Genomic DNA, 42,206 nt, shown 5'->3' on the forward strand with positions numbered 1-42,206 from the left:
ATCGAGGCATCGACACCCGGATCAATTACAGCGTTTACAAATCTGGAAGTGGGCAGCGGTTGATGTTTTCGAAGGTGTTAAGAGTGCGCATAGGAGAGCAAGTACTGCCGGCTCCTCTAATCAATATTTCTTCGGGCGGATTGGCAGGACAGGCTCTGCCTCATGACTGGCCCCACACTCGTGCGACGAACTCCGCCACGATAACTGGAGAACCCAACAGACAAGTCAACGCCAAGCTCTCGGGAAATGCGCGATTCAGCAATGCCTCCAATGAGATCGACATGAGATTGGACTCGCAAGGCCGATCAATACAACCGGTTTCCAACGCGTTGGCACAGACGGTTGACTTGACCGCCACCTATGGCACCGGACCAAGCATCAGGGCATCGATGATTTTTTCAGCGTCCTTTCCAGCAGATGCCGCATTGGGGAGTACAGGTGTGAGAGCCAACGTATCATCAGGGGCTGCAGCTAACGGAATATCGCCCAACCGAGTCACCTATGACACTTTCGCAATCAATCAACCTATGACTCTTAGGGCCCAAGTATCTGGCAGTGCTCGCCTACCTGCATACTCTGCTCAGATAGCGAATATCCGACTCTACCAGCCAAGTTGGGATTGCACTTTTGACGTGGTGAACACAGTCCGGGAAACAGTCACAGTGACGTTCGAGATTCTTGAACTGGGGAGCTGGACTCGATTCAGCAAACAAATGACGTTCGTATAGCCCGGTGTAATACCGGTGACTTGCAGACAAGTGCGACCTCCGCAAGGTATTGCAATGAATTGCAAAATGCTTTGTAGATGCATATCAGTGGAGGAGCCGCGCTGGAACTTGCTCGCGACGAAACCGGATGTACCAGTACGAACTCAAGAATCGCGCCGCAAATCCGGCGGAATCGGCAAATCATCCTTGAGCGGATCCGGACGCTTGCCCTTGCCCGCGCGGTACTGGCGGATCTGGTAGACGTAGGCCAATACCTGAGCGACCGCCAGATACAACCCACCGGGGATTTCCTGCTCCAACTCCGTGGAGTAATAGATCGAACGTGCCAGGGCTGGCGATTCGAGCAGCAGCACATTGTTGGCCACGGCGATTTCACGAATCTTCAAGGCGAGGAAGTCACTGCCCTTGGCCAGCAATACCGGCGCGCTGCCTTTGTCGGGATCGTACTTGAGGGCGACGGCGTAGTGCGTCGGGTTGGTAATGACCACGTCGGCCTCGGGGATGGCCGCCATCATTCGGCGCTGGGACATCTCGCGCTGCAACTGGCGAATGCGCTGTTTGACCTCTGGTTTACCTTCCTGATCCTTGTGCTCGTCGCGCACTTCCTGCTTGGTCATCAGCAGTTTCTTGTGGCTTTCCCAGAGCTGCACCGGCACGTCGACCGCAGCAATGAGGATCAGCCCGCAAGCCATCCACAAGGTGCTCCAGCCGACCACTTGCAGGCTGTGAATGATCGCCATGTCCAATGGCTCGTGGGCGATGCGCAGCAGATCGTCGATGTCCGCCGACAAGACCGCCAACGCCACGAATAACACGATAAAAAACTTCGCCAGAGCCTTGAGCAACTCCACCAGCGCCTTGGCCGAGAACATCCGTTTCAGTCCCGCGCCGGGGTTCATGCGACTGAACTTGGGCGCCATGGAGCCGGCCGCGAACAGCCAGCCACCCAGGGAAATCGGACCGATCAGCGCAGCCAGCAGCATGGTGATCATCACCGGCTGAATCGCAAAAAGGGCAATCTGCCCCGAATGCAGCAGGTAAGTGCCCATGGAGCGCTGATCCAGAATCACTTCCCGCGACAGCGAGAAGTTCATGCGCATCAGCTCCATCATGTCCTGCGCCAATGCGCCGCCAAAAATCAGCAGCGCACCCGCGCCGGCGAGCATGACCGCCAGAGTATTGAGTTCCTTGGAGCGCGCAATCTCGCCCTTCTCACGGGAGTCCTTTTTGCGTTTCTCCGTGGGGTCTTCTGTTTTGTCCTGACCGCTTTCGCTCTCAGCCATGACTCAGCGCGCCCGTGCCAGTTCGCGTAAAAACTGCAAGGCCTCGGAGGCCAGCGGTTGATACTGATTGATGATGTCCGCCAGCCCGACCCAGACAATGAACAGCCCGAGCACCAGGGTCAGCGGAAAACCGATGGAAAAAATGTTCAGCTGCGGTGCGGCCCGAGTCATCACGCCGAACGCGATGTTGACCACCAGCAGCGCCGTGATCGCCGGCAGCACCAGCAACAATGCAGCACCGAGGACCCAACCGAGCTTGCCGGCCAGTTCCCAGAAATGATTGACCATCAAGCCACTGCCAACCGGCATCGTGGTGAAGCTTTCGGTAAGGACTTCGAAGACCACCAGATGGCCGTTCATGGACAGGAACAACAGCGTCACCAGCATGGTGAAGAACTGCCCGATCACTGCAACCGAGACGCCGTTGGTGGGGTCGACCATCGACGCGAAGCCCATACCCATCTGAATCGAAACGATCTGCCCCGCCACCACGAACGCCTGGAAGAACAGCTGCAAGGAAAACCCCAGCACCGCGCCGATAAGGATCTGCTCGGCGATCAGCAAAAGCGCACTCAAATCCAGTGCATTGATCGGCGGCATTGGCGGCAGGCCCGGCGCAATCACCACCGTGATCGCCAGGGCGAAGTACAGGCGCACGCGCGTGGGCACCAGGGACGTGCCAAAGACCGGCATGACCATCAGCAACGAGCCGATGCGAAACAGCGGCAACATGAACATCGCCACCCAGGTACTGATCTGGGTATCGGTCAGCTGCAGCAGCGACGGCATGGTTTAGCCGATGACCTGAGGAATACTGCCGTACAGCTGCAGGATGTATTCCATGAACGTCTGCACCAGCCACGGGCCGGCGACGATCAGCGTCACCAGCATCACCAGCAGACGCGGCAGGAAGCTCAGGGTCTGTTCGTTGATCTGCGTGGCGGCCTGAAACATCGCTACCAGCAGGCCCACCAGCAGACTCGGAATCACTAGCACGGCAACCATCATCGTGGTCAGCCACAGCGCTTCGCGGAAGATGTCTACCGCCACTTCCGGCGTCATGGCGACACACCGCCGAAGCTGCTCGCCAGGGTGCCGATGATCAACGCCCAGCCATCCACCAGCACGAACAGCATGATCTTGAACGGCAGGGAAATGATCAGCGGCGAGAGCATCATCATACCCATGGCCATCAGCACACTGGCCACGACCAGGTCGATGATCAGGAACGGAATGAAGATCATGAAGCCGATCTGGAACGCGGTTTTCAGCTCCGACGTCACGAAGGCCGGCACCAGAATGGTCAGCGGCGCCTGATCCGGCGAGGCAATGTCGGTTCGCTTGGACAGGCGCATGAACAGCTCAAGATCGCTGCTGCGCGTCTGCGCCAGCATGAAGTCCTTGATTGGCACCTGAGCCTTGGCCACGGCATCCTGAGCGGTGAGTTTCTCCGCCAGATACGGTTGCAAGGCGTCCTGATTCACCCGGTCAAATACTGGCGCCATGATGAACAGCGTCAGGAACAGCGCCATGCCGGTGAGGATCTGGTTCGACGGCGTCTGTTGCAGCCCCAGGGCCTGACGCAGGATCGAGAAGACAATGATGATCCGGGTGAAGCTGGTCATCAGCATGACGAAAGCCGGGATGAAACTCAGCGCGGTCATGATCAGCAGGATTTGCAGGCTGACCGAGTATTCCTGAGCGCCGTTGGCGTTGGTGCCCAGGGTGATCGCCGGGATCGACAACGGATCGGCGGCGAACGCCAGCGGCGCGGCCAGCATCAGGGCCAGCGTCAAGACGATGCGTAACGCACCCATTACTTCTTATCCTTCTGATCCTTGCCGAGTATCTTCAACAGATGCTGGGCGAACTCCGGAGTCGCTTTCTCGGTGGTGGTCGGCACTTCAATCGGCTCTTTAAGCACATGCAGCGCGGTGATGGTGCCAGGGCTCAGGCCGAGCAGGATCTGCTCGTTGCCGACCTGCACCAGCATCAGTCGGTCACGCGGGCCCAAGGCACGGGAACCAACAATCTCGATCACCTGCCCTTTGCCGGCCGGCCCGGCCTGCTGGACCCGGCGCAACAGCCAAGCGAGGAAGAAGATCAACCCCAGCACCAGCAGTAAGCCGAACACCAACTGCGTCAATTGCCCGGCCACACCGCTGCTGACCGCCGGCGCAGCAGCGACCGTTGCAGCCGTGGCCACAGGTTCGGCTGCCAGAACACTGAACGGCAACGCAAGCAGAAGCCCCAGAACCTTTTTCACTCAGCGCAGCTTCTTGATACGTTCGCTTGGGCTGATCACGTCGGTCAGGCGGATGCCGAACTTCTCGTTGACCACGACCACTTCGCCGTGGGCGATCAGGGTGCCGTTGACCAGCACGTCCAGCGGCTCACCGGCCAGGCGATCCAGCTCGATCACCGAACCCTGGTTGAGTTGCAACAGGTTGCGAATGTTGATGTCGGTGCTGCCCACTTCCATGGAAATCGACACCGGGATGTCGAGGATCACGTCGAGGTTCGGACCGTCCAGGGTGACCGGGTCGTGGTTCTTCGGCACGCTGCCGAACTCTTCCATTGGCAGACGGTTGGACGGCGAGCTAGCGGCGTCGGCAGCCAGCAAGGCGTCGATGTCGTCCTGGCCGGCGTCACCGGTTTCTTCCAAGGCGGCGGCCCATTCGTCAGCCAGTGCCTGGTCGTCCTGGGCGTTCATATCGTCGTTCATCATTTGTCCTCGGCGGGCAACTGCTCAATCAAGAGCAGCCAATTAAAAGGGGGTTGGAGCGCCGGTCAGCGGCGCTCGATCGGCTCGATCACCTGCAACGCGAGGTTGCCTTTGTGCGAGCCCATCTTGACCTTGAAGGCCGGCACGCCGTTGGCGCGCATGATCATTTCTTCCGGCATTTCGACCGGGATCACATCCCCCGGCTGCATGTGCAGAATGTCGCGCAAGCGCAACTGGCGACGGGCAACCGTGGCACCGATCGGCACGTCGACGTCCAGCACGTCCTGGCGCAGGGCGTTGACCCAACGCTCGTCCTGATCGTCCAGGTCCGACTGGAAGCCGGCGTCGAGCATTTCGCGCACCGGCTCAATCATCGAGTACGGCATGGTCACGTGCAGGTCGCCGCCACCGCCATCGAGTTCGATGTGGAAAGTCGAGACCACTACCGCTTCGCTCGGGCCGACGATGTTGGCCATGGCCGGGTTCACTTCCGAGTTGATGTACTCGAAGTTCACTTCCATGATTGCCTGCCAGGCCTCCTTCAAATCGACGAAGGCCTGCTCCAGCACCATGCGTACGACGCGCAGTTCGGTGGGGGTGAATTCACGCCCTTCGATCTTGGCGTGACGGCCGTCGCCGCCGAAGAAGTTGTCCACCAGTTTGAACACCAGTTTGGCGTCGAGGATGAACAGCGCGGTGCCGCGCAACGGCTTGACCTTGACCAGGTTGAGACTGGTCGGCACGTACAGCGAGTGCACGTATTCGCCGAACTTCATCACCTGCACACCACCGACGGCAACGTCCGCCGAGCGGCGCAGCATGTTGAACATGCTGATGCGGGTGTAGCGGGCGAAACGCTCGTTGATCATTTCCAGGGTCGGCATACGTCCGCGGACGATGCGATCCTGGCTGGTCAGGTCGTAGCTTTTGACGCTGCCGGGTTCAGCAACGTTATCGGTCTGTACCAGACCATCGTCGACGCCATGCAACAGCGCATCGATCTCATCCTGGGACAGCAGGTCCTGCACGGCCATGTCGTGTTCCTACTGCAGTACGAAATTAGTAAAAAGCAGCTGTTCGATAACCACTTTGCCGAGTTCTTTCTGCGCCACTTCCTGGACGCCGGCCGTGGCCTTCTGACGCAACATCTCCTGGCCGACCGGGGTCGCCAGCGTGGCGAAATCCTGGCCGGAGAACAGCATGACCAGGTTATTGCGGATCACCGGCATGTGCACTTTGAGCGCTTCCAGATCCGCTTGATTGCGCCCTAGCATGGTGATGCTCACCTGCATGTAGCGCTGGCGACCGTTCACGTTGTAGTTGGCCACGAAGGCCGGGGCCATGGGCTCGAAAATCGCTGGTTGCTTGCCGACCACGGCGGTTTCAGCGGCGGCAGGCTTGCTCTGGGCGCTGTGCATGAAGAACCAGGTCGCCCCCACGGACATGCCGATCGCCAGCAGCAGGGCCACCACGATCACAATGATCAGCTTGATCTTGCCTTTGGTTGCGGGGTCTTTTACTACTGCGTCGCTCTTCGCCATGCCAATAATCCGTCACTATTCGGGTTTTCACAGTCGCACGGCAAGGCAAGAGCAAGTGTTATGCCAGAAGTGTCGGGAGGTATGGGAGACAGCGAATGGAGATCAACTGTAGGAGCGAGCGGTTCGGCGCTCGCTCCTACAGGGAACGTGTTGGATCAGGCGTAGTAATCGACGGCGCTGGAGCCGATCACGCTGGTGGCGGTGGCTGCCACTTCGGCGACACTCGGTGCAACCTCGTCATCCATGTCATCGAGGCGTCCGCCGCTGGCGCTGGTCCGACCGCCCTGCCCCTGTTGAGCCTGATCCTGCCCCTGCCAGCCACGAGACTGATCGGACACGTTGACGTCGACCTGACCCATGCCTTGTTGCGCAAACATGTCACGCAGACGATGCATCTGGCTGTCCAGCGCTTCGCGAACGCTTGGATGGGCGCTCATGAAGGTAACCTGGGTCTGCTGATCCGGAACCATGTTCACCCGGATATCGAGACGCCCCAGCTCAGCCGGTTGCAACTGGATGTCGGCCGCCTTGAGGTTAGCGCTGGAGAGGTACATGACGCGGTTGACCACTTCCTCGGTCCAGCCGCTCTGATGCATCGCGATCGGCTGGTTCACCGGCAAGGCATTGGCGGTTTTCGGTGTGGCCGCCTGGGTCAGTGCCGCCAGGCGGTTGGCGAAGTCATCGACACGGGTATCGCTGCTGGTGGACGTCAAATCCTTGAGGCCGCTATCGATCAAACCACTGAAGGCTTTCTCGCCGCCCTGACTGGTGCTGTCCTTGTCGGCTTGCACATCGAGCATGCTCGCCATGCCGGCGGCAAAGTTCTGCGCCGTCGTCAGTTCACCGTCAGCCTGGGTTTGGGCAGGCGTGGCTTTTGGCTGGGACTGGCTGCTAGCGGATACATGACCGCTCTGCTCCATGGCCATGCGCACGGCGGGCAGCGCGTCGAGTGGATCAGCTTCCGGATCGAATTCGCTATCGGTGACGGGCGCTGCTTGCGCGGTCGCGGCAACGACGGCGGCGGCAACCGGCGCTTCAACCTGTGGCGCTGCGCTCGTGACAACGGGCGCAGTAGTTTGCGCGACCGGCACGGTCACCAGCGGTTGCACTGCCTGCATCAACGCGGGATCAAGGGCCGGATCGAGGCTCGGACCAACGGGCGCCGTATCGGTCACCAGCGTTTCGGTGGTCCCGGGCTGGTCGTCGCTGGCAGTGGCGTCGTCAGTCGGCGCCGGTTTATCGGCGGGCAAGGAGTTGCCGCTATCGGCAACCGCAGGTTCCGGGGCGGCAGGCTTATCACTGCTGGCATCCGGTTTGCCGGAGCCTTGCGCAGCATTGTCGGTCGCAGGTCTGGTCGATTTATCAGCGACCACAGAAGGCTTGTTCCGGGCTTGATTGGCGTAGACATCAGCGAAGCTGGACGCCTTGTCCCCTGGCTCAGCGGCCGGCGCCGGGGTATTGGCGGAGGCGGCTTGAGTCTTGGCCGTCGCGACGGCCTGTAGAAGCGAATTGGGGGTAACGGGCATAAAACGGTCTCCGCTGCACTGGGATCGTAGGTACAGTTGAGTGAGATAACTGCAAAGGTCGAGCCAAATTAACTCGACAGGCGCCAAAAGCGCCGGACGGTCACGTTAGTCAGCCAGAGAGCGCTGGCGCTCCGCCTCATACAGTGGACGGACAATGGCGAATTCGCCGTCGATTTCGCCGACCAGTTTTTCAATACCAGTGAGGCTTTTTTGCCTGGCGCGCTGCTCAAGCTCATTGCACAGCTCAGCCAGGCGAATGGCGCCCATATTGCTGCTGCTGCCCTTGAAGCTATGGGCAGCGTTCATGAGTTGTGCGGCATCTTCGGCTTTGCGCAAGATGCGCAAGCGTTCTTCGGAGTCGGCGATGAAGGTATCCAGCAACGTCGGATACTCATCCTCCATGACTTCCTGCAACGCGCTCAGCACGTCGCGGTCCAGATGTGTGTCAGCCACTTGCTCACTCCTTGATCAAGAATGGGTGAATTATGCCAGAGCCTCCCAGAAAAACTCCACGCTTGCACTTCGACCGTCGTCCGACCAGCTCGCGCTACGGCTCAATTGGCGGATCAGACTGACGCCACGCCCCGACAGACGGCTGCCATCGACAGGACGCTCCATCACCCGCGCCACATCAAAGCCCTTGCCGCTGTCTTCGACCCGCACAATCAGGCTCCCGCCCTTGCCCGTCGGCACGACCTGCAAATGCACCCGCACATAGCCGTCGTGCAACGCCTCCAGCCGCTCATTGCGCGCTTGATAATAGCGTGCGAACCCCGAAGCATCACGTTTGAGACCTGAATCCAGACCGAGCACGCCGTGTTCCAGGGCGTTGGAGTAAAGCTCTGCCAACACACTGTAGAGCGCACCACTCTGAGCCCGCAGGCCGTGGACCTCAAGCAGCAATTGCAAAAGATACGGCAGCGGATTGAAACGTTTGAGGGTCGCGGCGCGAAACTCGAAACTCACCGACCAGTCCAGCGGACAGGACTGGCCGCTGTCGGAATACACCGGCGCTGGTGGAGTCAGTTGCGCCGCCTCCAGCAGACTGACCTCGACCATGCTCACGTCATCGCGCGCCTCGCCACGAAAGTCCCGCAGCGCCTGCTCGATCTCTTCGAACAGCGCGCCTGGCTGGCGATTGACCGCGAACACCCGCTGCAACCGCTCCACACCAAACAACTGTTCGTTGGCATCGCAGGTATCGATGACCCCGTCGGACAGCAGGAACACCCGATCGCCGACGGCCATCGGAAACACTTCGGTGCGGTCATTGAAGGTTTGCGGGCTCAGCACACCCAGCGGCAAGTGCCGCGCCGGCAGCGGCGTACGCTCACCGCTGGCGATGCTGTGCAAGTAACCGTCCGGCATCCCGCCGTTCCAGACTTCCACCGAGCGTCGCTGAAAGCTCAGGCACAGCAAAGTGGCGCAGCAGAACATGTCCACCGGCAAGATGCGTTTGAGCTTGGCGTTCATTTCGCGCAGGGTTTCAGCCAGGCCGTAACCCTTGGCGGTCATGCCGTAGAAGACTTCAGCCAGGGGCATGGCGCCCACGGCGGCCGGCAAACCGTGGCCGGTGAAATCGCCCAGCAGCACGTGCATGTCGCCGGCGGGGGTGAACGCCGCGAGCAGCAGATCGCCGTTGAACAGCGCATAAGGGGATTGCAGGTAGCGGATGTTCGGCGCACTCAGGCAGCCCGAATGCGCCACCTTGTCGAACACGGCCTTGGCCACCCGCTGCTCGTTGAGCAAGTAATCATGATGCTTGGCGATCAAGTCACGTTGCTGCAACACCGTGGCCTGCAACCGGCGCAAGCGGTCCATCGCCTTGATCTTGGCGGCGAGGATCACCTGGTTGTACGGCTTTGCCAGAAAATCGTCGCCGCCGGCCTCCAGACACCGGGCCAGGGCCTCGCTTTCGGTCAGCGAGGTCAGGAAGATAATCGGCACCAGGGTTTCCCCAGCCAACGCCTTGATCTGGCGTGCCGCCTCGAAACCGTCCATCACCGGCATCATGGCGTCCATCAACACCAGGTGCGGCCGCTGCTCGCGAAACGCTTCGACCGCTTCGGCACCGTTGGCAGCCGTCAGCACATCATGGCCCTGGCGCCGGACGATCGTCGACAGCAGCATGCGATCGGCCGCGCTGTCTTCGGCGATGAGGATCGTCAGCGATTCAAGCGACGGCTGCATGGCGGTCATGCAACGTCGAAGATTTGTTCGAAATTGGAGATGGCGAGAATCTTGCGCACATCGGCGTTGGCGTTGGTTAACGTGATTTCGGCATTCTCACCGCCGGCGTGATCACGCAACAGCAGGAGCATGCCGAGCGCGGAACTGTCGAGGTAGGTGGCTGCTTTAAGATCCACCTCGAACGATTCGGGCTTTTGCTCAAGCCTCTCGTAGGATTCTCGGAATTCCTGATGCTTGGCGAAATCGAATCGACCCTCGACCGAAATCGTCAGCTTTTTCCCATCCTGGGAGACTTTTGTAACGACTGGCATTTATCGGCTTCCTTGTCATGGGTGAACGTACGTGTACAAGGTTTAGCACTTGGCGGAGATGGGAGCAAGGCGGGAAATTGCTGAGTCTTTGAGGACGCCTTCGCGGGCAAGCCTCGCTCCTACAGGTTTTGTGTCGTTCACGCATTATGGACAGCACATAACCTGTAGGAGCGAGGCTTGCCCGCGAAGAACGATAACGCGGTCCGACTGACTCAGTACGGATCATGCCGCGGCAACCGCTGGGACAACTCATCCAGCAGCTTCTGCTCGCGCTTGTCTTCCAGCTTCCGCGCCTCGTCCATGTAGCGTTGTACAAGTTTGCGCAAGCCTTCAACCCGGGCAAACGCCTGTTGCCAGGAATCGCGCGCCTTGTTCAGGTTGTTCTGGTGCCAGTTCAGGCTCTGACGCTGCTGATCGATGGCTGTGCCCAGTTGCGCAAGAAAGCCCTGGTAGCCGAGCAACCACTGGCCGGAAACGCCCGAGCTGCCGCGCACGATCCATTGCTCCTGGTATTCGAGGCGGAAGTTTTCGAGGTCGGCGAGTTTGCTTTCCGCCACACGAACCTGGCCCTGGAAGTGCCCGAGGCGCATGACCGCGGTTTTTTCGGCCTTTTCGGCCATTTCCACCACGGGTGCCAGGCGTGCCGCGCGGCTCTGGGCCATGGCCGGTTAGCCGCCCGCTGCCGGGGCGAAAATCGAGGCAAGGTGGTTTTCGCTGGCGCCCATGCCGATGTTGTCGTTCAAGCCCTGACGCAGATAAGTGGTCATGGCCGGCTGCAGGGAAATCGCGATGTCGGTTTCTCGATCACCACCCGGCACGTAGGCACCGACGCTGATCAAGTCGCGGCTTTGCTGATAACGCGACCAATACTGCTTGAACATCTGCGCGCGCGACATGTGCTCGGGGCTGACCACCGATGGCATGACCCGGCTGATGGACGCTTCGATATCGATGGCCGGGTAATGACCTTCTTCCGCCAGGCGCCGGGACAGCACGATGTGCCCGTCGAGCACGCCTCGCGCCGAGTCGGCAATCGGGTCCTGCTGGTCATCGCCTTCGGACAGTACGGTGTAGAACGCGGTGATCGAACCGCCGCCCTTCTCGGCATTACCGGCCCGCTCCACCAGTTTCGGTAGTTTAGCGAACACCGATGGCGGATAACCCTTGGTCGCTGGCGGCTCACCGATGGCCAGGGCGATTTCTCGCTGGGCCTGGGCGAATCGGGTCAGGGAATCCATGAGCAACAGGACGTTTTTGCCCTTGTCACGGAAATACTCGGCGATTCGCGTGCAGTACATAGCCGCGCGCAGACGCATCAGCGGCGCATCGTCCGCCGGGGACGCCACGACGACAGAACGCTTGAGCCCTTCTTCACCGAGGATGTGCTCGATGAATTCTTTAACTTCACGACCCCGCTCACCGATCAGCCCGACGACGATAATGTCAGCCTCGGTGAAGCGGGTCATCATGCCCAGCAGCACGGATTTACCGACGCCGGTACCGGCGAACAGACCGAGACGCTGACCGCGGCCGACCGTCAACAAACCGTTGATGGTGCGAATACCCACGTCCAGCGGCTCGCTGATCGGTTCGCGCTTGAGCGGGTTGATGGTCGGGCCGTCCATCGGCACCCAGTCTTCGGCCTTCATGCCGCCCTTGCCGTCCAGCGCACGACCGGCGCCGTCAAGCACCCGTCCGAGCATGCTCATGCCCATCGGCAAGCGGCCGGTGTCCGCCATAGGAACCACGCGGGCACCGGGCGCAATGCCGGCGACGCTGCCGACGGGCATCAGGAACACCTTGCTGCCGGAGAAGCCCATGACTTCGGCTTCGACTTGCACCGGGTGATAACTGTCATCGTTGATGACCATGCAGCGGCTGCCCATGGCGGCGCGCAAACCTTCGGCTTCGAGGGTCAGGCCGACCATACGCAGCAGGCGGCCTTCAAGGATCGGCGCGCCGGCAAGCTCCGTGGCCTCGGCGTAACTGCCAAGGCGCTTGGCGAAGCTGGTGCGATCAAGGCGCATCGGGGTCGTCCAGTGTTGGCTCGACCGCAGCGACCGCAGGTTTTTCGTCGACCGGCAGCTCCAGGCTCAAGTCCGGCGCAGCCGGGTGCAAGGCCTGGTCATGCAACTGATCGAACAGCTTGGCCATGACCTGGGCGACGCGGGTTTCAACGGTGGCGTCGATGCGACTGTGTTCGGTCTCGACCCGGCAACCGCCGGGCAGCAGGGACTCGTCCTCGACGATGCGCCAGGTTTCTTCATGGCGCTCGCGCAGGGCTTTGACCTGTTCGAAATCTTGCGGATTGATGTACAGCCGCACATTGCCCACGCCCAACGGCAACAGCTTGAGGGCTTCGCGCATGACCTGTTCGATTTGCGTCGAGTCGATGGCCAGTTCGCGCTGGATCACCTGCTTGGTGATGTGCTGCACGAGGTCGACCAAGGACTTCTCGATCTGGGTGTCCTGCTCGGCAATAGGCTCGAACAGGTTGGCCATCAGCTGCTCCAGGCCCGCGACCTTCGGTGCCAGGACGGCTTCGGCTTCCTGACGGACCTTGAGCGTGGTGCTGTGAAAACCTTCTTTCTCGCCCGTGGCGAAGCCTTCGTTGTAGGCCTCCTGGCGAATGCTTTCGAGCTCTTCGAGGGTCAGTGGCTGGACTTCATCCAGCGGCACTTCTTCCATTTCCGGCGGCTCGGGCTCGGGCTCCGGCTCGGGTTCCGGCACAAAAGGATCGAAGCTGGGCAACGCCCAAACGTCGAAACCGGCGACGGCCTTGCCTCGGATCAGGTCGGTCTGGGACTCATCATGTTTGGACGACATAGTGACCTTAGATCATCTCTTCGCCGCCCTTCCCGCCGAGAACGATTTCTCCGGCTTCGGCCATACGGCGGGCAATGGTGAGGATTTCTTTCTGCGCGGTTTCCACGTCGCTGACGCGCACCGGGCCTTTGGCCTCGAGGTCGTCGCGCAACAGTTCGGCCGCCCGCTTGGACATGTTCTTGAAGATCTTCTCTTTGACGCCTTCGTCCGAACCCTTGAGGGCCAGCACCAGCACGTCGGAGGACACTTCGCGCAGCAATGCCTGAATCCCGCGGTCGTCGACATCGGACAAGTTGTTGAACACGAACATGAGGTCTTCGATCTGACCGGACAGGTCTTCGTCGACTTCGCGGATCGAGTCCATCAGCTGACCTTCGATCGAGCTGTCGAGGAAGTTCATGATATCGGCCGCACGCTTGATGCCACCCAGGGTGGTGCGCGCGGCATTCGAGTTACCGGAGAACTGCTTCTCGAGAATCTGGTTGAGTTCTTTCAGGGCCGCCGGCTGCACAGTGTTCAGCGAGGAAACCCGCAGAATGATGTCCAGACGCACCTTGTGGTCGAAGTTGCCGAGCACTTCACCGGCCTGGTCCGGATCGAGGTACGCCACGACGATCGCCTGGATCTGCGGGTGCTCGTAACGGATCACGTCGGCGACGGCGCGCGGCTCCATCCACTTCAGGCTGTCGAGGCCGCTGGTGTTGCCGCCCAGCAGGATGCGGTCGATCAGGCCATTGGCCTTGTCTTCGCCCAGTGCCTGAGTGAGCATTTTGCGCACGTAGTCGTCGGAGCCGACGCCGAGGCTGGTCTGGTCGCCGACGATGTCGACGAACTCGCTCATCACCTGCTCGACTTGCTCGCGGTGCACATTACCCATTTGCGCCATGGCCACACCCACACGCTGGACCTCTTTGGGCCCCATGTGGCGCAGCACCTGGGCGGCATCGGTTGACCCCAGCGACAGCAGCAGAATCGCGGCTTTGTCGACCTTGGTCAGTTTGGCGGCAACGGCTCGGTTATCACTCATCTGCGTTAATCCACTCTTTCACGACCTGGGCCACGCGACCCGGATCTTCTGCCACCAGACTCTTGATTGCGTTCAACTGTGCGTCATAGCCTTCGCTCGGGCTCGGCAGCAGGATGCTGGCCGGGCCACCGAGGCTGACGCGGTCGTTGGCCAGTTCGCCGTCCAGACCGCCCATGCCACCCAGTTCGACGTCGCTACCCAAGCCTGCTAGCTGTTTGCCTTTGCCGCCACCGGTGATGTTGTTGAGCACCGGACGCAGCACACCGAACACCAGCACCAGGATGAACAAGACACCCAGCACTTGTTTGACGATGTCCCAGAACCATGGCTGGGAGTAGAACGCAATATCGGCAATCACTTCACCGCGCTCGGCGGAAAACGGCATGTTGATCACGCTGACGCTGTCGCCACGGCTGGCGTCGAAGCCGACGGCGTCCTGTACCAGGCGAGTGAAGCGCGCCAATTCATCGGCGCTCCACGGAGCACGAGTGGTTTCGCCGTTGGCTGCGTTGAGCTTGACCTGATCGTCCACCACCACCGACACCGACAGACGATTCAAACGGCCTTGCTGTTGCTTGGTGTGGCTGATGGAACGGTCGAGTTCGAAGTTCTTGGTGGATTGTTGACGCTTGTCCGCCGGGTACGGTGCGAGCATGGGCTGGCCGGTGGCCGGGTCCATGATCTGCTGACCGTTGGCATCAATCAATGGCTGGCCTGGCTGCACCATGCCGGCCGACGCGGTAGCGCCACCGGTGGTTTGCGGCGCGGAGGCTGGCGCTGGTGGCTGGTTGCTCAAAGCACCCGGCACACCTTGCGGGCCATTGCTGGCGGTGCGTTGTTCATTGACCGACTGCTCGCTGCGCAAGGCCGGTTGATCCGGGTTGAACTGCTCGGAGGTTGACTCGACGGCACTGAAGTCCACGTCTGCCGACACTTCTGCTTTATAGCGGTCGTTGCCCAACACCGGTTGCAGAATGTTGTGTACGCGCTGGGTCAGCATGGTTTCCATGCGACGGCTGTAATCGAATTGCTTGCCGGCCATGGTCAGTTCGGAATTTTCCGCCTGATCCGACAGCAGGTTGCCCTTCTGGTCGACCACGGTGATCTGGGATTTGCTGAGCTCGGGAACGCTGGTCGCGACCAGGTTGATGATCGCCACCACCTGACCCGGCTCCAGCGAGCGGCCGGAATACAGTTCAACCAGCACCGAAGCGCTTGGCTTGCGTTCGTCACGCACGAACACCGAGCTCTTCGGAATCGCCAAGTGCACGCGGGCACCCTTGACGTTGTTCAGGCTGGAAATGGTGCGAGCCAATTCGCCTTCGAGGCCGCGACGATAACGGGTCGCTTCCATGAACTGGCTGGTCCCCAGGCCCTGGTCCTTGTCGAGGATTTCAAAACCGATGTTGCCGTCGCTGGGAGTGACACCAGAGGCCGCGAGCTTGAGCCGCGCACGGGACAGGTCATCGGCCTTGACCAGCAAGGCACCGGAGTTGGGTTCAACGTTGTAGGGAATATCGGCGGCGGCCAGGGTTTCCATGACCTGCTTGGCGTCCATACCGGCAAGGCTGCCGTACAGAGGCCGGTAGTCCGGTTGCTGGGACCACAACACCACGGCGAAGCCAATCGCCACGCTCGCCGCCAAGCCGACCAACAGGCCCACCTGACGCAACATGGTCATCTCGGAGAGGTTTTCCAGGAAGGACAACCCGAACAGCGGCGGTTTGCCGTCTATCGGAGTGGCCTTGGCCGGAACGTTATCAGCGACTGCTTCTGCCATGACTCAATTCGTCCTTAAACCGGCATCTGCATGATGTCTTGGTATGCCTGAACCAGCTTGTTGCGCACTTGGGTCAACGCCTGAAAAGACACGCTGGCCTTCTGCGAGGAAATCATTACATCCGTCAGGTCGACGCCACTTTTGCCAATCTCGAAGGCACTGGCCAACTGACTGGACGCCTGCTGGGTGTCGTTCACTTTATTGACGGCCTGACCGAGCATGTCGGAAAAGCTGCTGCCACCCAGTTCAGGGACTGCGGCAGTCGATTTAGGCGCAGACATGGCATCCATTTGCATGGAGCGCATGTCGAGCATCAACCGATTAAATTCAATACCTTGGCTCATCGTCTACTCTCGTTGGCGACCCGCAATTTTTTGACACTCACTCGGCGGGTAGTGAGGTGTTAGCAACAAGGGTGCCAGCTCCGAGGCCACTCTGAACAAAAGCCCTTCCTTAGCCCTCATTCCAATCCTTCAAGCTGCTACAAAAATCGAATCAGGTGGCGAACAAGTACGCTTCCACGTCCATTCCGGCATCGCGCATCTGCGCCAGCTTGTAGCGCAAGGTGCGCGGGCTGATACCCAATCGCTCGGCGGCTTCTTTACGGCGGCCGCGTTCGGTGCGCAAGGTGTCGATGATCATCTGGAATTCACGGCGGCGCAGGTCATCGCCCAACGCCCCAGCCGATTCGGCTTCGACCTCCACGGCCCGGACAGGCACCAAAGCAGGCAACGGTGCACAGGCCACCGACCCGGACAGGCAGAAATCCTGAGGCTGGATCAAACCACCCTGCTGCAGAATCAAGGCGCGCTGGATCGCGTTGTCCAGTTCACGCACGTTGCCCGGCCACGGATAACCGATCAGGCACGCCTGTGCCTCGGGCGACAGTTTCGCCGCGGCATGCTTCATTTTATTGACGTGTTTGGCCAACAGACGCTCGGCCAGCGGCAGGATGTCGGCGGTGCGCTCGCGCAGCGGACGCCAGGCCAGCGGAAACACCGATAACCGATAGAAGAGATCTTCACGAAACCGCCCTGCCGCCACTTCACCGGACAGATCACGGTTGGTGGTCGCCACAACCCGAATGTCCAGGGTAATCGGCTTGCGCGCGCCGACCCGTTCGACTTCGCGCTCCTGCAACACACGCAGCAACTTGGCCTGGAGCCCGAGGGGCATTTCAGAAATTTCGTCGAGCAGGATCGTCCCGCCATCGGCCTGCTCGAACTTGCCGGCCTGCGCCGCGATGGCACCGGTGAACGAACCTTTTTCGTGACCGAACAAGGTAGCTTCTAGCATGTTGTCGGGGATCGCCGCGCAGTTGATCGCAATGAACGGCTGACTGGCGCGATGGGAGTGCTGATGAATGTAGCGCGCCAAGACTTCTTTACCGGTACCGGACTCGCCGGAGATCAACACCGTCGAATCACTGCGTGCGACCCGTGCGGCCAGTTCCAGCAACTGCACGCTGGCCGGCTCGAAAGCGATCGGCCCTTCGCTCTCGGTCGCACCGAGCGCGCCCAATGCGTGCCGCGCCACCAAGTCGAGCAAGGCTTTAGGCTCGAACGGCTTGACCAGGTAATCCGCCGCGCCCTGGCGCATCGCATCGACGGCCCGCTCGACGGCGCCGTGAGCGGTCATCAGCAACACGGGTAACTGCGGCTGGCGCGCGCGCAGCAACGCGAGCAGCTGATGGCCGTCCATGCCCGGCATGTTGACGTCGCTGATCACCAGACTGAACACCTCATTGCCGACCGTCGCGAGCGCCTCTTCCGCCGAACCGACCGCCGTGTAGTCGTGCCCCGCCAGCAGCAGCGTATCGGCCAGCGCTTCGCGAAGTGCGCGGTCGTCCTCGACCAGCAGAACCTTGATTGCCATGTCCTTCACTCCGCTCCCTGAGCGCTAGGCTGTTCACCGGAAAAAAGCGGCAGGATGACCTGCGCACACGTGCCGCGACCCGGCCGCGAGCGCAACTGCAATTCTCCCTGATGAGCACGGGCCACTGCCTTGACCACGGTCAGGCCCAGGCCGGTTCCGGTGGTTTTAGTGGTAAAAAACGGCTCGCCCAGGCGCGCCAGCACTTTGCCGTCGATGCCGCTGCCGCTGTCACTGACACACACGCGCAGGTTGTTTTCACGGGCGTAGAAATGCACCTTCAATCGAACATCGCCAGTACTGGCCTGAATCGCGTTCTCGATCAGGTTGAGAATCGCGCCGACCAGAGTGTCGCGGTTGCACAGTACTTCGCCTGCATGACTGTCGCACTGCCAGCGAATCGGCAGGTCTTGCACATGAGTCAGCGCCGCCGATTGCAGCGACTGCATCAGCTGCTTGGGCGTGACGCGGTCAGTCAACGGCAACTCGCCGCGAGCGAACACCAACATGTCGCGAACCTGATGCTCCAGCTCATGCAAACGCTCTTTCAGGCGCCCGGCGAAACGCTGCTGCGTGGCGACCGGTAATTCCTGTTCAGTCAAATGACTGGCGTAGAGCAAGGCAGCGGACAGCGGTGTACGAATTTGATGGGCCAACGAAGCGACCATGCGACCGAGGGACGACAGGCGTTCGTGACGGGCCAGTTGATCTTGCAGATGACGGGTTTCAGTCAGGTCGTTGAGCAACACCAACTGCCCAGGCTCGGCATCCAGCGAGCGAGTGGCGATCGACAGACGCCGACCGTCCTTGAGGGAGATTTCGTGACCGTCGTCTTCCCGGGGTGCAAAGCAGCGCGCAATGACATGGCGCCAGAGTTCGCCTTCGAGGGGTAGACCGAGCAACTCGCAGGCCGCCGGGTTGGCTTCGCGCACGATGCCCTGGGCATCGATGACGATGACGCCGCCAGGCAACAGATCGAGGAGGTTTTGCAGACGGTTGGCCAGGCGTTCTTTTTCCGCCAGCTCTTGCATGCGCTGAGCGCTGACCACCGCCAGCTCGCCCTTGAGCTCGGTGACCCGAGCCTCAAGCATGCTGTAGGAATCGGTCAACTGGCTCGACATCTGGCTGAACAGCGAGAACGCCTGCTCAAGGCCAAGCCGGCTTGCCTGCTCTACGGACGACGGTTGCCCAGAAGCATCAGGGACAGGAGACATCTGGGCGGCTTGGGGCATCGTGCTCTCTCGCTTGGCTGACCGTCAGTTAAACGGAACGTTGCGAGGGATGTAGCAATACCCGTGCCTAAAAAAAAACGCCTACAAATGAACGACTTGAAAAACAGGCGTCAATCATCCGCCTGTTCATCACCGTCGCGACGGCTCATGCCGTACTTGCGCATCTTTTCCACCAGCGTGGTGCGACGAATACGCAGGCGTTCTGCAGCGCGGGCCACGATGCCATTGGCATCATCCAGCGCCTGCTGAATCAACCCTTGCTCCAGACCACCGAGGTAGTCTTTCAAGTCGAGGCCTTCCGGCGGCAGCAGGGCGTTGGCGGTGAAGTCCGGGGTATGGCCGTTGATGGCCACTCGTTCTTCAAGGTCGCTGCGCAGGCTGTCGACCAGCTGCTCGTCTTCGTCATCGACGTAACGGAATTTCTTCGGCAATTCGACCACGCCGATCACCCCGTACGGATGCATGATCGCCATGCGCTCCACCAGGTTGGCGAGTTCGCGAACGTTGCCCGGCCAGCCGTGACGGCACAGCGACATGATCGCCGCCGAGTTGAAGCGGATCGAACCGCGCTTCTCGTGCTCCATGCGCGAGATCAACTCGTTCATCAGCAACGGGATGTCCTCGACACGTTCGCGCAGCGGCGCCATCTCGATCGGGAACACGTTCAGGCGGTAGTACAAGTCTTCGCGGAAGGTGCCGATCTCGATCATGCTTTCGAGATTCTTGTGAGTCGCCGCAATGATGCGCACATCGACGCTCTGGGTCTTGTTGCTGCCCACGCGCTCGAAGGTGCGCTCCTGCAACACGCGCAGCAACTTGACCTGCATCGGCAGCGGCATGTCGCCGATTTCGTCGAGAAACAGGGTGCCGCCGTTGGCCAGTTCGAAACGCCCGGCACGACTGGTAATGGCGCCGGTGAAAGCACCCTTCTCGTGGCCGAACAATTCGCTTTCCAGCAACTCGGCCGGGATCGCCCCGCAGTTGACCGGAACGAACGGCGCATCACGACGCTTGGAGTGGTAGTGCAGGTTGCGCGCGACCACTTCCTTTCCGGTGCCGGACTCGCCGAGGATCAACACACTGGCGTCGGTGTCGGCCACTTGTTGCATCATCTGACGGACGTGCTGGATCGCCCGGCTGGTGCCGACAAGACTGCGAAAAAGATTGGGTTCGCGATGACGACCGCGCTCGCGGGCCTGGTCATACATCTCACGATAGACCTGGGCACGGTGCAGCGAGTCGAGCAGTTTGCTGTAGCTGGGCGGCATTTCGAGGGTCGAAAGCACACGGCGACGCTGGTCTTCAGGCAAGTCAACGGAAGAATTATCGCCCATTAACAAAACCGGAAGGAACTCATCCCAGGTAGCGAGTGTCTTTAACAAGCCCGGAAGTGCGCCAGGCGCATTGACCGTCCCGATTAGGACGCAGATCACTTCACGACTTGACGACAATGAGCCGACAGCCTGCTGCCAGTCATGGCTACCGCAGGGTAAATTTTCTTCGCCAAGAAAATTTAATATCACCGCCAAGTCGCGACGGCGGACGCTATCGTCATCAATCAGCAGAATTTTGGTTTCACGCCACATGCAATAGCAACTTCCCTAGTCAACTCAATGCCCAAAATGAGGGGCAAGCTAGACGCTTGCAGACACGTTATGCCTGTAGACGCCTGAAATGTTCAACCAGCCACTAGTTAAGTCAAAAAACCGTGCACAGTCAAATTTATGGCGCACTATGTTTGGATTAACCGGGGATTAATTAACCAAACAGATGGTAAACCTTTGCCGCACGCTGCGCTTGGGTGACTTGCGACATTTCATCGACTATCGCCTGACGCTCGCCCATAGTCGCCGTCAATAATTCCTTGTACACCTCCAGCAGCCCTTCCAGATTGGCCCGGAGCGCTTCTTCGTCGACCGGTGCCTCGCTCAGCGCATCATCAACGCATTCACGACAGGTCGCGTCCAGCTCGCCAATCGCGTCCCAATTGCGCGCAGCCAAAGCGTCGACCAAGGCTTCACGGGTTTCTTCAATGCGGTGCAGTGCATGACTCATGACGTCATCCTCGGCCGTCAGGCCTAGTGGTTGGCGATTGTATCCCACCCGCTTTTCAGGGTTTCGAGCAAGCCGGAAACTTCATCGATGATTGCCGCGTCGTTATCGCGATTGGCTTCCATCAGGCGGTTCGCCATGTAGGCGTACAAGCTGTCGAGCTGCTGCACCGAAGCAGGATCTTCGGTCTTCTCCGGGTCAAGCCCGTCGCGCAGCCCGATAACGATGTCCACCGCCTTGCCCAGCATCAAACCCTTGAGAGCGATATCCCCACGCTCCAGCGCCCCTTTGGCCTGAGCCATACGGTCGAGCCCGCCTTCCATGAGCATCTGCACCAGACGATGAGGGTTGGCTTCAGAGATCTGAGCGTGGGAATTGACCTTCTGATATTGGCGAAGGGCTCTCATGGGGTTCATGTTTCTACCTCGGCAGACGACAGCTGAAAATGAGTTGCTCTGACCTTTATGTCGGCGCAACGGCCAATAACTTTAACCAGTCGACACACAATGAAAAACCCAGGCGCTGTCTTTTTCGACAAGCCTGGGTTTTTTTGTGCCGGGTCGCTGTTAACTTTCTTTCGGGTTATTCAACGCGTTCAACGTGGTCATGATGCTGTCGCTCTGCGCCCGCAACTTCGCGACCAGTGAGTCCATGGCGTTGTATTTCGCGCTGAGGCTCAGCTGCAACGTGGCAATCCGTTCGTTGAGCGCCGATTGCTCCTTGTTCAAATCCGTCAATGTATCGGCGAGGGATTTGGTGCGCTCCGCCAGCATTCCGGTGCTGGCCTTGGCGTACGTATCAGTCGCTGTGCCCAGACGTGTCAGCAGACCGTTCTTGCCGCTGAAAATGCTGCTGATGTCCGCCGCATTGGTTTCAACGGCTTTGGAGAAACGCTTGTCATCGATGACCAGCAGGCCGGTCTCGGATGAAGTACTGATCCCGAACTCGGCCAGCGACTTCATGGTACCGGTGCCAGACAGCGCGTTCATCTCGTTGCGAATCGACGACACCAGGCTGCGCATCATCGAGTCCCCGGTCAGGGACGCGGCAACCGAAGTGCCGTTGGCATTCTTGGTGACTTTGGTCTGCGCGTTGATCTCTTTCATCAACGCGTTATAGGTGTCGACAAACCCTTTGACGCCGGACTTCAGCGCCGGGGTGCTGGTGCTCAATGTCAGCGTCGACGACGTCTGCGGACCACCACCGGTAGGCGTCGGCGAGACCGCCAGTAACTTGAGATTCACGCCGCTGATCGCGTCGGTAATCGTGTTGCTTTTGGAGATCAGTTCAGCACCGTTATCGATCTTGTATTTAGCGTCCTTGGGCACCTCGATCACCGTCGAACCGGTGTTGATACCCGAGTTGCCCGACATCGTCAGGTCAGACCCCACGCCCATGGTGGTAGAAGTCAGTACCAGCCGCGAGCCGGTGGAGTCGGTGAGGATGTTGGCGCTGATGCCGGCGGTGGAGAACTGCGTGTTGATGCTTTCGCGCACTTCTTGCAGCGTCGCATTCGGCGGAATGCTGACGTCGAAGTTTTTCCCCGACTGCGAAATCGTCAGCGTGGTCGCCGTTGTGCCGGCGTTGACGATAGACGTTGGGCCATCCACGAAGGTGCGGGTCGACAGCTTCGACGCCGAAGCCAACTGCGTGACCAACAACGAATAGGTGCCGCTGGACGCGCCTTTACCCATGGTGACCGTGGCGACTTTTTCGTCCGAAGACGTGGCCGACAACCCGCTGAAGCTGTTGTCGGTACCCATGGTCGTTAGTGCACCACGGAAGGCATCCAGTGCTGCCTGAATCTTGCCGATCGATGACAGCGTGGTGGTCGCTTTCGCACTCTGAGTATCGATCTGTGCCTGCTTGGGCGCCCGCTGGGCATCCACCAAAGCCTTTACGATCGCCTGGGTATCGATATTCGAACCAATACCGCTAACCGTTGAACCCGCCATCATCAATCTCCATATGCAGTGGCCGCTGCTTTACTGACGCAATGTGCTTCAGCAGGCAACAGCAACAAAATTCATGCCAGCTCAGACTTTGTCATCAAAGAGCAAGCTGCTTGCCTGGCTCAGGCTTTGCGCCAGTTTCAACGCGGTTTCCGAAGGGATCTGGCGAATCACGTCACCGCTTTCGGTGGCAATGACTTTGACCACGACCCGGCCGGTCGAATCGTCAATCGAAAAATCCAGCTGACGCTGACTCGCTTGTACGAATTCGCGAATGTCGGCGACTGCCTTTTCCAGGTCGTCACGTTTACTCTCGGCAGAAGACTCGGCAACGGCTTCAACGTTGGGCTGGCTGGTCCGTTCGGTCGGCGCGGTGGGGTGCAACAGAGCTACCGGCGGATAAGGCTGGTTCAATTTGACGCTCATGTCCATGTCCGATCTCCTCAATCAACGAAAAGACAAAAGGGCACGTAAACGCGCCCTTTCGTCCATCACCAAGCGCCGTTATTACTGAAGCAGCTTCAGCACAGCGGATGGCAGCTGGTTGGCTTGCGACAGGATGGCAGTCGAAGCCGATTGCAGAGTTTGTTGCTTGGTCAGCTCGGCAGTTTCCGAAGCGAAGTCCACGTCTTGCACGGTGCTGCGGGCAGCGGTGGAGTTCTTCTGGATGTTCTGCAGGTTGTCCACAGTGGTGGTCAGACGGTTTTGGGTAGCACCCAGACCCGAACGAACGCTGTCGATCGAACCGATAGCCTTGTCGATTACAGCCAGAGCGTTTTGTGCTTTGGTGGCGTCGGTCACGTCGGTTTGAGCGATGGTGGTCTTGAGGGAGCTGGTAGCAGCACCGAATACGCCAGCTACACCAGCGCCGGTCAGCGAGAAGCCCTTGGCGGAGTCGAGGTTAACGGCGCCGGTCGCGATGATGCCGTCAGCCAGTGCAACGCCGGCACCGTAAGTACCTGTGCCGTCTTTGGTGGCGATAGTGATCGAACCAGGAGCGGTCGAAGCGCTGAATGCAACGTTCTCACCCGAATCGGATTTGATCGACAGAGTGCCTTTGACCGAATCGTAGTTGACGCTGATACCCAGCTTCGCGGAGTTAGACTTCAGCTGGTCAGCCAGGCTGGCGGTGTCGGTTACGCCGACGAACGCAACGGCCGAGGTGCCTACCGTCATGGTGAAGGAAGCAGGGGTGGTCGCAGCAGCTGCACCTACAACAAACTGAGCTTCAGTGCTGGCAGTAACGCTCAGGCCACCAACAGCGCCATTGAGCAGTTGAGCGGTGGCTTTGGCCGAAGAAGCAGCAGCCAGAGTAACCGATGCAGTCTGACCGTTACCGGTAACAACAACTGCACCACCAGCAATACCGGCACCCGGAGCGATAGCAGCGCTCTTCATTTGCTGCGAACCGATGTTGTTAGCCGCAACGTTGTCCAGGCTCAGGTTAATGGTTTCGTTGGCGTTGGCGCCGACCTGAATGGCTTTGGTGCCGTACGAACCGTCCAGCAGCTTCTGGCCACCGAAAGTAGTGGTTTGGGAGATACGGGTCAGCTCGGAAGTCAGAGCCTGGTATTCGTCGTTGTTCGACTTACGATCGTCAGCGCTCAAGGAGCCGGTAGCCGAGGACAGAGCCAGGGTACGCATTTTTTGCAAAATGTCGGTCGAAGCCTGCATTGCGCCTTCAGCGGTTTGCGCGATGGAGATGCCATCGTTGGCGTTCTTTACAGCTTGACCCAGGCCGTTGATCTGGCTGGTCAGGCGGTTGGCGATTTGCAGGCCAGCTGCGTCGTCTTTAGCGCTGTTGATACGCAGGCCGGAAGACAGGCGCTGCATGGAGGTTTGCAGGGCGCCGCCGGCTTTGTTCAGGTTGCCCTGGGTAGTGATCGACGCAATGTTGGTGTTTACGGTTAAAGCCATGACGAAATCCTCGTTGGATGGATACTGCGGCTTCCGGCCCTGGCAACCGCCGGGTGTGGCCTAGAGAACCTACGTAATAGTTATCGTCGTGAAGAGGCTTTGCTTGAGGGGTTTTTTCGAAATTTTTAGTGGCAGGGTGCCAGCCCTTTATTTTCAAGGCGTTAGAGTCATTAATTCGACGCCAGAGAATCGCAAAACGCCCGGAAACTTTCGCTTCCGGGCGTTTGTATGTTGACTGAACGGTAAACCCGATCAGCCGCGATAGAGAAGCGCCGAGCCCCACGACAACCCTACGCCAAAACCACTGATAGCCACACGAGTCCACTTGGAATCGAACACGTGGTTCTGTAACAGCAGTGGAATACTCGAAGACACGGTATTACCAGTTTCGAGCATGTCCTTGATGAACTTCTCCGGCTCGCCTTCTTCGAAGCGACGCGCCACGGCATCGACAATCGCCGCGCTGCCCTGGTGAATGCAGAAAGCGTCGATATCGTGCGCCTGCAAGTTGGACTCATCCAGCAGCTCGTGCAAATGAGCCGGGACTTTCAGCAAGGCGAAGTTGAAGACCTGGCGGCCGTTCATGAAGAACACGCCATCGGTGACCTTAAGGTGCGGCGCACCGGAACCGTCAGTGCCGAACTTCGACTTGCCGAGCTGCCAGACAGCGTTTTCGCCCATCCAGGTCGCGGTGGCGGCATCGCCGAACAGCATGGTGGTGTTGCGGTCTTCCGGGTCGACAATCTTCGAGTACGGATCAGCCGTCACCAGCAGGCCATTTTTCAGCCCCGTCGCTTCCATGAACCCCTTGAGGGCATAGATGCCGTACACGTAACCGGAACAGCCCAGGGAGATATCAAAAGCGGCGACATGGGTTGGCAGACCCAGTTTGTCCTGAACGATCGCAGCGGTATGCGGCAAACCTTCTTCGTCACCGTTCTGGGTGACGACGATCAAGCAATCGATGGATTCACGTTTGAGTTCGGGACTGGCGGCAAACAGGGCATTGACTGCTTCGACGCACAGATCCGAAGTTTCCTGATCGGCACCCTTGCGCGGCAAAAACGCCGAGCCGATCTTGCCAAGGATGAAGGTTTCGTCCTTGTCGAACTTTGCACCCTGGGCGTAGTTGTCAACCCCGGCTGCCGGCACGTAACTCGCTATGTTTTTTATGCCAATCATTATGGCTTCCCAATAATAAACAGCTGAATATCGCCGCTCGCTGAATCGAGGGCGTCTACAGTCAGGGCTTGACTCCCAGAGGAGCGACGTCGGGACTCAAGGATCACCTTGGACAGGCCCACCACATTCACCGCCCGCAGACAGGATACAGTGAAGATGCGCGTTTTGACTGGCGGGTCACTCAGAGATCGGTGCTTTATTTGATTTTGTGGCCCAAGCCAGGCTCCGATCCACCCTGCCCCACTCAAAAAATTGCAAAAAAAAAGCCAGCCCCTATAACAGGGACTGGCCGCGAGCGGTCAAGACCGACTCAAAGCTTGTTGAACAGGCCCAACTGGGAAATCTTCGAGAACGCCAGTTGCGCCGCCTGCAGCATGGTTTGCTGCAAGGTCAGACGGGTCAGCACTTCCGCCGGATCGGCGTCCTCGATCAAGCTCTGCGTCGATTTGTTGATCAGGCCGGAGCTCTGAATCTGATCACGCTGCATGTCCATGACATTGCCGCGAGCACCAATCGCGCCGCGGGCCAGGTCAACCTGGTTCTTGGCATTGCCCAGGTTGGCGATGGATGCAGCCACAACGCTGTCCAGATGGCGCTGCGCGGCCGGATTGCCCTGGGTCGGCGTTTCAAGCGCCTGACGCAGTTGGCTGACAGTGTCGAGCACGTTCTGGGTCTGGTGGGTATTGACCGACACGTCGAACTGGTCGTTGGCCGCGGGCGCACCGCTGAGGGTAAAGCTGACGCCGGCGGCTGTCGCAACACCAGCAGCCACGGTACCGGATGATACCGGCGCGCTTCCACTGGTCAACGGACGGGCGTACAGGTCGAAAGTCGTCGGGCTGGTGAACTTCAAAACTGCCCCACCCTCAGGGAAAAAGCTATTGTAGTCTGCAGCATTGGTCACCGAGGTCTGGCTGACCACTGTCGTCGAAGCATTCCCCGGAGCACGGGTGCTGACGAAACTGTCCGGCTTGGCCGATAGCTGGAAACTGTGACCGGCGATCACCGCGTCGGCGTTGGCGGGAGTATCGCCCGCCTGAAACGTGACATCCAAGGCAAAGGTCACGCCGCGGAAGTTGATGTCGGAGCCACCCTTGGCATTAGGATCGAACTTGCCACCCCCATTCGCTTCGGCGGTCACGTCATTACCCAATGCGTCCGTGATCACGAACTGGGTGCTGCTGGCGAACGACAAGGTGTAAGGCTGGCCGCCGCGGAAGCTCGCATCAAATGCCGGGCCGGAACTCACCAGACCTGGAGACAGGGCTACACGGCCGTCATCGACCGCCGGAGCCATCATGTTCGTCGAACTGCGGCTGGCATTGATCGCCTGCTGGAAAACGTCCCAACCGGTATCGTTGAGACCCAGCGACATCGAATCTCCGATCTTGAGTTGCAACTGGGTCTGGTCACCCTGATAGCTGTAGGTGCCGTCGCTATTGCGTGCAAAAGGTGGAGTGTTGTTGCTGGCCCCGGAAAAAATGTATTTGCCGTTGGCATCCTTGCTGTTCATCAAGTTCAGCAGTTGCTCTTCAGCCTGGGCGACTTCTGCTCCGATGGATTTTCGATCGTCATCATTCAACGAAGCACCACCGGCACGTACCGCTAGCTCGCTGACTTTTTGCAGCACGTCGTTGATGCTGTTCAGCACACTTTCTTCTTGAGCCTGGGCCGTGTTCAACGCGTTGATGTTGTTGGTGTACTGACCCAGCATTGCTTCTTGCTGATCGAGCTGCAGCAAACGCGCCGCGCCGACAGGATCGTCCGATGCCGTCGTCACCTTCAATCCACTGCTGGCCTGCTCGGCCGTTTTCATCACGTTGTTCAGATTGCGCTGATAGTTGGCAGCCGTCGTCGCATAGTACTGTGCAGTAGAAATACGCATGTTCTACGGCTCCTTAAAGGGCATTGATCAGAGTGCTGAAGATTTCCTGCGCAGTCTTGATGATCTGCGAAGAGGCCGAATAGTACTGCTGGTATTTGATCAGGTTACCGGTCTCTTCATCGAGGTCGACACCCGACAGCGAATCGCGAGAATCCCGGGCCTGGGTCAGGATGGCTCCAGTGGCAGTGGCATCCATTTGCCCCTGTTTGGTCATGGAGCCCACTGACGAGACCAGACCACCGTAGGCATCGGTGAAGCTCACGCCCGGACTGGTGGCGTTGGCGCCGACCGTGGCCTTGGTCTGCAGACCGAGCAGCGCCTGGGCGTTGCGGTTGTCAGTACTGCCGGGTGCAGTCATCGAGATATTGAAACTGTCGTCCTTGGCGGGGCTGCCGCTGACGGTCATCGCGACCTTGAAGGTTTTCGCAACGCCCCCGCCGTCGGTGTAAGGCACCGAAATATTCAGATCGTTGTTCTGACCAGGCACGATGCTGCCGGTCCCGATGCTGGTGCCTTTGGCATCGAACACTTCATAAGCGGTGCTGCTCATCATGAGCAGGCGCATCGGCATTGCTGCCTTGACCGCCGTTTGCATGTCCTGACGCTGGACAGGGTCGTAGATATCCAGGCCGGTGCTCAGCACTGGCTGGCTGACGCTGCCGGTGCCATCGTTACCCGAGGCTTTGGTGGAGGTCAGCGGAGCGGCCGTGGCCAGGCGCTTGATGTCAGTCATGACGGTCGTCATGTCCGCGGCAGAACTGCGCGTCGGGGTAATCTTGAAGGTGTCGCCGGCATTCACCGGGCCCGCATTGAGGGTCAGGCTGAAGCCGTCGATGACCGGGGCTGCGGCCGGAGGCACAGGCAGGGTGAAACTGCCCATGTCGGTATTATCCGACAGACGACGCACGCTGTAGCCGGTGGCACTGGTGAAGGTCACCTGGTAATCACTGGCGGCCAGTTTGCTGGTGTCTTTGATGGTGACGTTGAGGTTGCCGGATGTCGGGTCGTTGTTGCCATTGGCGATACTGCGCTGGCTGATCGCCGTCGCGCTGTTGATGTCGTTAAACAACGCCGAGCCAAAATTGCCGTTCTGATCCAGCCCCTGCCCCAACTGCTTGTTGACCTGATCGGCCACCACCATGGCGATGCGACCCAGCCCGTTGACTGCTGGCGTCAGCACGTCGTCGCGGTAACGCAACAGCCCCCCCATCTCGCCACCCGACACCACGGAAGTGATATCGATCGTCGAACTGCCGCGATCCATGATGATCGAGGAACGGGTAGGGTCAGACTTGTCGGTCGCCAGGCGCAAAGTATTGACAGTATTGCCTATGACCAGCGGCTGGCCGCTGCCCAGATAAATATCCAGTCGGCCGTTAGTTTCGCTGACCTGCGTGCCCACCAGCTCGGAGAGCTGTCGAACGGTCTCGTTGCGCTGGTCCAGCAGATCGTTGGGCATGCCGCCCGAACCACTGACCTCACTGATTTTCTTGTTGTAGGCCGCAACGGTCGATGCCAGCTTATTGACCTGTTCGGCCATCGAGCCCAACTGATTGTTGATGTACGAACCCTGCTGATTCAACTGCTGGGAAATGGCGTTGAAGCGACTGCTCAACCCCTGAGCATTGGTCAACAACGCTTGACGTGAAGCACTGTCATTGGAGTTGGCGGACAGCGTTTGCAAAGACGAGAAAAATGACTGCAGCGTTTTGGTGATACCAGTGCCGCTGTCGGACAACAGCTTGTCCACTTGCGTGGCCTGCCCCAGATACGCTTGCGCATCGCTGTTGAGCGAAGTGGTGGTCTGCAACTGAGCATCGAGGTAGCTGTTGTACACTCGGCGCACATCGGACAGCGTCGTACCGGTGCCGATGAACACATTGCCGTACTGAATAGAGCCTTTAGTGCTCTGCACAGATTGCTGGCGTGAGTACCCGGCGGTGTCAACGTTGGCGATGTTGTTACCGGTGGTCATCAACGAGGATTGGCCAGCAGCCAGCCCCGACATCCCGATATTGAGCAAACTCATGGTTCAGACCTTATAGCTTGTGCCTATAAAGGCGTGGTGGTAGCGCCCGCCGCAGCGTAATTCTGGTAACTCGTCATCTGCTTGGCTATCTGCGAAATCTTGCTTGCGTAGTCCGGGTCGGTTGCGTAACCGGCCTTTTGCAACTCGCGTACAAACTGTTCTGGGTTATCGGCCGACTTCACAACATCTTGATAGCGATTGTTGGTTTGCAGCAGCGTCACAAGGTCATGGAAGCTGTCCTTGTAAGAGTCGTAGGAACGGAACTGAGCCGTCTCCTTAACCATCTCGCCATTCCTGAATTCGCTGGTGATCGCTCGTGCCGATTCACCCTTCCAGCTGCTGCTGGCCTTGATGCCAAACAGGTTGTGGCTGCTGCTGCCATCCTGGGCACGCATGACCGATTTGCCCCATCCGGTTTCCAGGGCGGCCTGGGCCACCAGGTAACGCGGATCGACGCCGATACGGTCGGCGGCTTCCTTGGCCATCGGCAGCATGGTGTTGACGAATTCGTCGGCGGAGCTGAAGGCTTTCTTCGGCGGCGCCAGTGGAATCTGCGCCATCGCACGGCCATAAACCTGCAGGCGTCCGCTGGATTTGTTATCGGTTTGCGAGGCCAGCCAGTCGCCATTGAGTAGCGGGCCGGCCCCGGTCGCTGCGGTTGTCGCAGCGCGTTCAGGCAGCAGGGTTTTGTTCGGTGTCACTGCGGCGGCAGTCGTTGCCGAAGGCACCAGACCGGCGAGCAAGCGATCAGTCAGTTTCGGTGGCAAGGCCAGACGGCGCTGATTGATCAGCTCCATGTCATTGTGATGCGTGCCCTCGCCTGTCGGCGCTTTTACCGAACGCGACGCCCACAACGGACGCTGGCCATTGAGCCGCGACAGCGGACCGTCGGTGGCCACGGTGCCCGCGGCAATCGGCGTCGGCACCGCAGCTTTCGCCGCTTCCTGCTTGGCGGCGGACAAGGCCGCAGCCTCGCCCGGCGCCAGCGGTTTGTTCTTCGACATCTGCCGCATCAGCACGTCCGCCAGACCAATACCGCCGCCTTCGCGAGACATGGAAACGGCCAACTGCTGGTCGTACATTTCCTGGTATTGCTTGGCCGCCGGGGTGTTGAGCGGGTTGTCCTTGCCCAGCGCTTCGGTGGCCGAGCGCATGGACTTGAGCATTTCACCGAGGAACAGCGACTCGAATTCCTGCGCAACCTTGCGCATGTTCGCGTCACTGTCCTTGTCGCCGACCTTGAGCTGGTTCAAACGATTCAAGTCCGAATAAGAACCCGAATCGTTGCTGCTGACACCCAGACCGCCTTTGCGCATATCCATGGTCGCTGTCCTCAGATCACGATCAGGTCGGCTTGCAACGCGCCGGCCTGTTTCAGTGCTTCGAGGATTGCCATCAAGTCACCCGGTGCCGCGCCGACCTGATTCACCGCACGCACGATTTCGTCGAGGGTGGTGCCCGGGCCGAATTTGAACATCGGCTTGGCTTCTTGCTGGGCATTGACCCGCGAGCGCGGCACGACGGCGGTCTGGCCATTGGACAGAGGGCCGGGCTGGCTGACGATCGGGTCTTCGGTGATGGTCACGGTCAAGCTGCCGTGGGTCACGGCGGCTGGGGAAACCTTGACGTTCTGGCCGATCACAATGGTGCCGGTACGGGAGTTGATGATGACTTTCGCCACCGCCTGACCCGGGTCGACTTCAAGGTTCTCGAGGATCGACAAATAGTCGACGCGCTGACTTGGATCGAGCGGCGCGCTGACCCGAATCGAACCGCCGTCGATGGCCTGAGCGACGCCAGGGCCAAGCATGTTGTTGATCTTGTCGACGATGCGCTTGGCAGTGGTGAAGTCCGAACGATTGAGGTTCAGGGTCAGGCTGTTGCCCTGATTGAAACCGCTTGGCACCGCACGCTCGACCGACGCACCGCCGGGGATGCGACCGGCCGACGGAACGTTGACGGTGATCTTCGAACCGTCCAGACCTTCAGCATCGAAACCGCCGACCACCAGGTTGCCCTGAGCGATAGCGTAGACGTTGCCGTCGATACCTTTGAGCGGCGTCAGCAGCAAGGTGCCGCCGCGCAGGCTCTTGGAGTTACCGATGGACGCAACAGTGATGTCCACCTGCTGACCCGGCTTGGCGAACGCAGGCAAGTCGGCACTGATCGATACCGCCGCGACGTTCTTCAACTGCACGTTGCCCGAACCTGCCGGCACCTTGATGCCGAACTGCGAAAGCATGTTATTGAAAGTCTGCAGGGTGAACGGGGTCTGGGTCGTCTGGTCACCGGTGCCGTTGAGCCCGACCACCAGGCCGTAGCCGATCAATTGGTTGGAACGCACGCCGGAAATACTGGCGATATCCTTCAGCCGCTCGGCTTGAGCGTCGAATGCCGCGGACAGCAACAGGACGCCCACCATCAGGTGTTTAAGATTCAACATAGCCACCTAGAAAGGGAACAGCGGGCTGAGGAAGAAACGGTCGAACCAGCCTGGCTGACTCGCATCGGCAAACGCGCCGGTGCCCGAATAGGTGATGCGTGCATCGGCGACGCGGGTCGACGACACGGTGTTGTCGGTGGCGATGTCATCGGCGCGAACGAGGCCGGCAATCCGCACCAGCTCATCGCCGGTGTTGAGGGTCAACCACTTCTCGCCGCGCACGGCGATGATGCCGTTGGGCAACACGTCGGCGACGGTCACGGTAATCGAACCGGTCAGGCTGTTGCTCTGGCCGGACTTGCTATCGCCCTTGGTGGCGCGGTCACCTTCGTAACCGACGTCCAGGCTCAGGCTACCGCTGCCCACCGGATCGTTGGTGCTCAGACCGCCACCAAAGAACGAGCTCAGGCCGATGCCGGTCTTGCTGTTCTTGTCAATTTGCGAGTTGGCGTTCTTGCTGGCCTGGGTGCGTTCGTTCAGGGTGATGGTGATGATGTCACCGACCCGGAACGCCTTGCGGTCGCTGTACAGGTTCTGTTCAAAACCGGCCTGATAGATCGAGCCGTTATTGGCGGCAGCCGGCAACGGCGTACGCGGCAACACCGGGGCGTAGTAAGGGTCATTGGGCTTGGGCGGCGGAGCGACGCAGCCCGCGAGCACGACGACCCCACTCAGTGCCAGAACAGATACAAAGCGATTCATGACCCTACCTCACGGTATTGCAGGCGACCGCATGGCCGCCTCATAGACTTGATTACAGATTCTGCGTTACGAACGAGAGCATCTGATCGGCGGTGGAGATCACTTTGGAGTTCATCTCGTAGGCGCGCTGAGTGGTGATCATGTTGACCATCTCTTCAACGGTGCTGACGTTGGACGTTTCCAGGGTGTTCTGCAGCGTGGTGCCGAAACCGCCGAGGCCCGGGGTGCCGACTTGCGGCGCGCCACTGGCAGCGGTTTCCAGGAACAGGTTGTTACCCACCGCTTGCAGACCGGCCGGGTTGATGAAGTCGGCGGTTTGCAGGTTGCCGATCACCTGGGAGGCCGGGTTGCCGGCAACGGTGATGGACACGGTGCCGTCACGGCCGACGGTGAAAGTCTGGGCGTCGTTCGGAATGACAATGGCCGGCTCCAGGGCGAAGCCGCTGGCGTTCACGATCTGGCCGTTGGAATCCAGGTGGAATGTACCGTCACGGGTGTAGGACGTGGTGCCGTCCGGTTGCAGAATTTGGAAGAAACCGCGACCGTCGACGGCCAGGTCAAGCGGCTGCTCGGTGGTTTGCAGGCTGCCGGCGGTGAAGTTTTTCTGGGTGCCGACGATGCGCACACCGGTACCCACTTGCAGACCCGACGGCAGTTCGCTGTCCTGGGTCGACTGGGCGCCTGGCTGGCGTTTGATCTGATACAGCAAGTCCTGAAACTCGGCGCGATCACGTTTGAAACCCGTGGTCGATACGTTCGCCAGGTTGTTGGAAATGGTGGTGAGGTTGGTGTCCTGGGCGGACAGACCTGTTTTGGCAACCCATAGAGCCGGAAGCATTCGATTCTCCTCGTGCGCCTGTTTTACGGCGCGACGTTCTGATAATTAGCTGATCTGCAAGACCCGAGCCATGGCCTGGTCATCGTCTTTGGCGGTGTTCATCATCTTGATGTGCAGCTCGAACTGCTTGGCCAGCGCCAGCACCGAAGTCATTTCTTCCACGGCATTGACGTTGCTCGACTCCAGGAACCCGGACACCAGTTTGACGTTGGCATCGGCCTGCGCCGGCTTGCCGTCCTTGGTGTGGATCGAACCGTCCAGGCCTTTGGTCATGTTCTTGAAGTCGGGGTTGACCAGTTTGATCCGGTCGACTTCGGCCATCACCCGCGGGCCTTCACCCATCGCACGGATGCTGATGGTGCCGTCTTCGCCGACTTCGATTTGCTGCTCGGGCGGCACGGCAATCGGCCCGCCATTGCCGATCACCGGCATACCGTTGCCGGCGCGCAGCACGCCCAAGGCGTCAACGTTCAGGCTGCCGGTGCGCACGTAGCTTTCACCGCCATCGGGGTTCTGCACGGCGATCCAGCCATTGCCCTGCACCGCGACATCGAGGTCGCGACCGGTTTGCACCAGCGCACCCGGGGAGAAATCCGTGGCCGGACGCTCGGTCATGGCAAACGCACGCGCCGGAAAGCTGTCACCAAACACCGGCATCGAACGGGCCTGTTCCAGGTCCTTCTGAAAACCGTTGGTGGAGATGTTTGCCAGGTTGTTGGCATGAGCCTTCTGCGCCAGAGCATTCTGGCTGGCGCCGGTCATTGCCACATAAAGGTACTTGTCCACGCTCTTTCCTCTGCATGCCGGACGTTTGCCGCCCACCGCTGTACTGCTGAGCGATAAGCAATTTGCAGACCAACTTTCTTTTGACGGCGCGAGGCCCGGCAAACAAAGGACTTGAGGGGGATTGCGGGGATTGGGGAAATGTATCGGAGACGAAAAACCGGCGGTGTTATGCCGGTTAGTGGCAAAGGCTGATCGGGTGTTGACAGCGCTACCGCATTCGCGAGCAAGCCCGCTCCCACATTCGACCGCGCTTCTTCTGGTGGACCTCGGTCGAATGTGGGAGCGGGCTTGCTCGCGAAGGGGCCCCCACCATCACAGCAAATGTCAGCTATGACTCAGTCTTGCCGACTTCATACTCACGCAATTTATTGGCAATGGTCGTATGGGAAACCCCCAGGCGCTTGCCCAGCTGCCGACTGCTCGGATGCTCGGAATACAGCCGTTCCAGCACCGCTTTCTCAAAGCGCCCGACAATCGCATCCAGCCCACCTTCGAGGGAGAAATCGCCAAGCGGCTGACGCACGCCGTAATCCGGCAAGCGAATGTGCTCGGCCTTCACGGTCCCGCCCTCGCACAGGGAAACCGCCTGGAACAACACGTTCTCCAACTGCCGGACATTGCCCGGCCAGTGGTAATGACTCAGGCGCTCCATCGCTGCCGGCGCCAGTTTCGGCAGCGGGCAACCGATCTGCCGACTGGCCTGATCGAGGAAGTGCTCCACCAGCGGCGTCAAACCGTCGAGGCATTCACGCAATGGCGGGATGTGCAGCGACAGCACGTTCAAGCGGTGATACAAATCCTGGCGAAACTCACTGCGTGCGCACAACTCGGACAAGTCCACCTGCGTCGCGCAGATCACCCGCACATCCAGATAAACCTCTTCATCACTGCCTACACGGCGAAAGCAACCGTCCTGCAGGAAGCGCAGCAACTTCACCTGCAAGCGCGGGCTCATTTCCCCGACGCCATCGAGAAACAGCGTACCGCCCGCCGTCAGCTCCAGCAGCCCGAGCTTGCCTTCGGCCCGCGCCCCCTCGAAAGCGCCGGGGCCGTAACCGAACAACTCGGTCTCGGCCATCGATTCCGGCAAACCGGCGCAGTTGAGTGCCATCAACGGTGATTGACCGCGAGGGCTCGCCAAGTGGCAGGCACGCGCCAACAACTCTTTACCCGTGCCGGTTTCGCCTTCTATCAATAGCGGCGCATCCAGCGGCGCCATGCGTCGGGCCTCGCGCACCACCGCCGCCATGACCTTGGAACTCTGGAAGATACTGTCGAACCCGCGCAACTCCTGCTTGCGCACGTTATAGATACGCTCACCGACCCGATCAGCCCTGTGCAAGGTCAACACCGCGCCGGCCATGGCTTCGCTGTCGTCATGCTCTGATTGCAGCGGCGCGATGTCGGCGAGAAACACGTCACCCTTGACCTTGACCCGCAAGCCGTTGATCCGCGACTTGTTGGCGCGCACCAATTCCGGTAAGTCGAAGTCCTCGGCATACCGCGACAACGGAATGCCCGGCACCTCATCGACCCGCACACCCAGCAACTGCGCCGCCGCCCGGTTGGCCGCGACGATTGAGCCGCCCATGTCGATCGACAACACCGGAAACTCCAATGCGCCCAGCAAGGCATTGAGCTCCATGTGCCGACGCTCGCTGGGCATCAGGCCTACACGCTTGACGCCAAACACCCCGGCAATCGATTCGAATTTCGGGCGCAACGCCTGGAACTGAATGTTGATCAGATTCGGACAATGCAGGTAGATCGCATTGCCATGCTCACCGCCGACCTCACCGCGAGCGACGTTGATCCCGTACTCGACCAGCAAGTTGAGAATGTCGCGCAGGATGCCGATGCGGTTCTGGCAGTGGACTTTGATACGCATATAAAAGGCCTGAAAAGCTGTGAATAAGGTTGATGCAACCTGTGGGAGCGGGCTTGCTCGCGAAAGCGTCGGCACATCCGACATTGATGTATCAGACGGACCGCCTTCGCGAGCAAGCCCGCTCCCACAAGGGGTAATCGCAGTGACCTCGGACGTATTTATTTGCCGAGCCGCTCAGTTAGTCGTCAAGATTATGTGACAGCTGCAGCGCTTTTCAAACCCGGAAAACTCAATACCTGCGCAGCAGAGGCCGATCCGTAACGAATACTTTACGAAAAACGACGAATTCTCCTACGCACACCAGCGATCACCTGCTGCATCACCGCACGCCTTGGGGTATTTCTAAGTCCATAGCAGCACATAACAAGAACGAAATCCCTTAGCAGGAGAGCAGCATGAAGCAGACGCAATACGTGGCTCGCGAGCCCGATGCGCAAGGTTTTATCGACTACCCCGCTGAAGAACACGCGGTGTGGAACACGCTGATTACTCGCCAACTGAAAGTGATCGAGGGTCGTGCGTGCCAGGAATACCTGGACGGTATCGAAAAACTCGGTCTGCCCCACGACCGCATTCCGCAACTGGGCGAGATCAACAAAGTCCTCGGTGAAACCACCGGCTGGCAAGTGGCCCGGGTTCCGGCGCTGATCCCCTTCCAGACCTTTTTCGAATTGCTCGCCAACAAGCAGTTTCCGGTCGCAACGTTTATTCGTACCCGCGAAGAACTGGATTACCTGCAAGAGCCGGACATTTTCCACGAGATCTTTGGCCACTGCCCGCTGCTGACCAACCCCTGGTTCGCCGAATTTACCCACACCTACGGCAAACTCGGCCTACAGGCCACCAAGGAAGAACGCGTGTACCTGGCGCGCCTGTACTGGATGACCATCGAGTTTGGCCTGGTCGATACGCCAGAAGGCCTGCGCATCTACGGCGGCGGCATTCTCTCCTCGCCGAAAGAAACTGTTTACTGCCTGTCGGACGAGCCTGAGCATCAGGCATTCGATCCGCTGGAATGCATGCGCACGCCGTATCGCATCGACATCCTGCAGCCGCTGTACTTTGTCCTGCCGAACCTCAAGCGTCTGTTTGATGTGGCCCATGAAGACATCATGAGCATGGTCAAGCAAGGCATGCAGCTGGGCTTGCACGCGCCAAAATTTCCGCCAAAAAAAGCCGCGTGATCCGCAGCTTTTAGAATCAAGTGAGCCTGTCAGAAACCGACGCTTTGGTTTAGCGTGGGGAGACTGACGGCCGATTTCCAATAATTCGATTTCAGGAACCCATCATGTCCACATTGAACCAAGCCCATTGCGAAGCCTGCCAAGCCGGCGCCCCTCAAGTCAGCGACGAAGAACTGCCGGTACTGATCAAGCAGATCCCTGACTGGAACATCGAAGTTCGCGACAGCATCATGCAGCTGGAAAAGGTTTTCCTGTTCAAGAATTTCAAGCACGCGCTGGCGTTCACCAACGCGGTCGGCGAAATCTCCGAGGCCGAAGGTCACCACCCTGGCTTGCTGACTGAATGGGGCAAAGTCACCGTGACCTGGTGGAGTCACTCCATCAAGGGTCTGCACCGCAACGATTTCATCATGGCCGCACGCACTGACGACGTGGCCAAGGATGCCGAGGGCCGCAAATAATGCATTTCGACGCCATAGGTCGAGTACCTGGCGACCCGATTCTCGGCCTGATGGAGGCCTACGCGCAGGACCCGAACCCGCGCAAATTCGACCTTGGCGTGGGCGTCTATAAAGATGCCCAGGGCCAGACGCCGATTCCCGAAGCGGTGAAAATCGCCGAGGCGCGACTGGTTGAAGGCCAGAACACCAAGACCTACATCGGTGGTCACGGCAATCCATTGTTCGGCAAAGTCATCAATGAGCTGGTGCTCGGTGCCGACTCGGCGCTGATCGCCGAACAGCGTGTCGGCGCCACTCAGACCCCAGGGGGCACCGGTGCCTTGCGCCTGAGTGCCGACTTCATCGCCCAGTGCCTGCCCGGCCGAGGCGTGTGGTTGAGCAACCCGACCTGGCCGATCCACGAAACGATTTTCGCGGCGGCCGGGGTCAAGGTCAGTCACTACCCGTACGTCGGCAGCGACAACCGCCTCGACGTCGAAGCGATGCTCGCCGCCCTCAGCGAAGCGCCGAAGGGCGACGTGGTGTTGCTGCATGCCTGCTGCCATAACCCGACCGGTTTCGACCTCAGTCATGACGACTGGCGCCGAGTGTTGGACGTGGTGCGCAGCCGCGATCTGCTGCCGCTGATCGACTTCGCCTATCAGGGCTTTGGCGACGGTCTGGAGCAGGACGCGTGGTCGACCCGGCTGTTCGCCGCCGAGTTGCCGGAGCTGCTGATCACCAGCTCATGTTCGAAGAACTTCGGCCTGTACCGCGATCGTACCGGTGCGCTGATCGTCTGCGCGAAAACCGCTGATAAGCTCACCGACATACGCAGCCAACTGGCCAACATCGCCCGCAACCTGTGGTCGACCCCGCCGGATCACGGCGCGGCAGTAGTCGCAACGATCCTCGCCGACCCGGAGCTGAAAAGCCGCTGGACCGACGAAGTGGAAGCCATGCGTTTGCGCATTGCCCAACTGCGCAGCGGGCTGGTGGAAGCGCTTGAACCACACGGCTTGCGCGAACGCTTTGCGCATATTGGCGTGCAACGCGGGATGTTTTCCTACACCGGTTTGACGCCGGATCAGGTTAAACAGCTGCGTGATCACCATAGCGTTTACATGGTGGGCACCGGCCGGGCGAACGTGGCAGGGATCGACGCGACACGCCTGGATCTGCTGGCCGAGGCAATCGCCGAAGTCTGCAAATAACCTCAAGCCATTGCACATCCCCTGTGGGAGCGGGCTTGCTCGCGAAAGCGGAGTGTCAGTCGACATCAACATTGACTGATCCACCGCATTCGCGAGCAAGCCCGCTCCCACAATTGCCTGTGCGTCTCCTACAGACCTGTCTAGACAACTCCATCCGTCGAAACAAATGGATATAAAAGTCTATTTGTCATTTCTCCTGCTGTATCCTGCCCAAGCTTTTTAAAAGCGCGGATCTACCAGATCTATCAACAGACTTTGCGAGGAGCGCGAAACATGCACGAGATCCCTAATCTCCCCTTCCCAAGCCTGCACGAAACTGAGCAGACAACCCCGCAACAAGCCGGTGCCCAACAGCCCGAGCCGAAAGAAGCCACTGAACGCCGCCAGGCCGACAGCGAAGACTGAAACACCTGCAATGCCAGACCGTGTGGAAAGCGCTAACATGCGCTTTCCACACCGCCTGAACCCCGAGTCCCACACCATGACTGACGACTTCTCAGAAACCCAGGCCAGCGTCCTGATCGGCACCGCCGAGAAGATGATCGAGATCTGGAATCGCCTGTCCCCCGAGAAACAAGCCGCGTTACTCGCCCGTTTCGGCAGCGAAGAAAACGCTCTCGCCGCTCTGGTCACGACGCAATTGGTTGCCCCCGCAAAACCCAAGTAACCCCGCCCGGCAAATAGTTTTACTTTTCCACGCCCCGCGGCCGCTCGCGCCGCTATCATAAGCAGCCTATCTATCCTGCTTTCCCGTGGACCTTTACCCATGTCTGAAAACCAGCGCCCCCTGGCGGTCACGCTGCAAGTCGTTTCCATCGTTCTCTTTACCTTCATCGGCTACCTGAACATCGGCATTCCCCTCGCCGTATTGCCCGGCTATGTCCACAGCGACCTCGGCTTCGGCGCCATGATTGCCGGGCTGGTGATCAGCGTGCAATACCTGGCCACCCTGCTCAGCCGGCCATACGCCGGGAAAATCATCGACAACAAGGGCAGCAAACTCGCCGTCATGTACGGCCTCGCCGGTTGCGGTTTGAGCGGCGTGTTCATGCTGATTTCGGCCTGGACCCAGAGCCTGCCGATGCTGAGCCTGATCAGCCTGTTGATCGGCCGCCTGGTGCTTGGCAGCGCGGAAAGTCTGGTGGGCTCCGGCTCGATTGGCTGGGGCATCGGCCGGGTCGGCGCGGCGAACACCGCCAAGGTCATCTCCTGGAACGGCATCGCCAGTTATGGCGCACTGGCGATCGGCGCGCCGTTGGGCGTGCTGCTGGTCAGTCAATTGGGTTTGTGGAGCATGGGCGTGAGCATCGTGCTGCTGGCGGTCCTCGGCCTGGCGCTGGCCTGGCCGAAAACCGCCGCGCCGATTGTGGTCGGTGAACGGCTGCCGTTCATGCACGTGCTGGGACGGGTGCTGCCACATGGTTGCGGCTTGGCGCTGGGCTCGATCGGATTCGGCACCATCGCCACCTTCATCACGTTGTATTACGCCACGCAACACTGGGACAACGCGGTGCTGTGCCTGAGCCTGTTCGGCGCCAGCTTCATCGGCGCGCGGCTGCTGTTCGGCAACCTGATCAACCGTCTCGGCGGCTTTCGGGTGGCGATTGCCTGTCTGTCGGTGGAAACCTTGGGGTTATTGCTGCTGTGGCTGGCACCGGATGCTCATTGGGCATTGGCCGGCGCGGCATTGAGCGGTTTCGGCTTCTCGCTGGTGTTCCCGGCGCTGGGCGTGGAAGCCGTCAACCTGGTGCCCGCTTCCAGTCGTGGCGCAGCGGTCGGGGCCTATTCGCTGTTCATCGATTTGTCGCTGGGGATTACCGGGCCAGTGGCCGGTGCGATTGCCGCCGGGTTTGGCTTTGCTTCGATCTTTCTGTTTGCCGCGATTGCCGCGTTGAGCGGCTTGGCGCTGAGCGTTTATTTGTACCGGCAGGCGCCCAAGCACCTTAATGAAAAGTACCGTGAAGAGCGCGACGCGCGCTAGAAATCGATCTTGCCCCGCCCAGCCTTGATGCTGCCACGCTTGGTCTTGGATTCGAGCCGACGCTTCTTCGAACCGAGAGTCGGTTTGGTCGGGCGGCGTTTCTTCTCGACCTTGGTCGCGCTGAGAATCAACTCGATCAGCCGCTCCAGCGCATCCGCGCGATTGGCTTCCTGGGTGCGGTATTGCTGGGCCTTGATGATCAGCACCCCTTCGCTGGTGATGCGACTGTCACGCAGCGCCAGCAGCCGCTCCTTGTAGAACTCGGGCAAGGACGAGGCCGGAATGTCGAAACGCAGGTGCATGGCACTGGAGACCTTATTGACGTTCTGCCCACCGGCGCCTTGCGCACGAATGGCCGTCAACTCGATCTCGGCATCCGGCAGATGCACATTGTTGGAAATCACCAGCATGGAAAAACGTCCGATATCAGGACCGCCAGAATACCCTGTAGGAGCGAGGCTTGCCCGCGAAGAACGATAACGCGGTTTGCCTGAAAAACCGAGTCGTCTGCTTCGCGGGCAAGTCGGATCGCCGCATCGCTCGCTCCTTGTATGTTGACCCTGATTCCAACGAGAGAGGTTACGCTTAAGGATTCATACAACAGCAAGTGCGTTTCTGGGGGAGGCCGATCGCTCCTGAAGGCAGGATTTGCTCCTGACCTTGTCTGTAGAG

The 42,206-nt window shown here is 59.7% G+C and carries 43 protein-coding genes (1 of these 43 cut by a window edge); 7 read left to right on the forward strand and 36 right to left on the reverse strand.

The genetic code is table 11. From position 1 onward, the window contains the following. Positions 1 to 728, forward strand: the 3' portion of a protein-coding gene (locus EYC95_RS18250; protein ID WP_131061607.1) for a hypothetical protein. It extends 553 nt beyond the left edge of the window; the window shows 728 of its 1,281 coding nt (coding positions 554–1,281); its start codon lies beyond the left edge, outside the window; the stop codon is at positions 726 to 728. 143 nt (positions 729 to 871) lie between these two features. Here the strand turns inward: EYC95_RS18250 and flhB are convergent, their stop codons facing one another. The 35 genes from flhB to EYC95_RS18425 all read right to left on the reverse strand — a co-directional run bounded on the left by flhB (position 872) and on the right by EYC95_RS18425 (position 36,715). Then, positions 872 to 2,011: a flagellar biosynthesis protein FlhB gene (flhB, locus tag EYC95_RS18255; protein WP_131061608.1), complete on the reverse strand. Its 1,140-nt coding sequence runs from the start codon at positions 2,009 to 2,011 to the stop codon at positions 872 to 874. Positions 2,012 to 2,014: 3 nt separating this feature from the next. After that, a complete protein-coding gene (gene fliR / locus EYC95_RS18260; RefSeq protein ID WP_131061609.1) occupies positions 2,015 to 2,800 on the reverse strand; it encodes a flagellar biosynthetic protein FliR in 786 nt (261 codons plus the stop codon). 3 nt (positions 2,801 to 2,803) lie between these two features. Next, a complete protein-coding gene (gene fliQ / locus EYC95_RS18265; RefSeq protein WP_007948918.1) occupies positions 2,804 to 3,073 on the reverse strand; it encodes a flagellar biosynthesis protein FliQ in 270 nt (89 codons plus the stop codon). Further along, entirely contained in the window at positions 3,070 to 3,828 is a 759-nt protein-coding gene (gene fliP / locus EYC95_RS18270) for a flagellar type III secretion system pore protein FliP (protein WP_027922366.1), read from the reverse strand. The genes fliQ and fliP overlap by 4 nt, the downstream gene beginning before the upstream one ends. Beyond that, a complete protein-coding gene (fliO, locus tag EYC95_RS18275; RefSeq protein WP_131061610.1) occupies positions 3,828 to 4,277 on the reverse strand; it encodes a flagellar biosynthetic protein FliO in 450 nt (149 codons plus the stop codon). The genes fliP and fliO overlap by 1 nt, the downstream gene beginning before the upstream one ends. Then, the gene (gene fliN / locus EYC95_RS18280; protein ID WP_109628591.1) at positions 4,278 to 4,736 is read right to left on the reverse strand and encodes a flagellar motor switch protein FliN; all 459 of its coding nucleotides are present in this window, start codon (positions 4,734 to 4,736) and stop codon (positions 4,278 to 4,280) included. Positions 4,737 to 4,801: 65 nt separating this feature from the next. Then, complete coding sequence (gene fliM, locus EYC95_RS18285) at positions 4,802 to 5,770, reverse strand: flagellar motor switch protein FliM (RefSeq protein ID WP_131061611.1); 969 nt, start codon at positions 5,768 to 5,770, stop codon at positions 4,802 to 4,804. Positions 5,771 to 5,779: 9 nt separating this feature from the next. Then, positions 5,780 to 6,277, reverse strand: coding sequence for a flagellar basal body-associated protein FliL (fliL, locus tag EYC95_RS18290; RefSeq protein ID WP_131061612.1), 498 nt, complete (start codon positions 6,275 to 6,277; stop codon positions 5,780 to 5,782). Positions 6,278 to 6,432: 155 nt separating this feature from the next. After that, the gene (locus EYC95_RS18295; RefSeq protein ID WP_131061613.1) at positions 6,433 to 7,803 is read right to left on the reverse strand and encodes a flagellar hook-length control protein FliK; all 1,371 of its coding nucleotides are present in this window, start codon (positions 7,801 to 7,803) and stop codon (positions 6,433 to 6,435) included. A gap of 105 nt (positions 7,804 to 7,908) precedes the next feature. Beyond that, entirely contained in the window at positions 7,909 to 8,256 is a 348-nt protein-coding gene (locus EYC95_RS18300) for an Hpt domain-containing protein (protein ID WP_131061614.1), read from the reverse strand. Positions 8,257 to 8,286: 30 nt separating this feature from the next. Further along, a complete protein-coding gene (locus EYC95_RS18305; RefSeq protein WP_131061645.1) occupies positions 8,287 to 9,993 on the reverse strand; it encodes a fused response regulator/phosphatase in 1,707 nt (568 codons plus the stop codon). Positions 9,994 to 9,998: 5 nt separating this feature from the next. Then, positions 9,999 to 10,304, reverse strand: a complete 306-nt coding sequence (locus EYC95_RS18310; RefSeq protein WP_131061615.1) for an STAS domain-containing protein — start codon at positions 10,302 to 10,304, stop codon at positions 9,999 to 10,001. A gap of 212 nt (positions 10,305 to 10,516) precedes the next feature. Further along, the gene (gene fliJ, locus EYC95_RS18315; RefSeq protein ID WP_131061616.1) at positions 10,517 to 10,966 is read right to left on the reverse strand and encodes a flagellar export protein FliJ; all 450 of its coding nucleotides are present in this window, start codon (positions 10,964 to 10,966) and stop codon (positions 10,517 to 10,519) included. Positions 10,967 to 10,972: 6 nt separating this feature from the next. Next, complete coding sequence (fliI, locus tag EYC95_RS18320; RefSeq protein ID WP_131061617.1) at positions 10,973 to 12,331, reverse strand: flagellar protein export ATPase FliI; 1,359 nt, start codon at positions 12,329 to 12,331, stop codon at positions 10,973 to 10,975. Further along, a complete protein-coding gene (gene fliH, locus EYC95_RS18325) occupies positions 12,321 to 13,130 on the reverse strand; it encodes a flagellar assembly protein FliH (RefSeq protein WP_131061618.1) in 810 nt (269 codons plus the stop codon). The genes fliI and fliH overlap by 11 nt, the downstream gene beginning before the upstream one ends. A gap of 7 nt (positions 13,131 to 13,137) precedes the next feature. Next, the gene (gene fliG, locus EYC95_RS18330; protein ID WP_131061619.1) at positions 13,138 to 14,157 is read right to left on the reverse strand and encodes a flagellar motor switch protein FliG; all 1,020 of its coding nucleotides are present in this window, start codon (positions 14,155 to 14,157) and stop codon (positions 13,138 to 13,140) included. Next, a complete protein-coding gene (gene fliF, locus EYC95_RS18335; RefSeq protein ID WP_131061620.1) occupies positions 14,150 to 15,937 on the reverse strand; it encodes a flagellar basal-body MS-ring/collar protein FliF in 1,788 nt (595 codons plus the stop codon). Before fliF ends, fliG begins: the two co-directional genes overlap by 8 nt. 14 nt (positions 15,938 to 15,951) lie before the next feature. Next, positions 15,952 to 16,281 (reverse strand): flagellar hook-basal body complex protein FliE, encoded by a 330-nt coding sequence (gene fliE / locus EYC95_RS18340; RefSeq protein ID WP_010456962.1) that lies wholly within the window; start codon positions 16,279 to 16,281, stop codon positions 15,952 to 15,954. Positions 16,282 to 16,432: 151 nt separating this feature from the next. Further along, positions 16,433 to 17,812 carry a sigma-54 dependent transcriptional regulator gene (locus EYC95_RS18345; RefSeq protein ID WP_131061621.1) on the reverse strand — a complete coding sequence of 460 codons (1,380 nt, stop codon included), beginning with the start codon at positions 17,810 to 17,812 and terminating at the stop codon, positions 16,433 to 16,435. 5 nt (positions 17,813 to 17,817) lie between these two features. After that, positions 17,818 to 19,023, reverse strand: coding sequence for a PAS domain-containing sensor histidine kinase (locus tag EYC95_RS18350; protein ID WP_165557474.1), 1,206 nt, complete (start codon positions 19,021 to 19,023; stop codon positions 17,818 to 17,820). Between the two features lie 128 nt (positions 19,024 to 19,151). Beyond that, positions 19,152 to 20,627, reverse strand: a complete 1,476-nt coding sequence (locus tag EYC95_RS18355) for a sigma-54 dependent transcriptional regulator (protein WP_131061623.1) — start codon at positions 20,625 to 20,627, stop codon at positions 19,152 to 19,154. A gap of 172 nt (positions 20,628 to 20,799) precedes the next feature. Then, positions 20,800 to 21,096, reverse strand: coding sequence for a flagellar protein FliT (gene fliT / locus EYC95_RS18360; protein WP_131061624.1), 297 nt, complete (start codon positions 21,094 to 21,096; stop codon positions 20,800 to 20,802). Positions 21,097 to 21,119: 23 nt separating this feature from the next. Beyond that, on the reverse strand, positions 21,120 to 21,509 hold the full coding sequence (fliS, locus tag EYC95_RS18365; RefSeq protein WP_131061625.1) for a flagellar export chaperone FliS: 390 nt from the start codon (positions 21,507 to 21,509) through the stop codon (positions 21,120 to 21,122). Positions 21,510 to 21,659: 150 nt separating this feature from the next. Beyond that, positions 21,660 to 23,048, reverse strand: coding sequence for a flagellar filament capping protein FliD (fliD, locus tag EYC95_RS18370; RefSeq protein ID WP_131061626.1), 1,389 nt, complete (start codon positions 23,046 to 23,048; stop codon positions 21,660 to 21,662). Between the two features lie 81 nt (positions 23,049 to 23,129). Beyond that, positions 23,130 to 23,477 (reverse strand): flagellar protein FlaG, encoded by a 348-nt coding sequence (locus EYC95_RS18375; RefSeq protein WP_131061627.1) that lies wholly within the window; start codon positions 23,475 to 23,477, stop codon positions 23,130 to 23,132. Positions 23,478 to 23,552: 75 nt separating this feature from the next. Beyond that, a complete protein-coding gene (locus EYC95_RS18380; protein ID WP_131061628.1) occupies positions 23,553 to 24,962 on the reverse strand; it encodes a flagellin in 1,410 nt (469 codons plus the stop codon). Between the two features lie 252 nt (positions 24,963 to 25,214). Beyond that, positions 25,215 to 26,144, reverse strand: a complete 930-nt coding sequence (locus tag EYC95_RS18385; protein WP_131061629.1) for a ketoacyl-ACP synthase III — start codon at positions 26,142 to 26,144, stop codon at positions 25,215 to 25,217. A 310-nt stretch (positions 26,145 to 26,454) separates the two neighbouring features. Then, complete coding sequence (locus EYC95_RS18390; protein WP_131061630.1) at positions 26,455 to 28,029, reverse strand: flagellar hook-associated protein 3; 1,575 nt, start codon at positions 28,027 to 28,029, stop codon at positions 26,455 to 26,457. A gap of 13 nt (positions 28,030 to 28,042) precedes the next feature. Further along, a complete protein-coding gene (gene flgK / locus EYC95_RS18395) occupies positions 28,043 to 30,058 on the reverse strand; it encodes a flagellar hook-associated protein FlgK (RefSeq protein ID WP_131061631.1) in 2,016 nt (671 codons plus the stop codon). A 23-nt stretch (positions 30,059 to 30,081) separates the two neighbouring features. After that, a complete protein-coding gene (flgJ, locus tag EYC95_RS18400; protein ID WP_131061632.1) occupies positions 30,082 to 31,380 on the reverse strand; it encodes a flagellar assembly peptidoglycan hydrolase FlgJ in 1,299 nt (432 codons plus the stop codon). Positions 31,381 to 31,391: 11 nt separating this feature from the next. Continuing rightward, the gene (locus EYC95_RS18405) at positions 31,392 to 32,501 is read right to left on the reverse strand and encodes a flagellar basal body P-ring protein FlgI (RefSeq protein ID WP_131061633.1); all 1,110 of its coding nucleotides are present in this window, start codon (positions 32,499 to 32,501) and stop codon (positions 31,392 to 31,394) included. Positions 32,502 to 32,507: 6 nt separating this feature from the next. Beyond that, a complete protein-coding gene (gene flgH / locus EYC95_RS18410; protein ID WP_131061634.1) occupies positions 32,508 to 33,203 on the reverse strand; it encodes a flagellar basal body L-ring protein FlgH in 696 nt (231 codons plus the stop codon). 52 nt (positions 33,204 to 33,255) lie between these two features. Then, entirely contained in the window at positions 33,256 to 34,041 is a 786-nt protein-coding gene (flgG, locus tag EYC95_RS18415; protein ID WP_131061635.1) for a flagellar basal-body rod protein FlgG, read from the reverse strand. Positions 34,042 to 34,086: 45 nt separating this feature from the next. After that, a complete protein-coding gene (locus EYC95_RS18420; RefSeq protein WP_131061636.1) occupies positions 34,087 to 34,827 on the reverse strand; it encodes a flagellar basal body rod protein FlgF in 741 nt (246 codons plus the stop codon). A gap of 328 nt (positions 34,828 to 35,155) precedes the next feature. Continuing rightward, positions 35,156 to 36,715 (reverse strand): sigma-54-dependent transcriptional regulator, encoded by a 1,560-nt coding sequence (locus tag EYC95_RS18425; RefSeq protein ID WP_131061637.1) that lies wholly within the window; start codon positions 36,713 to 36,715, stop codon positions 35,156 to 35,158. 395 nt (positions 36,716 to 37,110) lie between these two features. On the opposite strand from EYC95_RS18425, the gene phhA reads away from it, so the two are divergent. From phhA to EYC95_RS18455, 6 genes are all read left to right on the forward strand, one after another. Then, on the forward strand, positions 37,111 to 37,899 hold the full coding sequence (gene phhA / locus EYC95_RS18430) for a phenylalanine 4-monooxygenase (RefSeq protein WP_131061638.1): 789 nt from the start codon (positions 37,111 to 37,113) through the stop codon (positions 37,897 to 37,899). A 104-nt stretch (positions 37,900 to 38,003) separates the two neighbouring features. Continuing rightward, positions 38,004 to 38,360 (forward strand): 4a-hydroxytetrahydrobiopterin dehydratase, encoded by a 357-nt coding sequence (locus EYC95_RS18435; protein ID WP_131061639.1) that lies wholly within the window; start codon positions 38,004 to 38,006, stop codon positions 38,358 to 38,360. Further along, the gene (locus tag EYC95_RS18440) at positions 38,360 to 39,553 is read left to right on the forward strand and encodes an amino acid aminotransferase (RefSeq protein WP_131061640.1); all 1,194 of its coding nucleotides are present in this window, start codon (positions 38,360 to 38,362) and stop codon (positions 39,551 to 39,553) included. The genes EYC95_RS18435 and EYC95_RS18440 overlap by 1 nt, the downstream gene beginning before the upstream one ends. A 273-nt stretch (positions 39,554 to 39,826) precedes the next feature. Further along, complete coding sequence (locus EYC95_RS30660) at positions 39,827 to 39,958, forward strand: hypothetical protein (RefSeq protein ID WP_017337149.1); 132 nt, start codon at positions 39,827 to 39,829, stop codon at positions 39,956 to 39,958. A 76-nt stretch (positions 39,959 to 40,034) separates the two neighbouring features. Then, entirely contained in the window at positions 40,035 to 40,220 is a 186-nt protein-coding gene (locus EYC95_RS18450) for a hypothetical protein (RefSeq protein ID WP_131061646.1), read from the forward strand. Positions 40,221 to 40,319: 99 nt separating this feature from the next. Next, the gene (locus EYC95_RS18455; RefSeq protein ID WP_131061641.1) at positions 40,320 to 41,534 is read left to right on the forward strand and encodes an MFS transporter; all 1,215 of its coding nucleotides are present in this window, start codon (positions 40,320 to 40,322) and stop codon (positions 41,532 to 41,534) included. Here EYC95_RS18455 and arfB read toward each other — a convergent pair. Beyond that, a complete protein-coding gene (arfB, locus tag EYC95_RS18460; RefSeq protein WP_131061642.1) occupies positions 41,531 to 41,944 on the reverse strand; it encodes an alternative ribosome rescue aminoacyl-tRNA hydrolase ArfB in 414 nt (137 codons plus the stop codon). The genes EYC95_RS18455 and arfB overlap by 4 nt on opposite strands. Between the last annotated feature and the right edge of the window lie 262 nt (positions 41,945 to 42,206).

It is taken from the genome of Pseudomonas sp. BGI-2 (genome assembly GCF_004310295.1).
GTDB lineage: Bacteria > Pseudomonadota > Gammaproteobacteria > Pseudomonadales > Pseudomonadaceae > Aquipseudomonas.

Coding starts and splice junctions, on each gene's coding strand:
- flhB (WP_131061608.1), bottom strand. CDS start 2,011: ATGGCTGAGAGCGAAAGCGGTCAGGACAAAACAGAAGACCCCACGGAG.
- fliR (WP_131061609.1), bottom strand. CDS start 2,800: ATGCCGTCGCTGCTGCAGCTGACCGATACCCAGATCAGTACCTGGGTG.
- fliQ (WP_007948918.1), bottom strand. CDS start 3,073: ATGACGCCGGAAGTGGCGGTAGACATCTTCCGCGAAGCGCTGTGGCTG.
- fliP (WP_027922366.1), bottom strand. CDS start 3,828: ATGGGTGCGTTACGCATCGTCTTGACGCTGGCCCTGATGCTGGCCGCG.
- fliN (WP_109628591.1), bottom strand. CDS start 4,736: ATGAACGACGATATGAACGCCCAGGACGACCAGGCACTGGCTGACGAA.
- fliM (WP_131061611.1), bottom strand. CDS start 5,770: ATGGCCGTGCAGGACCTGCTGTCCCAGGATGAGATCGATGCGCTGTTG.
- fliL (WP_131061612.1), bottom strand. CDS start 6,277: ATGGCGAAGAGCGACGCAGTAGTAAAAGACCCCGCAACCAAAGGCAAG.
- EYC95_RS18295 (WP_131061613.1), bottom strand. CDS start 7,803: ATGCCCGTTACCCCCAATTCGCTTCTACAGGCCGTCGCGACGGCCAAG.
- EYC95_RS18305 (WP_131061645.1), bottom strand. CDS start 9,993: ATGCAGCCGTCGCTTGAATCGCTGACGATCCTCATCGCCGAAGACAGC.
- EYC95_RS18310 (WP_131061615.1), bottom strand. CDS start 10,304: ATGCCAGTCGTTACAAAAGTCTCCCAGGATGGGAAAAAGCTGACGATT.
- fliJ (WP_131061616.1), bottom strand. CDS start 10,966: ATGGCCCAGAGCCGCGCGGCACGCCTGGCACCCGTGGTGGAAATGGCC.
- fliI (WP_131061617.1), bottom strand. CDS start 12,331: ATGCGCCTTGATCGCACCAGCTTCGCCAAGCGCCTTGGCAGTTACGCC.
- fliH (WP_131061618.1), bottom strand. CDS start 13,130: ATGTCGTCCAAACATGATGAGTCCCAGACCGACCTGATCCGAGGCAAG.
- fliG (WP_131061619.1), bottom strand. CDS start 14,157: ATGAGTGATAACCGAGCCGTTGCCGCCAAACTGACCAAGGTCGACAAA.
- fliF (WP_131061620.1), bottom strand. CDS start 15,937: ATGGCAGAAGCAGTCGCTGATAACGTTCCGGCCAAGGCCACTCCGATA.
- fliE (WP_010456962.1), bottom strand. CDS start 16,281: ATGAGCCAAGGTATTGAATTTAATCGGTTGATGCTCGACATGCGCTCC.
- EYC95_RS18345 (WP_131061621.1), bottom strand. CDS start 17,812: ATGGCAATCAAGGTTCTGCTGGTCGAGGACGACCGCGCACTTCGCGAA.
- EYC95_RS18350 (WP_165557474.1), bottom strand. CDS start 19,023: ATGTCTCCTGTCCCTGATGCTTCTGGGCAACCGTCGTCCGTAGAGCAG.
- EYC95_RS18355 (WP_131061623.1), bottom strand. CDS start 20,627: ATGTGGCGTGAAACCAAAATTCTGCTGATTGATGACGATAGCGTCCGC.
- fliT (WP_131061624.1), bottom strand. CDS start 21,096: ATGAGTCATGCACTGCACCGCATTGAAGAAACCCGTGAAGCCTTGGTC.
- fliS (WP_131061625.1), bottom strand. CDS start 21,509: ATGAACCCCATGAGAGCCCTTCGCCAATATCAGAAGGTCAATTCCCAC.
- fliD (WP_131061626.1), bottom strand. CDS start 23,048: ATGGCGGGTTCAACGGTTAGCGGTATTGGTTCGAATATCGATACCCAG.
- EYC95_RS18375 (WP_131061627.1), bottom strand. CDS start 23,477: ATGGACATGAGCGTCAAATTGAACCAGCCTTATCCGCCGGTAGCTCTG.
- EYC95_RS18380 (WP_131061628.1), bottom strand. CDS start 24,962: ATGGCTTTAACCGTAAACACCAACATTGCGTCGATCACTACCCAGGGC.
- EYC95_RS18385 (WP_131061629.1), bottom strand. CDS start 26,144: ATGATTGGCATAAAAAACATAGCGAGTTACGTGCCGGCAGCCGGGGTT.
- EYC95_RS18390 (WP_131061630.1), bottom strand. CDS start 28,029: ATGCGTATTTCTACTGCACAGTACTATGCGACGACGGCTGCCAACTAT.
- flgK (WP_131061631.1), bottom strand. CDS start 30,058: ATGAGTTTGCTCAATATCGGGATGTCGGGGCTGGCTGCTGGCCAATCC.
- flgJ (WP_131061632.1), bottom strand. CDS start 31,380: ATGGATATGCGCAAAGGCGGTCTGGGTGTCAGCAGCAACGATTCGGGT.
- EYC95_RS18405 (WP_131061633.1), bottom strand. CDS start 32,501: ATGTTGAATCTTAAACACCTGATGGTGGGCGTCCTGTTGCTGTCCGCG.
- flgH (WP_131061634.1), bottom strand. CDS start 33,203: ATGAATCGCTTTGTATCTGTTCTGGCACTGAGTGGGGTCGTCGTGCTC.
- flgG (WP_131061635.1), bottom strand. CDS start 34,041: ATGCTTCCGGCTCTATGGGTTGCCAAAACAGGTCTGTCCGCCCAGGAC.
- EYC95_RS18425 (WP_131061637.1), bottom strand. CDS start 36,715: ATGCGTATCAAAGTCCACTGCCAGAACCGCATCGGCATCCTGCGCGAC.
- phhA (WP_131061638.1), top strand. CDS start 37,111: ATGAAGCAGACGCAATACGTGGCTCGCGAGCCCGATGCGCAAGGTTTT.
- EYC95_RS18435 (WP_131061639.1), top strand. CDS start 38,004: ATGTCCACATTGAACCAAGCCCATTGCGAAGCCTGCCAAGCCGGCGCC.
- EYC95_RS18440 (WP_131061640.1), top strand. CDS start 38,360: ATGCATTTCGACGCCATAGGTCGAGTACCTGGCGACCCGATTCTCGGC.
- EYC95_RS30660 (WP_017337149.1), top strand. CDS start 39,827: ATGCACGAGATCCCTAATCTCCCCTTCCCAAGCCTGCACGAAACTGAG.
- EYC95_RS18450 (WP_131061646.1), top strand. CDS start 40,035: ATGACTGACGACTTCTCAGAAACCCAGGCCAGCGTCCTGATCGGCACC.
- EYC95_RS18455 (WP_131061641.1), top strand. CDS start 40,320: ATGTCTGAAAACCAGCGCCCCCTGGCGGTCACGCTGCAAGTCGTTTCC.
- arfB (WP_131061642.1), bottom strand. CDS start 41,944: ATGCTGGTGATTTCCAACAATGTGCATCTGCCGGATGCCGAGATCGAG.